At 58.6% G+C, this 56,255-nt stretch carries 50 protein-coding genes and 4 pseudogenes (2 of these 54 cut by a window edge); 20 read left to right on the top strand and 34 right to left on the bottom strand.

Features of this window, described 5'->3' with window-relative positions; translation table 11 throughout:
* The 3 genes and pseudogenes from tnpC to tnpA form a co-directional block, all read right to left on the bottom strand.
* Window positions 1-349 (bottom strand): annotated as a pseudogene (tnpC, locus tag ACYZT7_RS08715) (IS66 family transposase); its annotated part reaches 818 nt to the left of the window's first position; the annotation flags it as partial.
* Window positions 350-366: 17 nt separating this feature from the next.
* The gene (gene tnpB / locus ACYZT7_RS08710) at window positions 367-726 is read right to left on the bottom strand and encodes an IS66 family insertion sequence element accessory protein TnpB (RefSeq protein ID WP_462040713.1); all 360 of its coding nucleotides are present in this window, start codon (window positions 724-726) and stop codon (window positions 367-369) included.
* Window positions 727-769: 43 nt separating this feature from the next.
* Window positions 770-1,084, bottom strand: coding sequence for an IS66-like element accessory protein TnpA (tnpA, locus tag ACYZT7_RS08705; protein ID WP_462040712.1), 315 nt, complete (start codon window positions 1,082-1,084; stop codon window positions 770-772).
* A 283-nt stretch (window positions 1,085-1,367) separates the two neighbouring features.
* On the opposite strand from tnpA, the gene ACYZT7_RS08700 reads away from it, so the two are divergent.
* Window positions 1,368-1,931, top strand: coding sequence for an RNA 2'-phosphotransferase (locus ACYZT7_RS08700; RefSeq protein ID WP_462040711.1), 564 nt, complete (start codon window positions 1,368-1,370; stop codon window positions 1,929-1,931).
* Between the two features lie 203 nt (window positions 1,932-2,134).
* On the opposite strand, the gene ACYZT7_RS08695 is transcribed toward ACYZT7_RS08700, so the two are convergent.
* The 3 genes and pseudogenes from ACYZT7_RS08695 to ACYZT7_RS08685 form a co-directional block, all read right to left on the bottom strand.
* Window positions 2,135-2,584, bottom strand: a complete 450-nt coding sequence (locus tag ACYZT7_RS08695; RefSeq protein ID WP_462040710.1) for a hypothetical protein — start codon at window positions 2,582-2,584, stop codon at window positions 2,135-2,137.
* An 845-nt stretch (window positions 2,585-3,429) separates the two neighbouring features.
* Window positions 3,430-7,434: pseudogene (locus ACYZT7_RS08690) on the bottom strand (DUF637 domain-containing protein); the annotation flags it as partial.
* A pseudogene (locus ACYZT7_RS08685) lies at window positions 7,434-8,813 on the bottom strand (ShlB/FhaC/HecB family hemolysin secretion/activation protein); the annotation flags it as partial. The pseudogenes ACYZT7_RS08690 and ACYZT7_RS08685, both read right to left, overlap by 1 nt.
* 291 nt (window positions 8,814-9,104) lie before the next feature.
* Between ACYZT7_RS08685 and ACYZT7_RS08680 the strand changes: the two are divergent.
* A complete protein-coding gene (locus tag ACYZT7_RS08680) occupies window positions 9,105-9,380 on the top strand; it encodes a hypothetical protein (RefSeq protein ID WP_462040709.1) in 276 nt (91 codons plus the stop codon).
* A 72-nt stretch (window positions 9,381-9,452) separates the two neighbouring features.
* On the opposite strand, the gene ACYZT7_RS08675 is transcribed toward ACYZT7_RS08680, so the two are convergent.
* Window positions 9,453-10,799 (bottom strand): DEAD/DEAH box helicase, encoded by a 1,347-nt coding sequence (locus ACYZT7_RS08675; RefSeq protein ID WP_064679181.1) that lies wholly within the window; start codon window positions 10,797-10,799, stop codon window positions 9,453-9,455.
* A 193-nt stretch (window positions 10,800-10,992) separates the two neighbouring features.
* On the opposite strand from ACYZT7_RS08675, the gene ACYZT7_RS08670 reads away from it, so the two are divergent.
* A complete protein-coding gene (locus ACYZT7_RS08670) occupies window positions 10,993-12,291 on the top strand; it encodes a mechanosensitive ion channel family protein (protein ID WP_462040708.1) in 1,299 nt (432 codons plus the stop codon).
* Window positions 12,292-12,397: 106 nt separating this feature from the next.
* Here ACYZT7_RS08670 and ACYZT7_RS08665 read toward each other — a convergent pair whose 3' ends face one another.
* From ACYZT7_RS08665 to ACYZT7_RS08655, 3 genes are all read right to left on the bottom strand, one after another.
* Window positions 12,398-13,264 carry a carboxylate/amino acid/amine transporter gene (locus tag ACYZT7_RS08665; RefSeq protein ID WP_462040707.1) on the bottom strand — a complete coding sequence of 289 codons (867 nt, stop codon included), beginning with the start codon at window positions 13,262-13,264 and terminating at the stop codon, window positions 12,398-12,400.
* 361 nt (window positions 13,265-13,625) lie between these two features.
* Entirely contained in the window at window positions 13,626-14,225 is a 600-nt protein-coding gene (locus ACYZT7_RS08660) for an FMN-dependent NADH-azoreductase (protein ID WP_462040706.1), read from the bottom strand.
* A 150-nt stretch (window positions 14,226-14,375) separates the two neighbouring features.
* Entirely contained in the window at window positions 14,376-14,705 is a 330-nt protein-coding gene (locus ACYZT7_RS08655; protein WP_282377086.1) for a 3-phosphoglycerate kinase, read from the bottom strand.
* Window positions 14,706-14,753: 48 nt separating this feature from the next.
* On the opposite strand from ACYZT7_RS08655, the gene ACYZT7_RS08650 reads away from it, so the two are divergent.
* From ACYZT7_RS08650 to ACYZT7_RS08635, 4 genes are all read left to right on the top strand, one after another.
* Window positions 14,754-15,677 (top strand): LysR family transcriptional regulator, encoded by a 924-nt coding sequence (locus tag ACYZT7_RS08650; protein ID WP_033056127.1) that lies wholly within the window; start codon window positions 14,754-14,756, stop codon window positions 15,675-15,677.
* A 14-nt stretch (window positions 15,678-15,691) separates the two neighbouring features.
* The gene (locus ACYZT7_RS08645; protein WP_461965369.1) at window positions 15,692-16,507 is read left to right on the top strand and encodes an alpha/beta fold hydrolase; all 816 of its coding nucleotides are present in this window, start codon (window positions 15,692-15,694) and stop codon (window positions 16,505-16,507) included.
* Window positions 16,501-17,058, top strand: a complete 558-nt coding sequence (locus ACYZT7_RS08640) for a peptidylprolyl isomerase (protein ID WP_046048081.1) — start codon at window positions 16,501-16,503, stop codon at window positions 17,056-17,058. Before ACYZT7_RS08645 ends, ACYZT7_RS08640 begins: the two co-directional genes overlap by 7 nt.
* Before the next feature lie 82 nt (window positions 17,059-17,140).
* Window positions 17,141-18,973, top strand: coding sequence for an ABC transporter ATP-binding protein (locus ACYZT7_RS08635; RefSeq protein ID WP_462040705.1), 1,833 nt, complete (start codon window positions 17,141-17,143; stop codon window positions 18,971-18,973).
* 23 nt (window positions 18,974-18,996) lie between these two features.
* Here ACYZT7_RS08635 and ACYZT7_RS08630 read toward each other — a convergent pair whose 3' ends face one another.
* Complete coding sequence (locus ACYZT7_RS08630; protein WP_462040704.1) at window positions 18,997-20,121, bottom strand: GNAT family N-acetyltransferase; 1,125 nt, start codon at window positions 20,119-20,121, stop codon at window positions 18,997-18,999.
* Between the two features lie 283 nt (window positions 20,122-20,404).
* Between ACYZT7_RS08630 and ACYZT7_RS08625 the strand changes: the two genes are divergently transcribed.
* Window positions 20,405-21,721, top strand: coding sequence for a putative porin (locus ACYZT7_RS08625; RefSeq protein WP_462040703.1), 1,317 nt, complete (start codon window positions 20,405-20,407; stop codon window positions 21,719-21,721).
* Window positions 21,722-21,949: 228 nt separating this feature from the next.
* On the opposite strand, the gene ACYZT7_RS08620 is transcribed toward ACYZT7_RS08625, so the two are convergent.
* The 3 genes from ACYZT7_RS08620 to aceK form a co-directional block, all read right to left on the bottom strand.
* Window positions 21,950-23,071 carry a beta-ketoacyl-ACP synthase III gene (locus ACYZT7_RS08620; protein ID WP_462040702.1) on the bottom strand — a complete coding sequence of 374 codons (1,122 nt, stop codon included), beginning with the start codon at window positions 23,069-23,071 and terminating at the stop codon, window positions 21,950-21,952.
* Window positions 23,072-23,413: 342 nt separating this feature from the next.
* Window positions 23,414-27,325 carry an ATP-dependent RNA helicase HrpA gene (hrpA, locus tag ACYZT7_RS08615; protein WP_462040701.1) on the bottom strand — a complete coding sequence of 1,304 codons (3,912 nt, stop codon included), beginning with the start codon at window positions 27,323-27,325 and terminating at the stop codon, window positions 23,414-23,416.
* A gap of 259 nt (window positions 27,326-27,584) precedes the next feature.
* Window positions 27,585-29,303 (bottom strand): bifunctional isocitrate dehydrogenase kinase/phosphatase, encoded by a 1,719-nt coding sequence (aceK, locus tag ACYZT7_RS08610; protein WP_462040700.1) that lies wholly within the window; start codon window positions 29,301-29,303, stop codon window positions 27,585-27,587.
* A gap of 130 nt (window positions 29,304-29,433) precedes the next feature.
* Here aceK and ACYZT7_RS08605 point away from each other — a divergent pair, with 130 nt between their 5' ends.
* On the top strand, window positions 29,434-30,342 hold the full coding sequence (locus tag ACYZT7_RS08605) for a DMT family transporter (RefSeq protein WP_462040699.1): 909 nt from the start codon (window positions 29,434-29,436) through the stop codon (window positions 30,340-30,342).
* A 101-nt stretch (window positions 30,343-30,443) separates the two neighbouring features.
* Here ACYZT7_RS08605 and ACYZT7_RS08600 read toward each other — a convergent pair whose 3' ends face one another.
* From ACYZT7_RS08600 to cysK, 3 genes are all read right to left on the bottom strand, one after another.
* The gene (locus ACYZT7_RS08600) at window positions 30,444-31,307 is read right to left on the bottom strand and encodes a DMT family transporter (RefSeq protein ID WP_462040698.1); all 864 of its coding nucleotides are present in this window, start codon (window positions 31,305-31,307) and stop codon (window positions 30,444-30,446) included.
* A 469-nt stretch (window positions 31,308-31,776) separates the two neighbouring features.
* A complete protein-coding gene (locus tag ACYZT7_RS08595) occupies window positions 31,777-32,715 on the bottom strand; it encodes an aspartyl/asparaginyl beta-hydroxylase domain-containing protein (protein ID WP_462040697.1) in 939 nt (312 codons plus the stop codon).
* A 219-nt stretch (window positions 32,716-32,934) separates the two neighbouring features.
* A complete protein-coding gene (cysK, locus tag ACYZT7_RS08590; RefSeq protein ID WP_462040696.1) occupies window positions 32,935-33,909 on the bottom strand; it encodes a cysteine synthase A in 975 nt (324 codons plus the stop codon).
* A 126-nt stretch (window positions 33,910-34,035) separates the two neighbouring features.
* On the opposite strand from cysK, the gene ACYZT7_RS08585 reads away from it, so the two are divergent.
* Window positions 34,036-35,112, top strand: a complete 1,077-nt coding sequence (locus ACYZT7_RS08585; RefSeq protein WP_462040695.1) for a DUF748 domain-containing protein — start codon at window positions 34,036-34,038, stop codon at window positions 35,110-35,112.
* Here the strand turns inward: ACYZT7_RS08585 and ACYZT7_RS08580 are convergent.
* Window positions 35,109-35,612, bottom strand: a complete 504-nt coding sequence (locus tag ACYZT7_RS08580) for a DUF2442 domain-containing protein (RefSeq protein ID WP_462040694.1) — start codon at window positions 35,610-35,612, stop codon at window positions 35,109-35,111. The genes ACYZT7_RS08585 and ACYZT7_RS08580 overlap by 4 nt on opposite strands.
* Window positions 35,600-35,830 (bottom strand): DUF4160 domain-containing protein, encoded by a 231-nt coding sequence (locus ACYZT7_RS08575; protein ID WP_033047627.1) that lies wholly within the window; start codon window positions 35,828-35,830, stop codon window positions 35,600-35,602. Before ACYZT7_RS08575 ends, ACYZT7_RS08580 begins: the two co-directional genes overlap by 13 nt.
* A 202-nt stretch (window positions 35,831-36,032) precedes the next feature.
* Here ACYZT7_RS08575 and ACYZT7_RS08570 point away from each other — a divergent pair, with 202 nt between their 5' ends.
* Window positions 36,033-36,878: an AAA family ATPase gene (locus ACYZT7_RS08570; protein ID WP_010462104.1), complete on the top strand. Its 846-nt coding sequence runs from the start codon at window positions 36,033-36,035 to the stop codon at window positions 36,876-36,878.
* 33 nt (window positions 36,879-36,911) lie between these two features.
* Entirely contained in the window at window positions 36,912-38,090 is a 1,179-nt protein-coding gene (locus tag ACYZT7_RS08565; protein WP_462040693.1) for a vWA domain-containing protein, read from the top strand.
* A gap of 120 nt (window positions 38,091-38,210) precedes the next feature.
* Here the strand turns inward: ACYZT7_RS08565 and ACYZT7_RS08560 are convergent, their stop codons facing one another.
* From ACYZT7_RS08560 to ACYZT7_RS08545, 4 genes are all read right to left on the bottom strand, one after another.
* A complete protein-coding gene (locus tag ACYZT7_RS08560; protein ID WP_462040692.1) occupies window positions 38,211-39,137 on the bottom strand; it encodes a 5-oxoprolinase subunit C family protein in 927 nt (308 codons plus the stop codon).
* Window positions 39,134-39,838, bottom strand: coding sequence for a 5-oxoprolinase subunit B family protein (locus ACYZT7_RS08555; RefSeq protein WP_462040691.1), 705 nt, complete (start codon window positions 39,836-39,838; stop codon window positions 39,134-39,136). Before ACYZT7_RS08555 ends, ACYZT7_RS08560 begins: the two co-directional genes overlap by 4 nt.
* Window positions 39,835-40,587, bottom strand: coding sequence for a 5-oxoprolinase subunit PxpA (locus ACYZT7_RS08550; protein ID WP_462040690.1), 753 nt, complete (start codon window positions 40,585-40,587; stop codon window positions 39,835-39,837). The genes ACYZT7_RS08555 and ACYZT7_RS08550 overlap by 4 nt, the downstream gene beginning before the upstream one ends.
* A gap of 61 nt (window positions 40,588-40,648) precedes the next feature.
* A complete protein-coding gene (locus tag ACYZT7_RS08545) occupies window positions 40,649-41,935 on the bottom strand; it encodes an MFS transporter (protein WP_462040689.1) in 1,287 nt (428 codons plus the stop codon).
* A 148-nt stretch (window positions 41,936-42,083) separates the two neighbouring features.
* Between ACYZT7_RS08545 and ACYZT7_RS08540 the strand changes: the two genes are divergently transcribed.
* A complete protein-coding gene (locus ACYZT7_RS08540; protein ID WP_462040688.1) occupies window positions 42,084-42,998 on the top strand; it encodes a LysR family transcriptional regulator in 915 nt (304 codons plus the stop codon).
* 163 nt (window positions 42,999-43,161) lie between these two features.
* On the opposite strand, the gene ACYZT7_RS08535 is transcribed toward ACYZT7_RS08540, so the two are convergent.
* From ACYZT7_RS08535 to ACYZT7_RS08525, 3 genes are read right to left on the bottom strand one after another with little or no spacing between them, the layout of a single operon-like run.
* The gene (locus ACYZT7_RS08535) at window positions 43,162-43,704 is read right to left on the bottom strand and encodes a DUF2937 family protein (RefSeq protein WP_462040687.1); all 543 of its coding nucleotides are present in this window, start codon (window positions 43,702-43,704) and stop codon (window positions 43,162-43,164) included.
* A 12-nt stretch (window positions 43,705-43,716) separates the two neighbouring features.
* The gene (locus ACYZT7_RS08530) at window positions 43,717-44,493 is read right to left on the bottom strand and encodes a class II glutamine amidotransferase (RefSeq protein WP_347802963.1); all 777 of its coding nucleotides are present in this window, start codon (window positions 44,491-44,493) and stop codon (window positions 43,717-43,719) included.
* 32 nt (window positions 44,494-44,525) lie between these two features.
* Complete coding sequence (locus ACYZT7_RS08525; protein WP_462040686.1) at window positions 44,526-45,023, bottom strand: MFS transporter; 498 nt, start codon at window positions 45,021-45,023, stop codon at window positions 44,526-44,528.
* 101 nt (window positions 45,024-45,124) lie between these two features.
* Between ACYZT7_RS08525 and ACYZT7_RS08520 the strand changes: the two genes are divergently transcribed.
* A complete protein-coding gene (locus ACYZT7_RS08520; protein WP_462040685.1) occupies window positions 45,125-47,179 on the top strand; it encodes a S9 family peptidase in 2,055 nt (684 codons plus the stop codon).
* A 94-nt stretch (window positions 47,180-47,273) separates the two neighbouring features.
* Complete coding sequence (locus ACYZT7_RS08515; protein WP_462030750.1) at window positions 47,274-47,747, top strand: cyclic nucleotide-binding domain-containing protein; 474 nt, start codon at window positions 47,274-47,276, stop codon at window positions 47,745-47,747.
* Here the strand turns inward: ACYZT7_RS08515 and ACYZT7_RS08510 are convergent.
* On the bottom strand, window positions 47,744-48,034 hold the full coding sequence (locus ACYZT7_RS08510; protein WP_462040684.1) for a hypothetical protein: 291 nt from the start codon (window positions 48,032-48,034) through the stop codon (window positions 47,744-47,746). The two genes, ACYZT7_RS08515 and ACYZT7_RS08510, sit on opposite strands and share 4 nt — an antisense overlap.
* 98 nt (window positions 48,035-48,132) lie before the next feature.
* Between ACYZT7_RS08510 and ACYZT7_RS08505 the strand changes: the two genes are divergently transcribed.
* The 4 genes from ACYZT7_RS08505 to ACYZT7_RS08490 all read left to right on the top strand — a co-directional run bounded on the left by ACYZT7_RS08505 (window position 48,133) and on the right by ACYZT7_RS08490 (window position 50,389).
* A complete protein-coding gene (locus tag ACYZT7_RS08505; RefSeq protein WP_076030084.1) occupies window positions 48,133-48,819 on the top strand; it encodes a spermidine synthase in 687 nt (228 codons plus the stop codon).
* A 48-nt stretch (window positions 48,820-48,867) separates the two neighbouring features.
* Entirely contained in the window at window positions 48,868-49,242 is a 375-nt protein-coding gene (locus tag ACYZT7_RS08500; protein ID WP_285436637.1) for a YajD family HNH nuclease, read from the top strand.
* A 206-nt stretch (window positions 49,243-49,448) separates the two neighbouring features.
* Window positions 49,449-49,919, top strand: coding sequence for an RNA methyltransferase (locus tag ACYZT7_RS08495; protein ID WP_129441984.1), 471 nt, complete (start codon window positions 49,449-49,451; stop codon window positions 49,917-49,919).
* A 92-nt stretch (window positions 49,920-50,011) separates the two neighbouring features.
* Window positions 50,012-50,389: a YgaP family membrane protein gene (locus ACYZT7_RS08490; protein ID WP_462040683.1), complete on the top strand. Its 378-nt coding sequence runs from the start codon at window positions 50,012-50,014 to the stop codon at window positions 50,387-50,389.
* Window positions 50,390-50,425: 36 nt separating this feature from the next.
* Here ACYZT7_RS08490 and ACYZT7_RS08485 read toward each other — a convergent pair whose 3' ends face one another.
* Window positions 50,426-51,655, bottom strand: a complete 1,230-nt coding sequence (locus ACYZT7_RS08485; RefSeq protein WP_462040682.1) for a hypothetical protein — start codon at window positions 51,653-51,655, stop codon at window positions 50,426-50,428.
* Between the two features lie 28 nt (window positions 51,656-51,683).
* Window positions 51,684-52,133: a YcgN family cysteine cluster protein gene (locus ACYZT7_RS08480; protein WP_449642509.1), complete on the bottom strand. Its 450-nt coding sequence runs from the start codon at window positions 52,131-52,133 to the stop codon at window positions 51,684-51,686.
* A gap of 166 nt (window positions 52,134-52,299) precedes the next feature.
* Between ACYZT7_RS08480 and ACYZT7_RS08475 the strand changes: the two genes are divergently transcribed.
* Window positions 52,300-52,893 carry a nitroreductase family protein gene (locus tag ACYZT7_RS08475; RefSeq protein WP_462040681.1) on the top strand — a complete coding sequence of 198 codons (594 nt, stop codon included), beginning with the start codon at window positions 52,300-52,302 and terminating at the stop codon, window positions 52,891-52,893.
* A 139-nt stretch (window positions 52,894-53,032) separates the two neighbouring features.
* Here the strand turns inward: ACYZT7_RS08475 and ACYZT7_RS08470 are convergent, their stop codons facing one another.
* From ACYZT7_RS08470 to ACYZT7_RS08450, 5 genes and pseudogenes are all read right to left on the bottom strand, one after another.
* Window positions 53,033-53,965 (bottom strand): D-2-hydroxyacid dehydrogenase, encoded by a 933-nt coding sequence (locus ACYZT7_RS08470; RefSeq protein WP_462040680.1) that lies wholly within the window; start codon window positions 53,963-53,965, stop codon window positions 53,033-53,035.
* Between the two features lie 120 nt (window positions 53,966-54,085).
* Entirely contained in the window at window positions 54,086-54,379 is a 294-nt protein-coding gene (locus tag ACYZT7_RS08465; RefSeq protein WP_007898694.1) for a YcgL domain-containing protein, read from the bottom strand.
* Complete coding sequence (gene rnd, locus ACYZT7_RS08460; RefSeq protein WP_462040679.1) at window positions 54,376-55,509, bottom strand: ribonuclease D; 1,134 nt, start codon at window positions 55,507-55,509, stop codon at window positions 54,376-54,378. Before rnd ends, ACYZT7_RS08465 begins: the two co-directional genes overlap by 4 nt.
* Before the next feature lie 123 nt (window positions 55,510-55,632).
* Window positions 55,633-55,710: pseudogene (locus ACYZT7_RS08455) on the bottom strand (class I SAM-dependent methyltransferase); the annotation flags it as partial.
* Between the two features lie 14 nt (window positions 55,711-55,724).
* Window positions 55,725-56,255 carry the end of a phosphoethanolamine transferase gene (locus tag ACYZT7_RS08450; protein WP_462040678.1) on the bottom strand. The gene runs 1,119 nt beyond the window's last position, so only the last 531 of its 1,650 coding nucleotides appear in the window; the start codon falls outside the window, past its right edge; its stop codon occupies window positions 55,725-55,727.

Raw genomic sequence — 56,255 nt, 5'->3', positions numbered from 1 at the left:
GCTCGGGCAGTTCGTGGGTCACTTCGAAGCGTGGCAGATCAGCCGACAGTGGCTTGCGTTTGCCGCGACGTGGCGTCGAAGCAACAACTTCTTCGTCAGCGTCGCCGACTGGAAGCATCGGCTCGCTTTCGGGCTCATTGAACAACGCCAGTTGCGGCGTGTTGGGCTCGATGGTCTGCTCGGATTTTCGACCGAACAAACGGTCGCGCAGCAGCTTGATCTGTTCTTTCAAATCGACGATATGAGTCTGGTATGCCTCAGCCGTTACTTGCTGACGACTGAGTGCCTCAAGCAACATTTGCTTGAGCAAAACAGGATCATCGGGAAGGTCTTCGGGTATCAAATTCATGCCGGGGATTATACCCGTCAGGCGACGAATCTTGGCGTTAAAACCTTATGAGGACGATTGCGCCAGAGATCAAAGCCATCCAGTAACCAGTTCAATTCCTGGACAGTCAGCACGATCGCCTCGTCGACCTCATCAGGGGAAAGTTTGAAACGTTCAGACTCCAGGTGCTTGAGCCAAAGGCAGAAGCCGTTGCGCTCCCAGTACAACACTTTGACGCGGTTGCGGTGGCGATTTAGAAAGACGAAAAGCACGGGGTCGAACACCGCAACTTTGATGTCCAGTTCGACCAATGCAGCCAGGCCGTCGATGGACTTTCGAAAATCTACAGGCTTCGGGTAGAGGTACACTTTTTCAACGTTGGCATTGGGACGCATCATGGTGATGGGCTCCTGATGGAAATCGGGAGCACAGCATCAGCCGTCAGCTATCCGCTTGGAATGTGGAGTTCATGGAGCGGATACACTCGAATTGAGGCCGGGCGGGTTGCGAGACATCCGGCGACGCCTCGATCACCTGGACAGGCAAAAATGTTGCACTCTGGTTAACCGGGCCGAAGGCTCCTTCCTGATACTGGTGCCGCCAGCGAAACACCAGGTTGGCATTGACGTCATGCTCACGAGCGATCAACGACACGGAGGCGCCAGGCTGAAACGTGGCCTCAACGACCTGGCGTTTGAAGTCCAACGGGAAGTTGGGGCGGCGGCCGGTTCGACGAGCGGGGGCAACTGTATCCAAGATAGTGTCCACTAAAAAATGGTGTCCACTATCTTGGCCAATTTGGAGGGCTGTCAGGAGAGGGTGCTGGCCGGACGGTTACAAATCGGCTGCGACACGGTGTGTGCTTTCGGACTTTTCCAAACTGCTGGCCATACCGTTGCGCGATGGTTGTGATTTGATGGATGTGATTGGTAGACGGCTACGGGCACAGGTTGCGGAGTGAATGAAAATGGGCGACCTTTGGGTTGCCCACTTTATATAATGATAAAAATAATCTGCCACCCTTTTCACTGGGAATAACATGAAAACAAAACAGAACACTGAAATCAGTAAGTTTCTTAGTTATATCCTCAGGCATGAACCACAAACAATAGGCTTACCATTAGATAGCGAAGGCTGGGGCAATATTGACTTGTTGATCGAAGGTGCCGCCAAAGAAGGGCTAATTTTAGATATGACACTTATTCAAGCGGTTGTTAGCAGCAATGATAAAAGACGCTTCAGTATCTCCGACGATGGATTGCGTATTCGTGCAGTACAGGGGCACTCAACGCCCACCGTTAGCCTTCAGCACATTGAGAAAGCCCCCCCAGACTTTCTCTACCACGGCACTGCAACACGCTTCCTGGAGTCAATTCACCAACAAGGGCTGATTGCCGGCTCACGCCACTATGTGCATCTGTCGCGTGACATAGCAACCGCGATCGCTGTCGGACAACGCTATGGAACTCCTGTGGTGCTGAAAATTGACGCCCTTCGAATGCACCAACAAGGCTTCAAATTCTTTCAAGCTGAAAATGGTGTTTGGTTGACAGAGCATGTCCCTTTGATTTTTGCGAACGAAAATCAACCTTACTCGACTTGACAGCTCTGCAAGTCATAAAAAAGCAGTGATACATTTCTTCAGCAATATAGAATCGCTACAGCCACAGCCACAGCCACAGCCACAGCCACAGCCAAATCTCATGCTAAATCTATAAGAAAATCCCGAAGACATACCTTTAAGATTTACCACCTTAAAAACATCAACACTCCAACTAGCACTTCGCCACAATCATTCTTAAACAACTATACAATCGACAACTCACCTGATAAAAAAACCTCTTCAGCCAACACATGAAAAGCCATATTTTCCGCTAAAAACTGAATACTAAAATGCCTCAGCCTTGGCGGTTCCAGACTTGTTAACAAACGCCAAGAGTCCAGACTTTTACGTACAAATTCAGACTCTCTAAATTCAGTCAACTCCCCCAACCCAAATTCACTAGAATCACCCAAAAATTTGAAAATAACGTCCCCCGGAAATGGAAATTTAATAAAAGAGTGAACACATTTAAAAACTATCTCTCTCCTAACAATTGACACCCCTTCATTGCCATCAGCATCAAAAGTATCATTCTCATACTCGACATCAAGTACGAGATCCACTCCAACAGAGCGGAAGGAGACTTTTGACTCGCCAAATCCTGGCAACCATTCATAAGGATTGAGCACCAGCTTTGGTTGACTTATTTTCATGGACGCACCGATTTCAGTTGATCTGCCCCAGTGGACGGCAGACCGTTATTTTTTAGTTGATCTTTTGCAAGATCATTAAATGTCTTGCCAGGATAGACTTCAATATTAGTCTGATTTCGTCCAAACCACTGGCTTCTAGGAATTCCTGCTTGCTCAAGTGCTGTTGAGGTTCTCGTATTCAAGATAAGCCGAGCTCCATTCATGTCCACATAGTCAAGAGGGAGTTGATTTGGAGTAATGGCTCCAGCTTTCAACGCCCCGGCCAAATCTTCAACTGTCTTTATAGGTTTACCTGCCAAAGTCGAGTAAAGCTTTTCTCCATCAGGGCTAAAGGATCGGTCAGATCTGATTTTATTCTGAGCAAAATTTGCCTCAGATAACACTCCTCTTTCTGCATTGGCAACAGCGCCAGTTCCGCCGAGCCCCCTAAACGCTCCAGCCCCGCCTGCTGCCGAGAGCATCAGGCCGATGGCCATTTCCCCCCAATATTCAGGCTCGCTCAACATCATACCGTAGCTTTCTAGAGCCTTGGCACCTTGCCCCTTGTTTGCGTAAAGCAATGTTGAGGACAGATCAAGCTGCCACTGAGTCGAGTATTTGAAAGCATCTTGCATCTCTGTAGGAAGCGTCACCCAGGCGTTGTACTCCGTGGGTTCCATGATCATCCATGGTTTACTCGACTCATCCAGCAACGTGTAGCTAACCGCATTTGAATCAGCATCGGTATCAAGAACAACGTTGCCGAGATTCTGAGACCGCTCCCCCACCATCTTTAATATCGTTGAACATCCAGTTCCGCTCGAATCCTTTGAGCAAGCGTCGTACTTCTCCTGAAACTCATCATAATGGCCCTGAAAGTTGTACAGCGTCGCATTGTTGGCAACCCACGCTCCAGTTTGCAAAGTGTCCGCATCAACATCCCCTTGCGTCGACGCCGCTAGCACCCCCACGATCTGGGACGCCATGGATAGGAGGTCAGGGTTGCCACCGACCAGTTTATTCAGGTCTACGATGAGTGCTTCATTCGCACCAGCCGCCAACGCGCCGGTTGCAAAATCACCGCCTGTTATCTCTGAGAGCAGCCCACCCACCATTGCGTGTATAGCAATCTTTTGCACAGAGCCGTCGTCAAAGACTCCTTTCGTGTAGTCACCTATCGCATTGAAGCTAGCTGCCGCCAAGGTGTTGAATAAAGCTGTTTTCAGCGCGTCACTTGCACTCCCCCCTTGCCCAAGAGCCTTGCTCAGCAGTGTAGAGGTGCCCCCTTGCAAAATCTGATTTCCGGCAAATCGACCGACCCCTTCCAGGCTGCTCAGGTCAACGGTGACTTTCCCTGTAAGCGGATTGGTCGTTGTTTTCACAATGCCATCAAACACCCCAGCCGTTAAACCAGCCGTCACCCCTGAAATGACATAGCCTTTAAGCGCATCCGAAGACGTCACGTCCTTGAATACCGCCCCAAGATTTCCTCCATTGTTGATAAAACTGGTCGTCGCATTCGTCGCAGCACCAGTAGCCACCGCCGCAAGGCCTGCGGCTCCGACAGTCCCCATACTGGCAGTCATAGCACCCAGTGCCGCGGGGCCGACAATGGCCGCCATGACAATCGCGATGATGAGCTGCGAAGCCGGGCCGAGCCCCGAGTTCTGGTACTTGAACGACTCGTGGATTTCCTTGACTAGCTGCCAGTCCACATCCCCGCGTGCTTCAGCTTGTTTGAGCCAGGCTAGTTGCGGATCGGCCTTGACCATCGCATCAATGGTTTGACCGATGGTTTGCTGATCCACCTGCTTGAGATCGATTTGCAGGCCTTCGACGGCTTTGATCGTGATGTTGCCTTTGGCAATCATCTGGGTCTGGCGCAGTGTCTCGTCGGTATTGCCCTTGCCTTTCGATGAGGTCCAGAAAGCATCGCCATCACTCTTGGTATGGCTCTCGTCATGCAGGTCTTTCACCCCTTCAAAAACAATCGCCCCACCACTGTCCAGTGTGATGTCCTTGCCACTCTCCAGCTTTGCCACTTGATACCGCTGATCGCCTTCACTGATCAGCGTCAGGTTGCCGCCGGTCTTGATCTCGCTGCCCACGTGGGTGATCTGCGTGACTTCATCGCGCTGGGTTTTCTCGGCGCCCCAACCGCCCTTCTCCTTCATGTCATACAGCGTGTAATCCTTGTTCTGCGCCGCCAGCAGGTTCAGGTCATTACCCGCGTACACATACGCCTCATTCCCCGCGCTGATCTTGCTCGCGATCAGCGTCGTGTCCCTACCGGAGCTGGTTTTGACATTGCCGCCAGCACTGAACTCAGCCGCTTTCTGAACGGTGTGGTTGTCCTCTTCGTGGATGCGTTTTTTGCCGTCCTTGCTGCGGGTTTCGACGTTGTGTTCGTCGCCGGCCGAGGCCAGGGTGAGGTCGCGCCCGGCGTCGGCGGTGAGGTTGCCTTCGGCCTTGGCCGTGCTGGCGATGACGTTGATGTCGCGGCCGGCGTTAAGGGTCAGGTTGCCGCCGGCGGTGACGCTGGAGGCCAGGTTTTCCACGGTGGTGGTGATGGTGGAGCGATGGCCGCCATCTGCCAGTTCGTGGATTTCGCTTTCGTTGCGCGTGGCCAGCAGGTTGAGGTCGCGGGTGGCGCTCAGGTTGGCGTCGCCGCCGCTGCGGATGGCCGATGAGTTGGTCAGGTCGCGGGCGGATTTGATCGTCAGCGTGTCGCGGGCGCTGATGCTGCCCCCGTCGTCAACCAGGGTGCGCATGCCGGAGCCTTCGCCCACGGCGATGGCGGTGCGGTCGTTGACGATGTCGCCCCTGAGGGTGGCGAGGCTGACCTGATTGCCGCGAATGTCGCCGGCCAGGGCGTTGCGGATGCTGTCCGTGGCCATGAGGCTCAGGCGTTCGTTGGCTTCGACCAGACCGCCCTGATAGAGGCTGCCTTTGACGTTGGCGGACAGGTCGTTGGTGCCACGCAGGGTGCCGACGTTGACCAGGTCGTTGCCGGCGATCAGGGTCAGGTCGCGGCCCTGGATCAGGCTGCCGCCGCGCACGTTGCGCGATTCGGCCTGCGCCAGATACAGCACCGGCACCAGCACTTTTTGGCCGTCGACGATGCGCTCTTCCATCCACACGATGTCGTGGGTCAGGGCCGCGACCTGCTCGGAGGTCAGCCTTACGCCCATGGACAGGTTCAACGCGGTTTTGCTGGTCAGGGCGTTGTCCATCAGATAACGAAATTGCTCGTTATCGTCGTTCAGCCCGTTGGCGAGAAAGCGTTGGCCGGTCTGGGCCAGCACGGCGTCGCTGATCAAACGGGATTCATAACGGCCGTCGCCGAGGCGGCGCGCGGCTTCATCGGCGCTGAAGTTGAGCTTGCCCAGCAGGTAATCGGAACTCATGAACGGCGCCGACTGGGTCAGCTCCGGATTGGTTTCGATCAGGTAACGGCTTTGTGGATTGCGACTCTGCACGAACATCCCGTACGTCCCTTGGGGCAGTCGGAAGGTCGAAGACGCCGTCGGGTCCACGGCGGCAAACGGCACACCCCGGAAGTCGACCGGGACGAAGCTGACTTGCTTCACGCCTTCGGCGTCCACGCGTTCGATGCGCGTGATGTCCTTGGGCACCTGGGCGCTGGCGTCGGTACTGCGTTTGCCCAGGTTGATGTTGATACCGCCGACCGAGGCCGTCTGCTCGCTGCTCAGCGAACCGGTCAGTTGGCCGTAGGTGTTGTCGTAAAGCGTGCCGTTCTGGATGTTGTTGGTGACGTTCAGGCTGACGTTGCCACCGGCTTGCAATACGGCGGCGTAAACGTTGTTGCCGTTTTCATTCCAGGTGGTGACGTCGCTCTGCACGGCGAATCGATCGTCACTCGAACGGTCGCTGAGTTCCTTGAAACGCACTTCATCGAAATTGCCTGCCGCGGTCGCCGCGTTGAACGCCGGAACATCGATGTACTCCATCTTGTCCCAGAGGCTGTTGTCGATACGACCGGGAGTACCGATGGTCACGACGCGGCGGCCCGAACGTGACGCGGCACCCTGGTTGAGCAGGCTGTCGGCGGTCAGGTCGAGGTTGCCGTTGGCCGCCATCAGGCTGTAACGGTTTTCGACCTGATTGGCGTGGACGGTGAGGTTTTTTCCAGCCACCAATCGCGAAGCGCGAGAGTCCTTGAGTACGGTGTCGTTGAACTCAGTGATGAGGGTGATCTTGCCGCGTTTCCAGCCGTCGCCACCACCGCAGTGCTGGCCGCATTGCCAATCGAGGCTGCCGGAAGATTGCCCGGACGTCAGTTCGAATTCGGATTTGGCGTTCACCAGCGACGCGACGTTGATGTCGATGTCGCCTTCGCTTTCGACAGTGGCCGACAGGTTGCTGAACGAGGCCGCTCGGCCCCCATTCAGGGCACTGAAGGTCAGGTTGCCGCGGCTGTAGATGTCGCCGTAATAGTTGCTCAGGCTGTTGCCGTGCAACTCCATCGCACCGCCGCTGAACAACAGGGTATCGGCGCCGTTACTGATGCCATTGGCCGCGTTGAAAGTGACCTTGCCTTGGGCACCAAGGGTGCCTTTGTTATCGATCCGGGCCGCCGTCACCGTCAGGTTCTGATTGGCGATCAGGCGGCCAAGGTTGTCGAGGGTGCCGCGCAGGGTCAGTTCGGTGTCGCCGCCACTGACCAGACGCCCGTCGCGCTGGATCAGATCGTTGGCGCTGATGGTCAGTTTTTGCTTGGCCGAGATTCGGCCACTGTTGAGCAGATTGCCGCCCAGGGTCAGCGACAGGTTGCCGTCACTAAGCAGCTCGCCGGCGTTGGTAAGGTTGGCGACATTCAGGCTCAGCGCCGAAGCGCTGGCGATACGGTCGACGATTGCCCGCCGAGGCTGGTGCGCTGCGGGCTGAACAGCACGTCTTCGCTGCGCTGGCCGGTCATCAGGCTGGTGAAACTGAAGGACTCGCCCCACACCTTGAACGGCTGCAGGTAACTCGCGGTGGCGGTGTATTTGCGGTAGCGCGCGTCCGGTTCGCCGGGACCAGGATGGCCATTGCTCTGGGCGTCGAACGCGCCGATGCCTTGCTGCATACCGAGGTCGAGGTTGACGAACGCACTGCCGACTCGTCGACCGTGGTTGATGCCGAACTGTGCTTCGCTGAGGCGGTTGCTGCTCAGCTTGAGCTTGCTGTCTTCGATGAAATTGTTGGTGCGCAGGTACGAGAGCCCGGTGCTGAGGGAGGTCTTGCTCACCGCGTCGCGATGGATCACCCGCTCGGCGCGCAACTGATGGTTCTGGCTGTCGCCGGTCTGCTTGAAGTTGTAACCGTTGGCGGCGATCTGCGAGCGGTACTCGCTCTGGCTGTAGGTGTAACTGAAATTCCACCAGCCCCACGGCAGGTTGTAATAGAGCATCGCGTTGTTGGACGTGTGCTGGTGATCGGTCATCGCATCGTGGCCACCACGCAGCATCAACTGATCGGCCAAGCCCAACGGACTGTCCCAATCAAACGTCGTGCCCCACTGCTGCTCGCCGGTGCTGCGCTGGCCATCGTTGCTACGGGACAACCCGGCACGCCAGGGCTTTTGCGCGGTGTTCTTGACCAACACTTCGCTACCACCGACGTTCTTGCCCGGCGTCAACTCCATCTGCGCCTGATTCGACGGCAAGCGGTTCAGTTGATCGACCAGTTGCTCGATCTCACGCAGGTTGACCAGGTCACCGGTCTTGCCGGGAAAAGCCATGGCCAGTTCACGGTCCGACAGCTTGCTGTCCTCTGCACCCTTCAACCCTTCAAGCCGTCCCTCGACCACCAGCACCTTCAAATGCCCGCCGGACAAATCCTGCTGCGGCAAGTAGGCACGGCTGGTGACCAAGCCTTTTTCGATGTAGTGGTCGGTGATGACTTTCAACAGTTCATTGAGCTGGGTAACGCCCAGGCACTGGCCGATGTAAGGCTTGAGCAGACGATTTTTCTCGCTCTCCGAGAGACTGTCGGCGCCTTTGAGCTCGATGTCCTTGATGGGGAAACAACGGGCGTCGGCCGGAGCCGTCGGTTGCGTGGGCTTGGTTGCCTTGCCGGGCAATTCCTTGAGCTCTTCGAGACGCCGACGCTGCTCTTCGAGCAGGCGATCCTGACGTTCGCGGATGAGGTCGGTTTCACCGGGGGTGGGAGCGGCGTGAGCAAGATTTAGCGGAGAAAGGCACAGCAAAGCCAGGCACAACCTCGCCACGAGGGCGGGTGGGTACATGTTCGATCCCTAGAAATGGAAAGTGATAGCAAAATAGTGGCACAATGTTAGATGGTCACTATTCTGGCGTCAATTAATTATTGGATCCAGAAAGCGTAATCGACGAGCGAAAACACCTAAATCGGACGGTTCCGGCACAACGGCGGGAAAAGTCTTGAAGTGGTGTCGAAAGCGCCAGGAAGAGGTAGGACGTTTCCGAGGACCGTTCTACGGGGGCTAATCACGAGTGAACTTTCACAACCACGCGGCCTCAACCAATTAACCGCCCGACACGGAACCGAGGCCTGACCGATGAAAACCCTGCTGAAACTCACCCTCGCTGCCACCCTCGCCTGCGCCCTCCCCGCTTGGGCCTGCACCCCCGAAGAAGCGACCATTAAACGCGAACAACTGGCCAAGGAAGTGACCAAGCTCACCGAGCAAAACCCAGCCAAGGCCAAGGAGATCAACGCCGAGTTGCAGAAGATGGATCTGGGTACGGCGAGCAAGGATTTGCCCGACAAGTGCCAGCTGATCGATCAGCGACTCAAAGAGTTGGAATCGGCGGAGAAAAAAACTGAGGGTTGATCCCACCCAGGAATCCCAGGCATAAAAAAACCGGACGTTTGTCCGGTTTTTTTATGGGATCGCGACGCTGCTTTATTCAGCAGCCGGTGCTTCCGGCTTGCGGCGCTTCAACGGGGCCATGCCGTCCTTGCTGACCAGCGACAGGGCGTCGGTCTTCGGGCGGTTGGCGATCTTGCGTTTGGTCGGGGCCTTGGCGCCGGTTTTCTTCTTGTCGCCTTTGGCGTCGACTTTTTTCTTCTTCACGCCAACGGCTTTGCCCGAGGCCTTGACCTTTTTCGGTCCGCCGTAGGTGCCTTTGACTTCCTTGATGGTGCGGCGCTCGAAGCTCTGCTTGAGGTAGCGCTCGACGCTCGACATCAGGTTCCAGTCGCCGTGGCAGATCAGCGAGATGGCCAGGCCATCGTTGCCGGCGCGGCCGGTACGACCGATGCGGTGAACATACTCGTCGCCGCTGCGCGGCATGTCGAAGTTGATCACCAGGTCCAGGCCATCCACATCGAGGCCGCGAGCGGCGACGTCGGTGGCAACCAGGATTTTCACGCCGCCCTGCTTCAGGCGGTCGATAGCCAGCTTGCGATCCTTCTGGTCTTTGTCACCGTGCAGCACGAAGGCTTTGTATTCCTGCGCCACCAGACGGCCGTAGATACGGTCAGCCATGGCCCGGGTGTTGGTGAACACGATGGCCTTCTGATAGGTCTCGTTGGCCAGGAGCCAGTTCACGATCTGTTCTTTGTGCTGGTTGTGGTCAGCGGTGATGATCTGCTGACGGGTGGTGGCGTTCAGATCGCTGACGTTGTTCAGCTGCAGGTGCTCAGGGTTGTTCAACACCTTGGCGACCATCTCGCGCAGGCCCGAACCACCGGTGGTGGCGGAGAACAGCATGGTCTGCTGACGGTTGGTGCACTCTTGCACCAGACGCTGGACGTCTTCGGCAAAGCCCATGTCGAGCATGCGGTCGGCTTCGTCGAGGACCAGTACTTCGACTTCTTTCAAGTCGAGGTTGCCGGCGTTCAGTTGCTCGATCATCCGACCCGGCGTACCGATCAGGATGTCCGGCACCTTGCGCAACATGGCAGCCTGGACCTTGAAGTCTTCACCGCCGGTGATCAGGCCGGACTTGATGAACGTGAACTGCGCAAAGCGCTCGACTTCCTTGATGGTCTGCTGAGCCAGTTCGCGGGTCGGCAGCAGGATCAGGGTCTTGATGCTGACGCGGACTTTAGCCGGGCCGATCAGACGGTTGAGGATCGGCAAAACGAATGCAGCGGTTTTACCGCTGCCGGTTTGCGCTGTCACCCGCAGGTCACGCCCTTGGAGCGCCAGCGGAATAGCCGCTGCTTGCACAGGCGTTGGCTCGACAAATTTAAGCTCGGCCACGGCTTTGAGCAGGCGTTCGTGCAGGGCGAATTGGGAAAACACGGGTGCTACCTCGAAGAAATACAAAAAAACAGCTGCATAGGGTAACGGTTTCGAGCGCTAAGGCCGAGTTTCTTTATACAAACGGCGCTAAACAGTGGTTTTTTTGTTGTGTCTTTTGTCCCCAAACGTCATCCAATGCGTCTTAAATGCTCTAATCGCCCCGTCGCGTCCAACAGAAGAACCGTTTTCGCCCATGGATATCAAACAGCTCTGGCTCAACGTCCAAGACCTTTGGGGTGCGCTCGACCAGCACCCGCTCCTGCATTCCAGCCTGGCGCTGATGGTGTTGCTGGTGATTGCGCTGGTCCTCGGACGAGTGGCGCGCTACCTCATTCTTCATGCGACCAAAATGCTCGGCCGCCAGCCCGCGTTGCACTGGATCAACGACTTGCGGCACAACAAGGTGTTTCATCGCCTGGCGCAAATGACGCCGTCGCTGGTGATCCAGTTCGGCCTGCACCTGGTGCCGGAGCTGGGCAAGACCAGCCTGATCTTCCTTGGCAATGTTGCGCTGGCGTTCACCATTCTATTTCTGGTGCTGGCCATCAGCGCCGTGCTCAACGCCCTGCTGGACATCTATGCGCGCACTGAGCATGCCCGCACCCGCTCGATCAAAGGCTACGTGCAACTGGCGAAAATGGTCTTGTACGTGTTTGGCGCGATCATCATTGTCGCCACGTTGATCGACCGTTCGCCGCTGTTGCTGCTGTCGGGTCTGGGCGCCATGTCGGCGGTGATCCTGTTGGTTTACAAGGACACCCTGCTGTCGTTCGTTGCCAGTGTGCAGCTGACCAGCAATGACATGCTGCGAGTCGGCGACTGGATCGAGATGCCGCAAGTCGGTGCCGACGGTGACGTGGTCGACATCACGCTGCACACGGTCAAGGTGCAGAATTTCGACAAGACCATCGTTTCGATTCCGACCTGGCGCCTGATGTCCGAGTCGTTCAAGAACTGGCGCGGCATGCAACAGTCCGGTGGACGACGGATCAAGCGCAGCCTGTTCATCGACGCCAGCGGCGTGCGGTTCATCCGCGATGACGAAGAGCAGAAACTGTCCCAGGTGCATCTGCTGACTGACTACATCAGCCGCAAGCAGGCTGAACTCAAGGCCTGGAACGAAGCCCAGGGCAATGTGGCCGCAATGTCGGCTAACCGTCGACGCATGACCAATATCGGGACTTTCCGCGCCTATGCGCTGGCGTATCTGAAAAGCCACCCGGAGGTCCAGCCAAACATGACCTGCATGGTTCGGCAGATGCAGACCACCGCCCAGGGTATTCCGCTGGAAATTTACTGCTTTACTCGCACCACCGCGTGGGCCGATTACGAGCGGATTCAGGGGGATATTTTTGATTACTTGCTGGCGGTGTTGCCGGAGTTTGGCTTGAGCCTGTATCAGCAGCCCAGTGGCGGTGATTTAAGGGCCGGGTTGCTCCCGGCAGTGCTCGGCGCGAGCCACATCCCTGAACCCGAAAAACACATCATGTAGCACCACAATATCCTGTGGGAGCGAGCTTGCTCGCGATAGCGGTGGGTCAGGAACATTGATGTCGTCTGACACTCAGCCATCGCGAGCAAGCTCGCTCCCACAGGGTTCAGTGTGCGACTGCCGATTGACGTACACCCAACCGACTGATCCACACCGCCATCAAAATCACCGAGCCACCCAGGAACAACCGCCCCAGCGCTTCTTGCTGATTCCAGATCAGCAGATTGATCAGCAATCCCACCGGCACATGCAGGTTGTTCATCACCGCGAGCGTCCCGCCATTCACCAGGCACGCGCCCTTGTTCCACCAGTACAACCCGAGCGCAGTCGAGACCAGGCCGAGGAACACCAGCACGCCCCATTGCAGCGGTGCTTCGGGCAGGAAATTCTGTTTGCCGAACAGCAGAAACGCTGGCAACGCCACCGCCAATGCGCCGAGATAGAAGTAACCGAAGCGCCGATAATGCGGTAGATCGCTCGGATGACGGGCGACCAGATGCTTGTAGAGCACCTGCCCGGCGGCGTAGGTGAAGTTGGCCAGTTGCAACAGCAGGAACCCCATGAAGAAATCCGGGTTGATCCGGTCGTAGCGAATCACCGCCGCGCCCATCACCGCCACCAATGCTGCGATCAATGCCCATGGATTGAAGCGCCGGTTCAGCGCGTCTTCAATCAGGGTTACGTGCAACGGCGTGAGGATGGTGAACAGCAACACCTCCGGCACTGTCAGCACCTGAAAGCTCAGGTACAGGCAGACGTAGGTCACGCCGAATTGCAACGCGCCGATCAGCAGCATGCCGCGCATGAACGCCGGTTCAACCGAACGCCAGCGCGTCAACGGAATGAACACCAGCCCCGCCAGCACCACTCGCACCAGCACCGCAAAGTAACTGTCGACATGACCGGCCAGGTATTCGCCGATCAGACTGAAGGAAAACGCCTGAATCAGCGTGACAAAAAGTAGATAGCCCATGCTCGCCTCATTTCGAATGGCGGCGACGATAGCGGTTTTTGCCGGCCATCGCGAACAGTCAGCCAACACAAAACCCTGTGGGAGCGAGCTTGCTCGCGATGGCTGAGTGTCAGTCGACAACAATGTCACCTGATCCACCGCTATCGCGAGCAAGCTCGCTCCCACAAGGTCTGTGTCAAATTCAGGATAAGTTTTACATCCATCAAATCGCAGGCAAAAAAAGCCCGATCTCGCTAAAGCGTTCAATCGGGCTACAGCACTCAGGAGCAACAAGTGCAAAGGGAGGTTCGATGCGCGTCGAGCCTTGAAGGGGGTGCGCCAGGTCACTTGAACATCAAGGGATTATCTGGCGATTAAAGCCTCAGGCGACCTGGGCCAGCTTGGCGTTGGCCTGGTTCAGTCCCTTCTCATGGAAGTCACCGCCCAGGTTCATGCCTTCGGCGTGAATAAAGGTCACGTCGTGGATCCCGATGAAGCCCATGACCTGACGCAGGTACGGTTCCTGGTGGTCCGCGGTGCTGCCGGCGTAGATCCCGCCGCGAGCAGTCAACACATAGGCACGCTTGCCGCTGAGCAGACCTTGTGGGCCGGTGTCGGTGTACTTGAAGGTCACGCCGGCACGCAGCACGTGATCGAGCCAGGCTTTCAACGTGCTTGGGATCGCGAAGTTGTACATCGGCGCAGCCATGACCAGCACGTCGGCGGCCAGCAGTTCGTCGGTCAGCTGGTTGGAGCGTTCCAGGGAGACTTGTTCGATGTCGCTGCGCTGTTCGGCGGGCTTCATCCACCCGCCCAGCAGGTTGATGTCCAGGTGTGGCACCGGGTTGACGGCCAGGTCACGCACCGTGATCTGGTCGGCCGGGTGAGTCGCTTGCCACTGGCTGATGAAGGTCTGGGTCAGTTGACGGGAAACCGAGTCTTGCTGACGGGCGCTGCTTTCGATGATCAGAACACGTGACATGGGATGTAGGCTCCATCTGAGAATGCTGTAAGGCGATGGAGTGAAGGTTAAACAGAACCATATCGATGAAAAAGCGCAAATAACTGCTATAACCCATCAATAAATTCGTTTATAAGCGGAGCGTACCCGGCGAGTGTGCTCCGTGTTGTGTCATTTTGGGGTGCAGGTCAGTTTGATACGCATCTTGATGATGGTCCGGGTGAACTTGGCGGTGGCATTTTTGTGTTTGCCTGCGGCCACTTCAATCTTGCGGGTGCGCGGTGCTTCCGGGCCGTTGTTGAAAACCACCGTACAAGACGCATCGGTGGTGCCGTAGTTGTTCACCTGAATGGAGGCAATGTCGCTATCTGTGTCATACGCGTTGTAGTCGATGCTCAAGCCATTCAGCTGTTTTTGAACATCGATTGGATAGGCAAATGCCGTCAGCGGCAACATCACCAGCAGCACACAACCCGATACCACACAACAAAGCTTTTTCATTCAGCAGTCTCCAATAAGGACTGCCAGCTTAGACAAGAGGAGCTATTCATGAAAGCGCCCCGCGTGACCCTTGATCAATGGCGAACGTTGCAGGCCGTGGTCGACCACGGTGGTTTCGCCCAGGCCGCCGAAGCGCTGCACCGCTCGCAATCGTCGGTCAGCTACACCGTGGCGCGCATGCAGGATCAGCTTGGCGTGCCGCTGTTGCGTATCGACGGCCGCAAAGCCGTGCTGACCGAAGCCGGCGGCGTGCTGCTGCGCCGTTCCCGGCAACTGGTGAAACAGGCCAGTCAGCTGGAAGACCTGGCCCATCACATGGAACAAGGCTGGGAGGCGGAAGTGCGGCTCGTGGTCGACGCCGCCTACCCGAGCGCCCGCCTCGTCCGCGCCTTGACCGCGTTCATGCCACAAAGCCGTGGCTGCCGGGTGCGTCTGCGCGAAGAAGTGTTGTCGGGCGTGGAAGAAGTCCTGCTTGAAGGCGTGGCCGACCTGGCCATCAGTGGTTTCAGCATCCCGGGTTACCTGGGCGCGGAATTGAGCGACGTCGAGTTCGTCGCGGTCGCCCATCCCGAACATCCGTTGCATCGCCTCAATCGCGAACTGAATTTCCAGGACCTGGAAAGCCAGCTGCAAGTGGTCATCCGCGACTCCGGCCGCCAGCAGCCACGGGACGTCGGCTGGCTCGGCGCGGAACAGCGCTGGACCGTCGGCAGCCTGGCCACCGCGGCGACTTTTGTCAGCAGCGGTCTGGGTTTCGCCTGGTTGCCTCGGCACATGATCGAACGGGAACTCAAGGAAGGTCTGCTCAAGCTGCTACCGTTGGACCAGGGTGGCAGCCGCAACCCGAGCTTCTACCTGTACTCGAACAAGGACAAACCCTTGGGTCCGGCCACGCAGATTCTCATCGAACTGCTGCGCACCTTCGACACCGCGCCGCTGGATGCCCCTTTCGCCGCCCCTGAACAAGCCTGACACGGAGTGTAAACATGGCCTATTTCGAACACGAAGGTTGCAACCTGCACTATGAGGAATATGGTCACGGTGCGCCGTTGCTGCTGGTTCACGGGCTGGGTTCCAGCACCCTGGACTGGGAAGAGCAGATCCCGGCGCTGTCGGCCCGCTACCGGGTGATCGTCCCGGATGTACGCGGCCACGGTCGCTCCGACAAGCCCCGCGAGCGTTACAGCATCGCCGGGTTCAGCGCCGACCTGATTGCCCTGATCGAACACCTGAACCTGGGCCCCACTCATTACGTGGGCTTGTCCATGGGTGGCATGATCGGCTTTCAACTGGCCGTGGATCAGCCGCAATTGCTCAAAAGCCTGTGCATCGTCAACAGCGCGCCCGAGGTCAAACTGCGCAGCCGCGACGACTATTGGCAGTGGTTCAAGCGCTGGAGCCTGATGCGCGTCCTCAGCCTGGGCGCTATCGGCAAGGCTCTGGGCGCCAAGCTGTTCCCTAAACCGGAACAGGCTGATTTGCGACAAAAGATGGCCGAGCGCTGGGCAAAAAACGACAAACATGCTTATCTCGCCAGCTTCGATGCGATCGTTGGCTGGGGGGTTCAGGAACGACTTTCGAAGGTCTCCTGTCCAACCCTTATCGTCAGCGCCGACCGTGACTACACACCGGTCTCGCTGAAAGAGACCTATATAAAACTGCTGCCCGATGCGCGGCTGGTAGTGATCGCCGATTCGCGCCACGCCACCCCGCTGGATCAACCCGATCACTTCAACCAAACCCTGCTCGAGTTTCTCACCGCAGTCGACACCACCTCACTCAGGATTACTGACCCATGCTGAAAAAAATCGCCCTCGTCGCTGGCTCCGTTCTGTTTGCCGCCAACCTGATGGCCGCAACGCCCGCCAAGGCGCCGCACGTGCTGCTGGAGACCACTAATGGCCAGATCGAAATCGAACTGGACCCGGTCAAGGCCCCGATCAGTACCAAGAACTTCCTTGATTACGTCAACAGCGGCTTCTACAACAACACGATTTTCCACCGTGTGATTCCTGGCTTCATGGTCCAGGGCGGCGGTTTCACTCAACAAATGCAGCAGAAAGAAACCAAGGCGCCGATCAAGAACGAGTCCAAAAACGGTCTGCATAACGTCCGTGGCACGCTGTCCATGGCCCGCACCTCTAATCCTGATTCGGCCACCAGCCAGTTCTTCGTGAACGTCAAAGACAACGACTTCCTCGACAGCGGTGACGGCTATGCGGTCTTCGGCAAAGTCGTGAAAGGCATGGACGTGGTGGACGTCATCGTCAACTCACAAACCACCACCCGTGGCGGCATGAAAGATGTGCCAGCCGACCCTGTGTTCATCAAGTCGGCCAAAGTCATCGACTAAGCTACACAGGAAGTCTTGAGCGGCTGCCGGAGTGCGCCGCTCACACTGTTCAAAGGAGAGCCCGTGCGCGGGCGGAGAACTGATGCTTTATCGCCGTTTCGAGAAACTGATCGACATATTCCGCGACGCCCCGACGGCGGCTCCGCCGGATCGGGTTCTGCCTTTTTATACCTATTACTTGAAGCAGGTCTGGCCGAGTTTCGCCGTCCTGCTGCTCGTCGGTCTGATCGGTGCGCTGATCGAAGTGGCGCTGTTCAGTTACCTGAGTCGCATCATCGACCTGACCCAAGGCACGCCTAACGTCGATTTCTTCAAGGAACACGGCATCGAGCTGGCCTGGATGGCCGTGGTAGCCCTGGTTTTTCGGCCGATCTTTGTTGGCCTGCATGACCTGCTGGTGCACCAGACCCTGAGCCCCAGCATGACCAGCCTGATCCGCTGGCAGAATCACAGTTATGTGCTCAAACAGAGCCTGAATTTTTTCCAGAACGACTTCGCCGGGCGCATCGCCCAACGCATCATGCAAACCGGCAACTCGCTGCGCGATTCCGCCGTGCAAGCGGTGGACGCGCTGTGGCATGTGCTGATCTACGCGATCAGTTCTCTGGTGCTGTTCGCCGAAGCCGACTGGCGCCTGATGATCCCGCTGCTGACCTGGATCGTCGCCTTCATCAGTGCCCTTTACTACTTCGTGCCACGGGTCAAGGAACGCTCGGTCGTGTCCTCCGATGCGCGCTCAAAACTCATGGGGCGGATTGTCGATGGCTATACCAACATCACCACGCTGAAGCTGTTCGCCCACACCAACTTCGAGCAGCAATACGCTCGCGAAGCGATCAAGGAACAAACCGAAAAAGCCCAACTGGCCGGCCGGGTGGTCACTAGCATGGACGTGGTCATCACCAGCATGAACGGCTTGCTGATCGTCGGCACCACCGGCCTGGCCCTGTGGCTGTGGACGCAGTCGATGATCACCGTAGGCGCGATTGCCCTGGCCACCGGCCTGGTGATCCGCATCGTCAACATGTCCGGCTGGATCATGTGGGTGGTCACCGGGATTTTCGAAAACATCGGCATGGTCCAGGACGGTTTGCAGACCATTTCTCAACCAGTCAGCGTCACCGATCGCGAACAGGCCAAACCGCTGGCGGTCACCCGTGGCGAAGTGCGTTTCGAGCACGTGGATTTCCACTACGGCAAGAAGAGCGGGATCATCGGCGACCTCAATCTGACCATCAAGCCTGGCGAGAAAATCGGCCTGATCGGTCCGTCCGGTGCCGGCAAGTCGACCTTGGTCAACCTGCTGCTGCGCCTCTATGACGTTGAGGGCGGAGGCATCCTCATCGACGGGCAGAACATTGCTGAAGTCGGCCAGGAAAGCCTGCGCGAGCGCATCGGCATGATCACCCAGGACACGTCCCTGCTGCATCGCTCGATCCGCGACAATTTGCTTTACGGCAAACCCGACGCCACCGACGCCGAACTCTGGGAAGCGGCACACAAGGCCCGAGCCGACGCGTTCATCCCGTTGCTGTCGGACGCCGAAGGCCGCACCGGTTTCGATGCCCATGTCGGTGAACGCGGCGTGAAACTCTCCGGCGGCCAGCGCCAGCGGATTGCGATTGCTCGCGTGCTGCTCAAGGACGCGCCGATCCTGATCATGGACGAGGCGACCTCGGCGCTGGACTCGGAGGTCGAAGCGGCGATTCAGGAAAGCCTCGAAACCCTGATGCAGGGCAAAACCGTGATCGCCATCGCCCACCGGCTCTCGACCATCGCCCGGATGGACCGACTGGTAGTGCTGGAAAACGGCAAGATCGCTGAAACCGGCAGCCACGCCGAACTGCTGGCCCATGGCGGGTTGTATGCGCGGTTGTGGCAGCATCAAACCGGTGGTTTTGTCGGGATCGATTGAATCTACCTGCCTGAGCGTTCCCATCAGTCTTGCCGATAAGGCAACGCCGTCCTCGCTTCCTCGGCATACGCCAACACGCCAACGCGTTCCTGCTGCAGGAAGTCTTTGACGGCGGCTTGCAGACCAGGATGACGCAAGTAGTGCCATGAATGAGTGATCACGGGTTCAAACCCGCGAATCAACTTGTGCTCGCCTTGGGCGCCGGCATCGAATCGCTGGAAACCATTGGCAATCGCGTAGTCCATGCCTTGATAGAAACAAGTCTCAAAGTGCAGACGGTCGAACTCTGCCAGACACCCCCAGTAACGCCCGTAAAAACTGTCTCCGCCCACCAGACTGAAAGCCATCGCGACTGGGCGTGAACCTTGTTTTGCCAACACCACACGAATCGACTCCGGCATGCGCTCGGCCAACAGGCTGAAAAACTCCCGCGTCAGATAAGGCCTTTGCCGACGCACTGCGTAGGTGTTGGCGTAGCAGGCATACACAAAATCCCACTGCGCTTGATCGAGTTGCCTACCTTCGAGCCATTCGAAATCAATGCCCTGCCCCGCCACTTGCTCACGCTCCTTGCGCATCTGCTTGCGTTTGCGTGAACTGAGGACGTCGAGGAAGTCTTGAAAATCCCGATACCCGCGATTCTGCCAGTGGTACTGACAGCCGATTCGCTGCAACCAGCCCGGCTGCTCGGCCAATGCTGCGTCGGTGAAAGGATCGGTGAAGTTGATGTGGGCACTGGAAAGTTGTTCGATCTCAAGGTAACCGGGCAGGCTTTTCAACAGTTCGAATCCGTCCTCGAGAGTAGCTGCCAGCAAACGCGGGCCACTGACCGGACTGAACGGTACGGCAGTCAACAGTTTGGGGTAGTAATCGATACCGGCACGCTCACACGCGTCAGCCCAAGAATGATCGAACACGTACTCGCCGTAAGAATGCCATTTGCGGTAACTGGGCAGCGCGGCGATCAGACGATCGCCTTCGATGTGCAGCAAATGCTCGGGCTGCCATCCGGAATGGGGGCTAATGCTGGCGCTGTCTTCCAGCGCGCTCAGAAAAGCGTGACGCAAAAATGGCTGAGTATCGGGGACCAACGCATCCCACGTGTGCGGGGCGATTTCCGACAGGCTTTGCAGATGTTGCAACGGCATCACCATCCTCACTCTTCAATGGCGTGAAAGCACCGCGAGTATCGCTTATCGCTTTGCATTGCACACGAGCAATTCGACGACAGCGCTCTAGCTCGATAGTTCGAGACGACTTTATATCGTCATCGAGATGCCATCACATTGCCACCGCTCTGTCATAAACCATCGCGATACTGGCGCCTGTTTTTAGAGCGTCGGGTTCTAGCCCGGCCACTGTTTTCCGCCCGTCAACGGTCGGTTGTGTCCTGGATGGCTCAGTCATCCTCTCTCATCTTCGGAGATTGATATGCGTCTTGCTTCCACGAAAACTGCGGCAGCCCTGTGTGGCGGGCTGTTGCTGGCCATGAGCGTTCCGGCCAGCGCCGCAGTCGACGCCAAACTGCTCGACATGCTCAAGGCAAACGGCTCGATTTCGCCTGCGCAGCACACCGAACTGCAAGCCGAGCTGGCCAGGGATCAGAAAGACCAGCAAATCGCCCGTCAGGCTCAGCAAGAGACCAACGAGCAGATCGCGGCGACCGCGAAGAAAACCAATGAACTGAGCACCTTCGACCAGAAACTGGCGTGGGCTGCCAAGACCCAGTTCAAGGGCGATGTTCGTTTCCGTCAGGAAACAGTCAAGAACGATGGTGTTTCCAACACTGGCGACCAGGACCGTCAACGCATTCGTGTGCGCCTGGGTGCCTACACCGAAATCAACCCGCAAGTGGACACCGGTATTCGTATCGCCACTGGTAGCGACAACGATTCTCGCTCGACCAACCAGAGTCTGGACAACAACTTCACCAAGAAGGATATCTGGCTTGACCAGGGCTACGTCGACTACCACCCGACTGCCATCAAGAATTTGCACTTGATCGGCGGCAAGATGCCGCAACCATGGGTGAGCATGGGCGACATCATCTGGGATAGCGACATCAGCCCGGAAGGTCTGGCACTGACTTACAAATACCCGCTGGGCGGCAGCACCGAGCTGTTCGGTAGTGCCGGCCACTTCACCCTCAAGGACAACGTCGACGGTGAAGGCAAGCAGTTCCGTCACGACCTGCGCCTGTACTCAGGCCAGCTGGGCGCGCGCTTCGCGATCACCGACAACTTGAAAATGACGCTGGGCGGCAGTCTCTACGCTTACGACAACGACAACGACATCAACAATACGTGTGCTACGAACACCTGCCGACTGGCCATTAACGGCAACACTGCGAACGAACAATTCAAACTGTACGAAGGCTTTGGTCAGATCGACATCGGCGGCCTGCCAATGCCGCTGTCGTTGTACGGTCAAGTGGTCAACAACGACGATGCCAGCAACGATCAGGACATGGGCTGGTTGGCCGGTGTCAAGACCAAGGTCTTCGGCTTCGGCGTGGACTACAACTATCGCGACGTACAGCGTAACGCGGTGGTCGGCGCCTTCACCGACTCCGACTTCGCCAACGGTTTCACCGGTTCGCGCGGCAGCAAGCTGAAAGTGAGCTACGAGATCGACAAGAACTTCGCCCTCGGCGCGACGTACTTCCTGGCTGATTCCGACTACACCAACGCCAACTTGCGGGATTCGAAGATCAACACCCTGCAACTGGATGCTGAAGCCAAGTTCTGATCCACGCTACACGGCTCGGGCAAGGAAGCCCGAGCCGCTTTTACAGACTCGCGCTGGTGTATCGGTCCCCATCATCCGTCCGATACGCCAGCGCGAGTCTTTTTGTTTGTGCAAAAAAAAATCGCAGCCTTCGGCAGCTCCTACACCGACCGTATTCCAACCGCGATATCGCGTTGAAATCCAATCCCGTGTAGGAGCTGCCGCAGGCTGCGATCTTTTAAGGCGAACTCAACGCTTGCGCAGAATCACGCTACCAATCGAGTAACCGGCGCCGAACGAGCTGAGCACGGCCAGCGATCCGGCGGCCAGATCGTCCTGATATTTGTGAAACGCAATCACGGAACCGGCGGAGCTGGTGTTGGCGTAGGTGTCGAGAATCACCGGAGCTTCTTCTTCAGTGGCTTCACGGCCCAGCAGTTTCTTGACGATCAGGTGGTTCATGCTGAGGTTGGCCTGATGCAGCCAGAAGCGTTTCACGTCGCTGATGTTGAGCGCGTTCTCTTCCAGGTGCGTTGCGATCAGCTCGGCGACCATCGGGCAGACATCGCGGAACACCTTGCGGCCTTCCTGCACGAACAGTTTGTCCTTGTTCCCGATGCCCTCTTCCGCCGCGCGGTTGAGGAAGCCGAAGTTGTTGCGGATGTTATTGGAGAACTTGGTCAGCAGCTTGGTGCTGACGATATCAAACTGGTACTTGGACGTTGCCAGGTCAGCACGCTCGATGATCACCGCAGTCGCGGCGTCGCCGAAGATGAAGTGGCTGTCACGGTCGCGGAAGTTCAGGTGACCGGTGCAGACTTCCGGGTTGACCATCAAAATCGCCCGGGCCTGGCCCAATTGCACGCTGTTGGTCGCAGCCTGAATGCCGAAGGTCGCCGAGGAGCAGGCGACGTTCATGTCGTAACCGAAACCCCGGATGCCCAGGGCTTCCTGGACTTCGATGGCGATGGCCGGGTAGGCACGTTGCAGGTTGGAGCAGGCGACGATCACGCCGTCGATGTCCGCGGCGGTCTTGCCGGCACGCTGCAAGGCTTGCTCGGCGGCGCCGATGGCCATTTGGCAAAGCACCGACCACTCGTCATTCGAGCGTTCCGGCAGGCGTGGCGCCATGCGTTGCGGGTCGAGGATGCCGTCCTTGTCCATGACAAAACGGCTTTTGATGCCAGACGCCTTTTCGATAAACGCCGCGCTGGACTCGGTCAACGCTTCGATTTCGCCGCGCGCGATGGCGTCGGCATTGTCGGCGTTGAATTGCGCGACGTAAGCGTTGAAAGACTGCACCAGCTCTTCGTTGGAGATGCTGTTGGCCGGGGTGTACAGGCCGGTGCCGCTGATGACGACGTTATGCATGGTCGTTTCTCTAATCTGTTCAGGCAGAAAGTGTTGGCACCGACGTACCAACACACAAAGAGTCTATTCCCGTCAGGGGGAGCAAACCTGGCATCGCTTTATTCCGATCCGCCCAGACCTGTGAAGGCTCAAAACCGCGGGGCCGGTGTTTATAGGCGCGAAGTTTGCCATAAACATTGGGTTTTGGCCCTATTTGCTGGATGACTCTCCCCTACAGGCAATACAAAAACCTGTGGGAGCGAGCTTGCTCGCGATGGGGCCATCACATTCAACGTCTATGTTGCATGTCAGGCCGCCATCGCGAGCAAGCTCGCTCCCACAGGTATTGCACAAGCCTCGGGATTACGGTTCGACCTGGGTCCATTGCTTGTTCAGGCGCTTGTCGGAGATCGGCACCTTGGTCCCCAATTGTTGGGCGAACAGGGAAACCCGGTATTCCTCAAGCCACCAGCGATAGAGTTCCAACTGCGGATCGCGTTTGCCTTCCTGGGCGTGTTTGTTGGCGCGGGTCTGGTATTGCGTCCACAGACCAGACAATTCGCCGCTCCAGACCCGATCCCTCTGAACCTGAGCGCCGATTTTCTCGAAGCGCTGCTCGACCGCTTTCAGATAGCGCGGCAGTTCCTTGAGCCACTGCATCGGGGTTTCCCGTACAAAGCCCGGATACACCAGATGACTGAGCTGCTGCTTGATATCGTTCAGGGCCACGGCTTGCGCCAGGTCGATCTTGCCCTTGAAGCGTTTTTGCAGGCCATGCCAGAGCTTGAGAATCTCCAGCGTCAGCTTCGCCAGCCGTTCGGCGTGCTCGGTCCAGCCGCCGCGCTTGCGTTCGGCCAGTGACGCCAACCCGGCGCCATCACGCGGCAGCGGGTCTTCACCGTCGAGAATGCAGCTGTCGAGACTCGCCAGCAGAATGTCTTCCACCAAGGCATCGATACGCCCCAATTCGCGGTACATCAAACCCAGTTCGGTCAGCCCCGGCAACTTGCCGCGCAGGAACTTCGCCGGCTCGGCCAGTTGCTGCATCAGCAAGCGCTGCAACGCGCGGCGATGCTGGAACTCGGCCTCGGCCGGGGTCGAGAATCGCCCTTCCTTGACTGTGCCGCTCTCTTCCACCAGCGCCGGATAGACCGTCATCGACAGCCCGGCGATCTTTTGCTGGGTTTTCTCGGCGACGGCGGCGAAGACTTTCGGCTCGACCGGTTGCTGGTTTTTCGCGGTTTGTGGCACGGCCAACGCGGCCTGACTGGCCTCGGCAAAACGTGCGGTCAGTTCCGCCAGATCACGCCCCTCACCGAGAAACTTGCCCTGGCCGTCGACGATTTCCAGGTTCATCCGCAAATGACTGTCGACCTGCTGCGCCGCTTCGGCCCAGGCTTCATCGCTGACCCGCGCACCGGTCATGCGCAACAGTTCACGGCCTAACGCCTGCGGCAACGAGCCCTCGGCGAAGGTCATGCGCTGCAACGCGGCTTTGACGAAGTCCGGCACCGGCACGAAGTTCTTGCGCAGGGCTTTGGGCAGGTTGCGCACCAGCGCGATGCACTTGGCCTCAATGACGCCCGGCACCAGCCATTCCAGGCGTTCCGGTGGCAGCATCGGCAACAGCGGTGCCGGCACGCGCAGGGTCACGCCGTCACGCGGGTGGTTCGGTTCGAAGTGGTAACTGAGCGCCAATTCCAGATCGCCGATGTGCAAGGTGTCCGGGTAATGCAGCGCGGTGACTTCACTGGCCTCGCGAGCCAGCACGTCTTCTTCGCGCATGATCAGCAGCTGCGGGTCTTTCTGGCTGTTGACCCGATACCAGCTGTCGAATGTGGCGGTCTGGTGGATCTCCGCCGGCAATCGCGCATCGTAGAAAGCAAACAGGGTTTCTTCGTCCGCCAGAATGTCGCGACGACGGGCTTTTGCCTCCAGTTCGTCGAGCTGCTCCAGCAGCTGCGCATTGGCCGTCAGGCACTTGGCCTTGGACTGAATCTCTCCGCGCACCAGGCCTTCGCGAATGAAAAACTCACGAGACACTACAGGGTCGATCGGCCCGTAATGCACCGGCCGGCGACCGACTACGATCAGCCCGAACAGGGTAATTTGCTCGAAGGCCACAACCTGACCGCGCTTCTTCTCCCAATGGGGTTCGAAGTGGTTTTTCTTGATCAGGTGCCCGGCCAAGGGCTCAATCCAGTCGGCGTCGATCTTGGCGACCATGCGCGCGTAGAGCTTGGTGGTTTCCACCAGTTCGGCGGCCATCAGCCATTGCGGACGCTTCTTGCCGAGGCCCGATGACGGGTGAATCCAGAAGCGCCGCTGACGGGCGCCGAGGTAGTCGCCGTCTTCGGTTTTCTGACCGATCTGGCTGAGCAGCCCCGAGAGCACGGCTTTGTGCAGTTTCGGGTAATCCGCCGGCTCTTTATTGAGGCTCAACTGCATGTCGCGGCAGATCAGGCTCAACTGGCGGTGAGAGTCGCGCCATTCGCGCAGACGCAGGTAATTCAGGAAGTTCTTGCGGCACCAATTGCGCAGCGGGCTGGCGGTCAAAGCCTGGCGCTGTTCTTCGAAACCACGCCACAAATTGACCAGGCCGGCGAAGTCCGAGTCCACGTCTTTCCACTGAGCGTGCGCCTGATCGGCCGCTTGCTGACGCTCCGGCGGACGTTCGCGCGGGTCTTGAATCGACATGGCGCTGGCGACGATCAGCACTTCCTGCAAGCTGCCGAGTTTCGCCGCTTCCAGCAGCATGCGGCCCATCCGCGGGTCCACCGGCAAGCGCGCCAACTGGCGACCGAGTGGCGTCAGCTGGCTGTTGCGGTCGACCGCCGAGAGTTCTTGCAGCAGGTTGAAACCGTCGCTGATGGCCTTGCCATCCGGCGGCTCAATAAACGGGAAATCGGTGATCTCGCCGAGGCGCAGATGCAGCATCTGCAAAATCACTGCTGCGAGGTTGGTCCGCAGAATTTCCGGGTCGGTAAACTCCGGGCGACCGATGAAATCTTCCTCGCCATAGAGGCGGATGCAAATGCCCGGTTCGACCCGCCCGCAGCGACCTTTACGCTGGTTGGCGCTGGCCTGGGAAATCGCTTCGATGGGCAGACGCTGAACCTTGGCGCGGTAGCTGTAGCGGCTGATGCGCGCGGTGCCGCTGTCGATCACGTAACGAATGCCCGGCACCGTCAGCGAGGTTTCCGCGACGTTGGTCGCCAGGACCACGCGACGGCCTGGGTGCGACTGGAAAATCCGCTGCTGTTCGGCCGGCGACAATCGTGCGTACAACGGCAGAATCTCAGTGTGCTTGAGTTGGGCCTTGCGCAACATGTCCGCAGCGTCGCGAATTTCGCGCTCGCCGGGCAGGAACACCAGCACATCGCCGGGGCTCTTGCGCTCGCTGCGCTCGAACGCGGCGATTTCGTCGAGGGTGGCGAGAATGGCCTGATCCACCGTCAAGTCATCCTCGACGCGGTTACCCTCTTCGTCCTGCTCCAGGGTCAGCGGGCGATACCAGGTATCCACCGGGAAGGTGCGGCCGGAGACTTCGACAATCGGCGCATCGTCGAAGTGCTTGGAGAAGCGCTCCAGGTCGATGGTCGCCGAGGTGATGATGACTTTCAGGTCCGGACGACGCGGCAGCAGGGTTTTCAGGTAACCCAGCAGAAAGTCGATGTTGAGGCTGCGCTCGTGGGCTTCGTCGACGATGATCGTATCGTAGCGTTCGAGGTAGCGGTCGTTCTGGGTTTCCGCCAGCAGGATGCCGTCGGTCATCAGTTTGATCAGGGTGTTGGAGTCGCTCTGATCTTCGAACCGCACCTGATAACCAACCAACGCACCCAACGGCGTCGCCAGTTCTTCGGCGACCCGGCTCGCCACGCTGCGGGCGGCGATTCGACGCGGCTGGGTGTGGCCGATCAGGCCATGCTGACCGCGACCGATTTCCAGGCAGATCTTCGGCAACTGGGTGGTTTTACCCGAACCGGTTTCACCGGCAATGATCAGCACCTGATGCTTGAGCAGCGCTGCTTTGATCTCGTCGCGCTTGGCAGCGATCGGCAAACTGTCGTCGTAACGAATCACCGGCAGGCTGGCCCGCCGCGCCAACACCTGATCACAGGACGCCTGCGTGCGCGTCACCCACTGGGCCAGCTTGGCTTCGTCAGGTTTTTTGCGCAGCTCAAGCAACTGCCGCCGCAGCCGGTGGCGGTCGGCGAGCATGGCGTGATCGAGGTTTTTCAGCAGTTTGTCGATGGAGGGCGATTCGTCAGTCATCAGGTACGCAATAAGTCGTCTAGTGGCGCAGGGGGCGGATTGTCGCAGATTTGCGGGGTGTTTGGCGTGTCAGTTGGGGCCCCAATCCCCTCACCCTAGCCCTCTCCCGGAGGGCGAGGGGACTGACCGAGGTGTTTTATCGAGGTACATCGACCTGAAATATCGAGTCGAACTCAGAATCTGAAAAGCACGATTATCTGCTCCCTTTCCCCCTCTCCCCTCTGGGGAGAGGGCTGGGGTGAGGGGTGGTTTTCAGCCGTTACTCGTTATCCAGGCCTTTGCGCCGATACGGAAACACATCAATCACCTTCCCGGCCCGAATCGCCTCTTGCAGGCTTTTCCAGTAATCAGCGTTGTACAACTCACCATGCAACTGATCAAACAACTTGCGCTGCCCGGAATCGGCAAACAAAAACGGCGGAAACTCTTCAGGAAACACATCCAGCGGTCCAATCGAATACCAAGGCTCCGACGCCATCTCATCTTCCGGCGTACGCGGTAGCGGGATGTGACGGAAGTTGGCTTCAGTCAGGAAGCAGATCTCGTCATAGTCATAAAACACCACCCGCCCATGACGAGTGACGCCAAAGTTCTTCAGCAGCATGTCGCCCGGAAAGATGTTCGCCGCCGCCAGTTGCTTGATCGCCAGACCGTAATCTTCCAGCGCCTCGCGGACCTGAGCGTCGTTGGCGTTCTCCAGATACAGGTTCAACGGCGTCATCCGCCGTTCGGTCCAGCAGTGGCGGATCAGCACGGTGTCGTCCTCTACCGACACGGTGGTCGCTGCCACTTCGAGCAATTCCTCCAGACAGGCCGGGTCGAACTTGCTCAACGGGAAGCGGAAGTCGGCGAATTCCTGGGTGTCGGCCAGGCGCCCGACCCGGTCGACGCTCTTCACCAGACGGTACTTCTCGATCACCGTGGCGCGGTCGACGTTCTTCGACGGCGAGAAGCGATCCTTGATGATTTTGAATACGGTGTTGAAGCCCGGCAGCGTAAACACGCTCATCACCATGCCACGCACGCCCGGGGCCATGATGAACTGGTCGTCGGTGTTGGCCAGGTGATTGATCAGCGCCCGGTAGAACTCGGACTTGCCGTGCTTGTAGAAACCGATCGAGGTGTACAACTCGGCAATGTGCTTGCCCGGCAGAATGCGTTTGAGGAAACCGATGAACTCCGCCGGTACCGGCACGTCGACCATGAAATACGAACGGGTGAACGAGAAGATGATCGACACGTCCGCTTCATCGGTGATCAGCGCATCGATCTGAATCCCGCGGCCTTCGCGGTGCAGCAGCGGAATTACCAGCGGCCATTGTTCGTCCTGGGTGTAGATGCGCCCCACCAGGTACGCACCCTTGTTGCGGTAAAGCACCGAGGAAAAAAGTTCGACGCTCAACTCCGGGTCCTTGCACACCCAGTCCGGCAGGTTCTCGCGCAATTGCCCTTCAAGACGACTCAGGTCGCCCGCCAGGTTGGCGTAATCTTCGCTGAAGCGGTAATCGGCAAAAATGCTCGCCAACATGCCGGACAACTGGCCCTGAGGCTTGTACGTGCGGGTTTGTGCGGCGCGGGCCCGGCGCAGGCTCGGCCGGGTGGTGTGAATGAACATGCAGCCGTCGCTGATCAGGTCGTGGCTGAACAGCCCGCAGAAGATCGAGTTGTACCAGGTCTCCGAAAGTTCATCGTCGAAGCGCAGGTCGATCAAGGTGATGTAAGCGCTTTTGACCAGCGGCCAGCAACTGACATCCAGTGTGTCGGCATCGAAAGCGATGCGCAGCCGTTCCACTGTTTCGCCGACTTTTTCTTCGTACAGATTGATCCGCGCCGCCGACGCCGATTGCGTCTCCTGCCACTTGGCCTGCTCGAAGCGGGCTCGGGCGCCGTCGGTGATCTGGCGGAAATGCTCGCGATAATTATCAAAGCCTTCGAGGATCATTCGGGCGATGTCGGCGGCGGGCCATTGCTGCGGCATAGGTAAAACCTCGGCGGCTGAATCTTATCGTTGGGGCCTGAGCTTAGTGGCCCTTTGTTACGCAACGCAACCATTGCCTTGCGTCCTGACTGGCGCGACACTTACGCGCCAATCAAGGAAGGAACGTGCTGTGAACCCCGTCGATACTCTGCGTTTGCTGTCGCTTGCCGCCATTTGGGGCGCGAGTTTTCTGTTCATGCGCATCATCGCCCCGGTGATTGGCACAATCCCCACTGCCTTTTTCCGCGTGTCGATCGCCGCGGTCGGCCTGTTGGTGATTCTCGGGCTGATGCGCATCAGCTGGGATTTCAAAGGAAAACTCAAAACCGTGATGCTGCTCGGAGTGATCAACTCCGGGATTCCGGCGACCCTGTATTCGGTCGCCGCGCAAGTGCTGCCGGCCGGTTACTCGGCCATCTTCAACGCCACCACGCCACTGATGGGCGTGCTGATCGGTGGTCTGTTCTTCCATGAAAGGCTCACCGCCGCCAAGCTTGGCGGGGTGTTTCTCGGGCTGTTGGGCGTTGGAGTCCTGACGCGTGCGGGTCCGGTGGCGTTCGACATGGAACTGTTGATGGGCGCCCTTGCCTGCCTGCTCGCCACGACCTGCTACGGTTTCGCCGGGTTCCTCGCGCGCCGCTGGCTTGATCAGGCTGGTGGTCTCGACAGCCGACTGTCGGCGTTGGGCAGCATGCTGGGCGCGACGTTGTTTCTGTTGCCACTGTTTGGTTACAGCGTGATCAGCCAGCCACCAGCGAGCTGGGGCGGCTGGAGTGTCTGGTTGTCATTGCTCGGATTGGGGCTGGTGTGCACCGCGTTTGCCTACATTATTTACTTCCGTTTGCTCAGCTCGGTTGGCCCGGTGAAGTCGATGACCGTGACCTTCATGATCCCGCCGTTCGGAGTGTTGTGGGGGGCGTTGTTGCTGGATGAGCCGCTGTCGATGGCGCACATTTATGGCGGGGTGCTGATTGCGGCGGCGTTGTGGTTGGTGTTGAAGTCGGCGGTGGTGAAGAAGGGTGAAGTGGTTGCCCGTTAATTTGTGCCGTTATTGAAATTGCCATCGCGAGCAGGCTCGCTCCCACAGGGATCGCATATAACCTGTGGGAGCGAGCCTGCTCGCGATGGCGTCGGCTCAGTTCAGGCTGATTGACGGAAAACGAACACCAGACCGACGATGATCAGCAGCATGCCGAGCATGCTCAATGCCGCCAGCCGGTTGCCGAAAATCAGGTAGTCCATGACCGCCGTCACCGCTGGCACCAGGTAAAACAGGCTGGTGACATTGACCAGGTTGCCCCGGGCGATCAAGCGATACAGCAGCAAGGTCGCCAGCACCGACACGACCAATCCCATCCACAACACCGGCACGATGAAACCGGTGCCGTGTTCGAACTGAAAGGGTTGGAATGGCACAAAGATCCCGCAGAGCAACAGTCCCGCCAGGTATTGCACTGGCAGTGTGCCGAGGGGATTGTCCGTGATGCGCTTCTGCATGATCGAACCGAACGTCATGCTCGCCAGCGCCAGCAATCCGAAGAGCATGCCGGTCAACGACATGCCGGCCAGACCGATGCCCTGATAGACCACCATGATCAACCCCGCCAGCCCCAGTGCCAGGCCGAACATCCGGCTCCAGGAACGCTGCCGCTCCATCAACACCACAGTGAGAATCGGCTGCACGCCCATGATCGTCGCCATGACCCCCGGCGTGACTTTCAGGTCCAGGGCCAGCAGATAGAAAATCTGATAAGCCCCCAGCAACACCACGCCCGTGGCCATCGCATACACCATCGGCTTGCCGCCCTTGGGCAGTTTGAGCTTGAGCAACGGCACCAGTAGCACCAGACCGCACAGCGCGATGGCGAAACGGAACATCAAAAAGGCGAAAGGTGACGCGTGGGCCAGGCCCCATTTGGAGAAGATCGCCCCACTGCTCCACAGCAGTACGAACAGGCTCGTGGACGCCGCCGCGAGCGCGGATTGTTTCGAAAGGACAAACATGAATACCACCTGTAGTCAGGCAAAAAGCCAACTCAGCCGAAGCTGAAATTCAGTAGTTTTTTCAAGCGGGCGCTTTTTCAGACGGGCGTGGGAACAGCAGAAAAAAGCTGATCAGCCCGAAAAGCCAACGCTTGGCGGTGATACGACTGCGCACACCGGCGAGCTACTGACAGGTGGGGGGTAATGACTGATCTGCGCAGGCTGCTGATTCCCGCACGGCACGACGCCAGCGTGGACCGCTGAATCGACTACCGCGTTGATGAGGGAAGCTGGCATGGGCTGATCTTTTTTGAAGGGTAGAAAGGTGGGTTGGAAAACATCGAGCGCCGACTATAACCAGCGTGTGAGATGGATTGCAATGACTAAGCTGGAAGAACCAATAAGCAAGAGTCTTACACCAATCCCAGTGGCGAACCGGTGCATAAAAAAAACGCTCCCAAGGAGCGTTTTTTTCATTCAGGAATCGGTATCAACCAAACAACCAATACCCCAACAACGTCAATACCACCACCGCCAACACCGGCCGCAGCACCCGGTAGGCCTTGGGATTACGACGTTTCCACTGTTTGATCACACCGCTGAACTTGTCGCTGGAGTTCTTGCTCCAGGCGTAAAACTGGTTAACTCCGCCAACACGTTCATCATCAAGATTCTGCGGCGCAGTGGCGCGCCCCAAAAAGCCACTGATCCAGCGATTGATGCGGGTCATGAGGCGATTGCTCAGCGGTCGTTCAATGTCGCAGAACAGGATGACCCGAGTCTTGTCGGTTTCGTTCTTGACCCAATGCACGTAGGTTTCGTCGAACATCACGTCATCGCCATCACGCCAGGCGTAGACCTGACCGTCGACGAAGATCCGGCAATCGTCGGAATTCGGTGTCGACAACCCCAGGTGATAACGCAGGGAACCGGCAAACGGATCACGGTGCGGGTTGAGGTGACTGCCACCGGGCAATAACGCGAACATGGCACCTTTGACGTTGGGAATGCTGCTGACCAGTGCCACGGTTTTCGGGCACAGGGCTTCGGCCGATGGCAGTGGTTTCTCGTACCACTTGAGGTAGAAGCGCTTCCAGCCTTTTTTGAAAAACGAGCCAAATCCGGCGTCGTTGTTCCTTTCGGCGGCGCGGATGTAACCCTCGTCGATCAGGTGCATCGCTTCGTCGCGGATGACTTCCCAGTTGTCCTTGAGAACGTCCAGCTCCGGGAACTTGCTGCGGTCCAGATAGGGTTTGGATGGCACGCTGGAGAACAGGTACATCAAGGCGTTATAGGGCGCGAACAAAGCCGAATGGTTGACGAACTGACGCAGGACCGGCAAACGCGCCTTGCCGCGTAAATGCACATAGAGAGTGCTGCCGAGGAACAGCAGCAACAGCGACGCCTTCGCGGCAAGGGAAAAGGTCATCAACAACTCCTTGATAGTAGACAACTCTGCTCAACGCCATTTACCCGACGTGGCAGCCGGCCATAATCAACATTACCGGCCTCGGGAACAACCCGACTCTCTCAACATTCAGTATTAAGGATCGCGCAATAAAGCACTTCTTGACATAAGGTGCCTGAACAGGGGCTGACCTGAATCAACCCTCGCCATTCGCTCAAACAATCCAAGCCTTTTGCAGTGTTATTGCTGATTCTCCTGTTCGGTAAACAGATCACTGAACAGCATGCTCGACAGGTATCGCTCGCCGGAGTCCGGCAAGATCACCACGATGGTCTTGCCCTGCATTTCCGGGGTTTCCGCCAGACGAACGGCCACAGCCATGGCGGCGCCGCAGGAAATGCCGCTCAAAATCCCTTCTTCCTGCATCAGGCGCAGGGCCATGGCCTTGGATTCTTCATCGCTGACCAACTCAACCCGATCGACCATCGACAGATCAAGATTCTTCGGCACAAAACCGGCACCAATACCCTGGATCTTGTGAGGGCTCGGCTTGATTTCTTCACCGGCCATTGCCTGGGTGATGACTGGCGACACCGCTGGCTCCACCGCCACCGAAATAATCGGTTTGCCCTGGGTATTCTTGATATAACGCGAAACCCCGGTAATGGTTCCACCCGTTCCGACGCCTGCCACCAGTACGTCGACTGCACCGTCGGTGTCGTTCCAGATTTCCGGACCGGTCGTTTTTTCGTGAATGGCCGGGTTGGCCGGGTTTTCAAACTGCGACGGCATGAAGTAGGCAGTGGGGTCGCTGGCGACAATTTCAGCAGCCTTCTCGATTGCTCCTTTCATGCCCTTGGCCGGTTCGGTCAGTACCAGTTCGGCCCCCAGTGCCTTGAGCACTTTTCGTCGCTCGATACTCATGGACGCCGGCATGGTCAGCATCAGCTTGTAACCGCGAGCAGCAGCGACGAACGCCAGGCCGATACCGGTATTGCCTGAGGTCGGTTCGACGATGGTCATGCCAGACTTGAGTTTGCCGGTGCTTTCGGCGTCCCAGATCATGCTTGCACCGATCCGGCATTTGACCGAGTAACCGGGGTTACGCCCTTCGATCTTCGCCAGGATGGTCACGCCGCGCGGGGCGATACGGTTGATCTGCACCAGCGGTGTATTACCGATGGAATGGGCGTTGTCAGCGTAGATACGGCTCATGGCTGGGTCCTTGTACAGCGTTGAATAAGCTCTCCAAGGTATGCCTGTTGCCCGTGGTCGTCCAGTCAGTCGAACGTCCTGTAACCGCCGCAGTCAATGGTTTTACATCGCCAGAGATTTGCCATCATGAAACGGAGATACAGTTGGCCGCTGTGGACCCTCGCCGGCCTTGTTGTGCTGCTGATTGCCCTGCATATCGCCCTGCCCTATATGGTGCGTGACTACCTGAACGACAAGCTGGCGGACATGGGCGATTACCGGGGCCAGATCACCGATGTGGACCTGGCCCTGTGGCGCGGCGCCTACAAAATCAACGGGCTGAAAATCGTCAAGGTCGACGGCAAGGTCCCGGTGCCTTTCGTCAACGCGCCGCTGATCGACCTTTCCGTCAGTTGGCACTCGCTCTGGTCCGACCACGCCGTCGTGGCCGAGGTGCAGTTCTTCAACCCCGAGGTAAACTTCGTCGACGGCGGCGCCAACAAGAAAAACTCTCAAACCGGTCAGGGCACCGACTGGCGTGCGCAGTTGAGTAAACTGGCGCCGATCACCTTGAACGAAGTGCGGATCAACGATGGCAAAATCACTTTCCGCAATTTCAATTCCAAGCCCCCCGTGAACATGAACGCCACTCAGGTCAACGCCAGCTTTTACAACCTGACCAACGTGGTCGACACCAAAGGCAAACGTGACGCTCGCTTCGAAGGCAAGGCGCTGCTGCTCGGGCACGCGCCACTGGAAACCACCGCCACCTTCGACCCTTTAAGCAACTTTGAAGATTTCGAGTTCCGCCTGCGGGTCAAAGACATCGAGCTCAAACGCATGAACGACTTCGCCTCCGCCTATGGCAAGTTCGACTTTAATGCAGGTCACGGTGATGTGGTCATTGAAGCGCAGGCTAAAAAAGCTCGATTAACGGGTTACATCAAACCGCTGCTAAAGGACGTCGACGTGTTCAATTGGCAGCAGGACGTCGAGAACAAGGACAAAGGGATTTTCCGCTCCATTTGGGAGGCCATCGTCGGCGGCTCCGAAACGGTGCTGAAAAACCAGGGCAAGAACCAGTTTGCGACTCGCGTGGAACTGAGCGGCAATGTGCATCGCCGAGATATCAGCGCATTCGAGGCTTTTTTGCAGATTTTACGCAACGGCTTCATCCAGGCCTTCAATGCCCAATACGAACGGCCCAAGCCGGACGCCGGTTAAGACTTACGCATGACGGTGTAACGACCGGTTTCTTCCGCCGCCCGTGCCGGGTTCGATTGCAGCTGCAAGAAGTCCCAGCCCAGGCAGGCCAGTGCCAGCGATCGCGGTACGGCTTCACGACCACTGCTGTAACGCGTGATGCTGCGGGCACTAACCCCCAACGCTTTGGCCGCCTGATTGAGCGGCAACCCGGTGCGAGCGCGCCAGTCGATGAAGATCCGGGTGTTTTCGTCCAACGCATTTTGTGCGAGAGCATCCAGATAAAGGGTGTCTGCGCCGATCTGGATGTCCAGTTCAGGCCATTCAACGCTCCAGCCATCATCGCCCAGGGTTGCACCGTCGAAAGCGCCAGCCTCCAGCAATGGTTGCAACCCTGGATAGCCGCGCAGGTCTCGACTCAAATCGAGGTTCAGTTGCTGACCGTCGATAAAGGTCAGCGCCAGTTGGTGATCCGGCAACGCCTGCACGGCCGACAGCCGTGGTCGTTTCATGGGTAACATCGTTTCCAATCCTCCAGCAATTGCACCTGATGGGCCCTGACCCACTCCAGCGCTTCCTTGATAATCAGCGGCGGCGCCTTGCCCACCATCACTTCGACGGTTTCCAGGCTGAGCATGACGTCCAGCCCGCCACCAGTCAGGTGGACATGGGGCGGCGGATGATCCTTCTCGCGCAACTGAATGCGGTACGTATCGCGAAATCGGTATTTAGTAGACATGCCTCGCAAGCTATCGCCAAAATGGCGATAGCTCAATACTGGCTAGCGGCCGAGCCTGAGTCAAGATGTGACGCCCCATTCAGAGACTGAATAAGCCGTCTGCGTTCACAGTCGACCGGGCACCGCGTTATAGTCGGGTACTACAATTATTGCGCCCCGCCCTGCCTCGTTCAGGTCGGCGTTACCGTTCGAGGATTAGCAGATGAAGTTCGAAGGCACCCAGGCCTACGTCGCCACCGATGACCTGAAGCTGGCGGTCAACGCCGCCATCACCCTGGAGCGTCCGCTGCTGGTCAAGGGCGAACCGGGCACCGGCAAGACCATGCTCGCCGAGCAACTGGCCGAGTCCTTCGGCGCCAAACTGATCACTTGGCACATCAAATCCACCACCAAGGCGCATCAAGGCCTTTACGAGTACGACGCGGTCAGCCGTCTGCGCGACTCGCAGTTGGGCACCGAAAAGGTCCACGACGTTCGCAACTACCTGAAAAAGGGCAAGCTGTGGGAAGCCTTCGAGTCCGAAGAGCGGGTGATTCTGCTGATCGACGAAATTGACAAGGCCGACATCGAGTTCCCGAACGACTTGCTGCAAGAACTCGACAAGATGGAGTTCTACGTTTACGAGATCGACGAGACCATCAAGGCCAAGAAGCGTCCGATCATCATCATTACCTCCAACAACGAGAAAGAGCTGCCGGACGCCTTCCTGCGCCGCTGCTTTTTCCACTACATCGCTTTCCCCGATCGCGTCACCCTGCAGAAGATCGTCGATGTGCATTACCCAAACATCAAGAAGGACCTGGTCAGCGAAGCGCTGGACGTGTTCTTCGACGTTCGCAAGGTGCCGGGTTTGAAAAAGAAACCGTCGACTTCCGAACTGGTGGACTGGCTGAAGCTGCTGATGGCCGACAACATCGGCGAAGCGGTACTGCGCGAACGCGATCCGACCAAGGCCATTCCGCCGCTGGCAGGCGCCCTGGTAAAGAACGAACAGGACGTGCAGTTACTTGAGCGTCTGGCGTTCATGAGCCGTCGCGGCACTCGCTGATCTCTCTGTTTAACAAGATAGAGGGCGATAGCCATGCTGCTTAACCTGTTCAATGAAATGCGCGCAGCCAAAGTGCCGGTCTCGGTACGGGAGCTGCTGGACCTGATCAACGCGCTGAAACAGCGCGTGACCTTCGCCGACATGGACGAGTTTTATTATTTGTCCCGGGCGATTCTGGTGAAGGACGAAAAGCATTTCGACAAGTTCGACCGGGCGTTCGGTGCTTACTTCAATGGCTTGGAAAAACTCGACGATCACCTTCAGGCATTGATCCCGGAAGACTGGCTGCGCAAGGAGTTCGAGCGATCCCTGACCGAGGAAGAGCGCGCAGCAATCCAGTCCCTTGGAGGCCTGGACAAGCTGATCGAAGAGTTCAAGAAGCGCCTCGAAGAACAGAAAGAACGCCATGCCGGCGGTAACAAGTGGATCGGCACGGGCGGCACCAGCCCGTTTGGCTCCGGTGGTTTCAACCCGGAAGGTATTCGGGTCGGCGATGCAGGCAAGCGCCAGGGCAAAGCGGTCAAGGTCTGGGATCAGCGCGAGTACAAGAACCTCGACGATTCGGTGGAGTTGGGCACGCGCAACATCAAGGTCGCCTTGCGCCGGTTGCGCAAATTTGCGCGTCAGGGCGCGGCGGAAGAACTGGACATCGATGGCACCATCGACCACACCGCGCGTGATGCCGGTCTGCTGAACATCCAGATGCGTCCGGAGCGGCGCAACACCGTCAAGCTGTTGCTGCTGTTCGACATCGGCGGCTCGATGGACGCCCACGTAAAGATCTGCGAGGAGCTGTTTTCAGCCTGCAAGACCGAGTTCAAGCACCTGGAGTACTTCTACTTCCACAACTTCGTTTATGAATCGGTGTGGAAGAACAATATGCGCCGTACCTCCGAGCGCACCTCGACCCAGGACCTGCTGCACAAGTATGGCGCGGACTACAAAGTGATCTTCATCGGCGACGCCGCCATGGCGCCGTATGAAATCACCCAGGCGGGCGGCAGCGTCGAGCACTGGAATGAAGAAGCGGGTTATGTGTGGATGCAGCGGTTCATGGAGAAGTACAAGAAGGTCATCTGGATCAATCCATATCCGAAAGATACGTGGAGCTATACGTCTTCGACCAATATCGTGCGGGACTTGATTAACGACCAGATGTACCCGCTGACGTTGCGGGGGCTTGAAGAAGGGATGCGGTTTCTTTCCAAATAATCTTCGGTTTCCGGTCTGACGCTATCGCGAGCAAGCTCGCTCCCACAATGGATTTGGTCGTACACAAGGAATGTGTTCGCCAGAGATCAAACTGTGGGAGCGAGCTTGCTCGCGATGCTTTTAGCGGCTGACGAATCGCTGAAGATATTCGACCTGCTCCCGATGCGCGACATCCTGCACCACCGGTTTCAATCGTACCTGCGTCCCCGGCAGACACTGCGCCAGCCGTGCCAATGCCAACGGCGTCAACGCCCCCAATCGCGGATAACCACCAATGGTCTGCCGATCATTGAGCAATACAATCGGCTGCCCGTCCGGCGGCACCTGAACCGCACCCAGCGGGATGCCTTCGGAAATCATCGGCTTACCCTGATACTGCAACGCCGTTCCCAGCAAGCGGATGCCCATCCGGTCGGCACGGCTGTCGAGGGTCCAGACGCTGTTGAACGCATCAAACAAACTCTGCCCACTGAACTCGCCAATCTGTGCACCGAGCACCAGGTCCAGCGGCGCGTTGAGTCTGAAATCCGGCACCTGTTCGCGCGCCAACTCCCGCAGCAGGAGCAGTGAGCACCCCGAGTAACTCAACTGCGCATCTTTGGCCAACGCCCGGCCCATGCCATCCAGCCCGCCGAGTTCCTCACGGACCACCGTTGCGCTGCTGCCCAACACCTTTGGCGCATCAAATCCGCCCGGCGCCGCCAAATAAGCCCGAGCGCCAAGCAGCGGCTGTGTGAATTGCAATTGCTGACCTTTGTTCAGCCTGAAACTGCGCCACGGTGCCAACGCCTCGCCATCCACCTGCGCCCCCAGATCCGCCCCGGCCAAGGCCAGCACGCAATCCTCTTCGGCAACGACAGTGAACCCGCCGAGGGTGATTTCAATCACCGGTGCATCCAGCTCATTACCCAGCAGCCAATTCGCCCAGGACATCGATCGCCAATCCGCCGCACCGCCCTGGGTCACGCCCAGATGCCGCACGCCGAATCGTCCGGCGTCCTGTAACAGGCATAGCGGCGTACTCGCTTCTATTAATAAACGACTCATGCCTGCGCCTCCAACGGCGTGTCGTCACCGCCCAGATTGATGAATTCGGCATGACTGACGGCTTCGAAGCGCACCGTGTCGCCGGGTTGCATCAGGCTGTAGCCGTCGCGTTCGCGGTCGAACAATTTGGCCGGGGTGCGACCGATCAGATTCCAGCCACCGGGGGACACCACCGGGTAAGCGGCCGTTTGGCGTTCGGCGATGCCGACACTGCCCGCGGCTACCTTTTTACGTGGAGTGTTCAGACGCGGCGCCGCCAGCGCTTCTTCCACCAACCCCATGAAGGCGAAACCCGGCGCAAACCCCAAGGCGAACACCTGATATTCGCGCTCGCTGTGGCGGCGGATCACTTCCTCCACTGCCAATCCGCTGCGCTGGGACAGCAGGCTCAACTCCGGGCCAACGCTCACGTCATACCAGACCGGCAACACATGACATTTGCCGCGGGTGCAGGCGTTGGGCGACAGATCGATCAAGGCCACAGCGATCAGTTCCCGAGCCTGGGCCGGACTCAACGCGGTCAGATCGTAATGCACCATCAACGTCGTATAGGACGGCACCAGATCGATCAGATGCCCGGCGAACGCAGCACGCAATCCTTCGCTGGCAGCGAGCATCCACGGCATGTTGGCCTCGCAGATCTCATCAAACAGACGGACCATCAAGCAATCCAGCGCCACCACTTCCACCCGAAGTTTCATGGCGCACTCTGCTCAACAAGTGCTTCGCGAATGCGTCGCACGGCGGCCACTGAACTGGCGTTGTCGCCGTGTACGCAGAGGGTGTTTGCCTGCAAGTGCAAGGCACTGCCATCGCTGGCCGTGAGGTTGCCGCCACGGGCAATGATCAGCGCCTGTTCGATGATTGTCTCGGGATCGTGATGCACCGCGCCCGGCAATTGCCGCGAAACCAGCATTCCCGCGCTGTCGTAAGCGCGATCGGCAAAGGCTTCGAACCACAGGGTTACGCCGTATTCATCGCCCAATTGCTGTGCGGCGCGGTTGTCGCGAGTGGCCATCAACATCAGCGGCAACTGGCGGTCATAGGACGCCACAGCCTGAAGCACGGCGCGCAATTGCGCCGGGTTGGCCATCATGTCGTTGTACATCGCACCGTGGGGTTTGACGTAACTCACCCGCCCGCCCTGAGCCCGGCAGATGCCGTCGAGGGCGCCGATCTGGTAGTGCAAAATGTCCTGAAGTTCCTGCGCGGTGTAGGCCATGGAGCGGCGGCCGAAGCCGACCAGATCCTGATACGCCGGATGCGCGCCAATCTGTACGCCGTTGCTCAGGGCGAGGCTGACGGTCTTGCGCATGATGCTCGGGTCGCCGGCATGGAAGCCGCAGGCGATGTTGGCGCAATCGATGAAGGGCATGACTTCGGCGTCCAGACCCATGGTCCAGTTGCCGAAACTCTCGCCGATGTCGCAGTTCAATAGCAGGCGGTTCACGGTGAACACTCCTGTAGGTTTGATTCTTTTTAGCTGTAGGCATTTGCCCGCAGATTATCAGCTACTCGGCTTCAAGTTGCTTGCCACGGGTTTCCGGCAGGCTCAGGGCCGCAAGGATCACCACCCCGTAGGACACCGCCGCAAAAGCACCGATGCCTACGCTCAATGGCACCGTCTGGCTCATCAAGCCAATCAACAGCGGGAACAACGCCGCCAGCGCCCGGCCAATGTTGTAGCAAAAGCCCTGACCCGAACCGCGAATCCGCGTTGGAAACAGCTCGGTCAAAAACGCGCCCATGCCGCTGAAAATCCCCGAGGCGAAGAAGCCCAAAGGAAAGCCCAGCCAGAGCATCACGCCATTGCTGACCGGCAATTGGGTGTAGAGCAGAACAATGGTGAACGAGCCCACCGCGAACAGAATGAAGTTCTTTTTACGCCCGAGGATGTCAGTCAAATACGCACTAATGACATAGCCGACGTAGGATCCGACGATCACCATCGCCAGATAGCCACCGGTGCCGAGTACGCTCAAACCGCGTTCGTTCTTCAGAAACGTCGGCAACCAGGAGGTGATCGCGTAGTAACCGCCCAGAGCACCTGTGGTCAGCACCGACGCGCGAATCGTGGTGAAAAGGATGCCGGGAGCGAATATCTCGTAGAATTTTGCCGGATTGCTGGGCTCTTGCTTAGCCTTGGCTTCGCGATAGATTTCCGGGTCCTTGACCAGTCGGCGGACGAAGATCACAAAAATCGCCGGCACGATGCCGAGGATGAACAGTGCGCGCCAGGCGTCTTCCGGTGGCAGCACCGAGAACAGCAGCGCATACAAGATCGCCGTCAGTCCCCAACCCAATGCCCAGCCGGATTGCACCATGCCAACAGCCTTGCCGCGGTCCTTGGCGCGAATCACTTCACCCATCAACACCGCACCAGCGGTCCATTCGCCGCCGAAACCGAAGCCCATCAGCGTGCGGCTGATCAGCAGTTGTTCGTAGTTTTGGGCGAAGCCGCAAAGGAAGGTGAAAAAGGCGAACCACAGCACCGTCAGTTGCAAGGTGCGTACGCGACCGATGCGGTCGGAGAGAATCCCCGCCACCCAACCGCCGATGGCCGAGGCGATCAGGGTGCTGGTGTGAATCAGCCCTGCCTCGCCGGTGGTGATGCCCCACATCGCAATCAGGGTCGGCACCACGAAGCTGAGCATCTGGGTGTCCATGCCGTCGAGGCCATAGCCGATCTTGCAGCTCCAGAAGGTGCGGCGTTCCTGCTGATTGATGTTGCGGTACCAGTCGAAAGGTCCCGGGCGAACCGTGGCTTTGGGGATGTCGAGCGTGTCGGGCGCACTCATGGCAAATCTCCGCGCTAATTTTTATTGGTATTGTTCTGAGCCCCGACGACGCCTATCGTGGGAACCGGATGGCCTGATTTTTGGGCTGCCGGCCCTGCTGCGTCCAACTAATAAAAACCCGCTCTAGACATAAGAAAAACTTGTCCCTATGAACCTGAAGTTTCTCGAGACCTTTGTCTGGGTCGCCCGACTCAAGAGTTTTCGCCTGACGGCAGACAAACTTTTCACCACCCAGGCGTCAATATCCAGCCGCATTGCAGTGCTCGAAGGCGAGCTCGGGGTGAAGCTGTTCCTGCGCGACTCACGCGGCGTGAGCCTGACGCCCGAAGGCTTGAAAGTGCTCGAATACGCCGAGCAAATGATGGACACCATGCAGGCGCTCAAGCAGTCGATCGAGACCCGATCGAGCAAGGTCGGTCGGGTTCGCATCGGCGTGATGGACACGGTCATCCATACCTGGCTGAGCCCGTTGGTGGCGCAAATGATGGATCACTATCCGCTGGTAGAAATCGAGCTGGTGGCCGATACCGCGCTCAACCTCTGTGATCAACTGCAAAAAGGCTTTCTCGACCTGATCCTGCAAACCGACCTGTTGCGTCAGGAAAGCGTGCGCAGCCTTGAGCTGGCCAGTCACCCGATGGGCTGGATTGTTGCTACTAATTCGATCTACAACCGCGAGTATTCAGGGATTGCCGACCTGGCGCGGGAACGGATCATTACCTATTCGAAAAACTCTCACCCGCATCAGGAGATTCTCGCCCTGATGCAGGCCAACGGCATCATGACGCCACGGTTGAACTGCGTGAACTCGGTATCGGCGATCACCCGGTTGCTGCGGGACGGTTTCGGTATTGGCGCGCTGCCGCCGGTGCTGGTAGCCGAGGAACTGGCGCGGGGGGAATTGACCTTGCTGGCCATCGATCAAAGGCCACCGAATTTGCAGGTGGTGGTGTCGTGGCGGGTTGGCGTGGAGTGGGTCGAGGAGATTGTTGCGTTGTGTCAGCAGGTGCTGGACGGGTATGCGCGCAAGGTGGGTGAGGGTTATATCATCCTCGCTGACTGATCGCCCCCTGTGGCGAGGGGACTTGTCCCCGTTCGGCTGCGCAGCAGTCGTAAAGTCGGCGAACGCGATTTACCAGAATTCCCGGGGGTGGCTGGTTTGGGGCTGCTTCGCAACCCAACGGGGACAAGTCCCCTCGCCACAGGGAACGCGGTGGTCCCGAATATTAAAGCCCGCGCACATCCCGATCTTCGATCGGCCGGCTCTGGCGCAGGCGTTTGCCGCCCAGCACCACCCAGTCGATCAGACGGAACAGGCATTCAATGCCGAACGACAACAGCAACGCCCCGCTCATGCCCCAGATCATCGCTTCCGGCGTCAGCAGAATCTGGTAGCTGTAGCCGTTCCAGGTTTCCTTGCGAATATCCGGATCGGCGGCCAATGCCACTTGCAGGAAGCGGATGTACCACGGGCCCTGCATGGCCTGAAACTGTTTATCGAGGGCCAGTTGACGGGTAAGCAAGGTGCTCAGGCTGTCGGCATCGCTGCGAAAAATCGGATCTTCGCTGGCGCGGTAATGGGCCACCAACGCCTGCATGTCACCCTTGAAGAACTGATTCGCCGTGCCCTGAAAACCGTTCAGACTGGTCTGCGCCTCAATCAGATGCGCTTCGACCCGTTTGGCATAATCGCTGATGAACCCTGGCACCTGGACACCGATCAACAGGCCCGCCGCGAACAACACCAGCCGTAGATAACTGAGCAACATGAAGGGAAGTCCTTATTCGGTCTTGCCCTGGCTGACGCATTCACCGCGTCGCCAGAGGCTCCATTGGCCCGGTTCGTAGCGGGTCCAGGTTTCGTTTTCGGTCAAGGGTTCGGTGGCGATCACCGTGACCACGTCGTTGGGCGTGGTTTCGGCCTGGAAATCGACGATCACATCGACGTCCTTCAAACGCGCCGGACCGAATGGCGCGCGACGGGTGATTTGCGCCAGTTTGGTCGAGCAATAGCAGAACAACCAGTCGCCATCGCTGAGCAGGCAGTTGAACACGCCTTTGCTGCGGTACTCCGCGCAGGCGGCCACCAGGTCTGGCAGCAGTTCTTCGACCTCTACCGGTTCCGGGAACGCTGCGCGCACGCGGTTGAGCAAATCGCAGAACGCCGCTTCGCTGTCGGTATCGCCGACCGGGCGGTAAAAGCTCTTGATCGGTTGAAACTCCGCGAGCTGGCCGTTGTGGGCAAAACACCAGTTACGCCCCCACAGCTCGCGCACAAATGGATGGGTATTGGACAGGCAGACCTTGCCGACATTGGCCTGGCGGATGTGCCCGATCACCACTTCGCTCTTGATCGGATAGCGTTGCACCAGGTTCGCGACCTCGGACTCACTGCTCGCCGCCGGGTCCTGAAACAGGCGCAGGCCACGGCCCTCGTAAAAGGCGATGCCCCAGCCGTCACGGTGCGGACCCGTGCGGCCGCCGCGCTGCATCAGCCCGGTGAAGCTGAACACGATATCGGTCGGCACATTGGCGCTCATGCCCAATAACTCACACATGCTCGGATTCTCGCTGAAAGGCAGGGGCAAGGTTACAGACGCGGTTCGACCCGCAATCGCTGAGGGTTGCTCGGCACCGGTGGGCGACCGTAACGATCATCGCCCGCACCGCCGAAAGGATGATCTTCTTCCGGTTCGTCGGCCCGCGCCGCAGCCTTGGCAGCGGCAGCCTGTTCCTTGCGAGCGTTGGACGCACGTTCGATAGTGAACCGGATCGCCACGAACACCAGGTAAATGCCGAAGACGATCATGCCGTACATGAACAGGTCGGACACCGCCCGCCAGGCGTTGTTGCCAACCTTGAACATTAGATCAAGTGCAGTAATGGCGATGGCCGGGGCAACCTTTTCCTTCACCGGGTCGATGATGGTGGGGCTGAACAGCAACACGGCAACCAGCACCCGCAGCGGCTCACGCAGCCATCGCCACATCCAGCGGGTGATACGCATCCACACCAACAGGCAGCCCAAAGCGGCAAAGGCGTAGAGGCCCCAAGCGATCAGATAGTCGTTCTCGGTCATGGTGTCCATGGCAAGGCAGGCAAAGAGGCGCTTATAGTAACGACTTTTCGCACGTCAGGCTTGCCCGCCGTCTGCGAGACCCCTTTTCGTAAACCGCTCGAGAGCCCTTCATGCCCTTATCCGTCAACGTTTGCGACGCTCCCATTGCCCACAAGGCCGAAGGCGACGACCCGTATGCCTGGCTGCAGGAACGCGACACCGACGCTGTGCTCGACTACCTGAAAGCGGAAAACAGCTATCAAGAGGCGCAAACCGCCGATCAGGCCGCGCTGCGTGAAACCCTGTTCGAAGAGATCAAGGGACGGATTCTCGAAACCGACCTGTCCTTGCCCTCCCCTTGGGGTCCGTACCTGTATTACACGCGCACCACGGCCGGTGACGAATACGCCCGTCACTACCGCTGCCCGCGCCCGGCCGAGGACAGCCTGCAGCTCGACGAAAGCCAGGAACAGCTGCTGTTGGACCCGAATGCGTTGGCCAAAGGCGGCTTCTTTTCCCTGGGCGCGTTCAGTATCAGCCCGGACCACCAGCGTCTGGCCTACAGCATCGACGCCACGGGCGATGAGATTTACACGCTGTTCGTGAAGGAATTGTCCAACGGCCGTGTCAGCGAACTGGAATTCCAGGACTGCGACGGCAGCATGACCTGGGCCAACGACAGCCTGACGCTGTTCTTCGGCGAGCTGGACGACACCCATCGCCCGCACAAACTGTTCCGCTATCGGCTGGACGGTACGGCAGCCGAAGAAGTGTTCCATGAGCAGGACGGTCGATTCTTCATGCATTGCTACCGCTCAAGCTCCGAGCAGCAATTGCTGCTGTCCCTGGGCAGCAAGACCACCAGCGAAGTCTGGGTGCTCGACGCGTTCCAGCCGCAGCAGGCTTTTACTTGCGTGGCGCCACGGGTTGAAGACCATGAATACGACGTCGACCACGGCGCACTCGATGGCGAGTGGGCCTGGTTCATTCGCACCAACCGCGACGGCATCAACTTTGCTCTGTACCACGCCGTAGACACCGGCGTGGCACCGACCGAGGCCGACTGGCAAAACCTGATCCCGCACAGCGACACGGTGATGATCGACGGCATGAGCCTCAACGCCGGGGCCATGACCCTGAGCCTGCGGGTCGGCGGCTTACCGATCATCGAAGTTCATCCGCAAGACCTGCCCAGCTACCGTGTGCAACTACCGGATGCGGCCTACAGCCTTCACGTGCAAAACAGTCTGGAATTCGTCAGCGACAGGATCCGTCTGCGCTACGAAGCGTTGAACCGTCCGGCGCAAATCCGCCAGCTTGAGCTGGGCAGCGGCGAGCAGAAAGTCCTCAAGGAAACCCCGGTGCTCGGGCCGTTCGACGCCGATGCCTACGTCAGTCAGCGTCTGTGGGCGACGGCACCGGACGGTACGAAAGTGCCGATCAGCTTCGTCGTCAAACGCGAAGCACTTGGCAAGCCGACGCCGCTTTATCTGTACGGCTATGGCGCCTACGGTGAAAGCCTCGACCCGTGGTTCTCCCACGCGCGTTTGAGTCTGCTGGATCGTGGCGTGGCATTCGCAATTGCTCACGTACGGGGCGGCGGTGAACTGGGCGAAGCCTGGTATCGCGCTGGCAAGCAGGAGCACAAGCACAACACCTTCAGCGATTTCATCGCCTGCGCCGAACACCTGATCGCCAATAATTTCACCACACCTCAGCAATTGGCGATCAGCGGCGGCAGCGCCGGTGGTTTGCTGATCGGCGCGGTGCTCAATCAGCGGCCGGAGCTGTTCGGCGCAGCGATTGCCGAAGTACCGTTCGTCGACGTGCTGAACACCATGCTCGACCCGGATCTGCCGTTGACCGTCACCGAATACGACGAGTGGGGCAATCCTGAAGAACCGGACGTCTATGAGCGGATCAAGGCCTACGCCCCGTACGAAAACGTCACCGCGCAAGCCTATCCGGCGACCCTGGTGATCGCCGGCTACAACGACAGCCGCGTGCAGTACTGGGAAGCAGCCAAGTGGGTGGCAAAATTACGCGCGACCAAAACCGACACCCATCCCCTGCTGCTCAGGACCGAATTGGGTGCCGGGCATGGCGGGATGAGCGGTCGTTATCAGGGATTGCGTGACGTAGCACTCGAATACGCATTTGTTTTCAAGGTTTTGGGCATCGCCTGAGGAACTCCGTTCGGCGTGCCGGTCTTAACACCAGTACGCCGGTCCCGCAGCCATAGGTCCGGAACAACAGACACACGAAAAAGACCGTGACGACATGTCAGAACCGACCTTACTGAACAACGAAATTCGCGACTGGCTGATGGACTGTGGCCTGTTCGATCAACTGCTGCCGGCGGACTTTGCCGCTGCCTCGGGTTACTTCAGCATCAGCACCATTGCTCAAGGCGAAGAGATTTTCCATGAGGGCGATGCCGGCAGCTTCATGTGCATCATCCACACCGGCCAGGTGGCAGTGCAGAAAACCAACAGCGACGGGCAACGGGTGACCATGGCAACGTTGCGCAGCGGTCGGGCGTTCGGCGAAATGGCCGTGCTTGACGGTGAACGACGTTCAGCCAGTTGCGTGGCCGCGAGCAATTGCCAGTTGCTCAATCTGGGCAAGGACTCGCTGGAAAAGATGCTCAACGATGCACCGAAAATCGCCGCCAAAGTCATCCGCGCCCTTGCCGTTTCCCTCTCGAAACGCCTGCGCATGGCCGACGGGCAACTGCTCTCGCAGCAGGTTTAACCGCCGGGTGATTTGGCTTTCGACGGGTTTTGCTCCATCCCCGGCAGTGGCTGGTCCTTGGTGGGCGGGCTAGGCATTTCCATGGGTACCAACGGCGGACCGCCACTGCCAGGGCCAACCTTGGGCACGCTGGTCGGAGTGATTTGCGGGTACGGTGTCGGGGTCGCAGTGCCGGGCGAACCGGGCAGCGGCGCGGGGCTGGTGGGGATGGTTTGCAGCACCTGGGCCTGCACTGCAGTTATCGAGAGCGCGGCCAAGGCAATGACCGTTAGAATGGTGCGCTTCATCAATGGCTCCGTTGGCCTTGTTGTCTTTTTGCAGGCTACTCCCAACGGCGCGTGTTTGCCTTCCTCCCTTTATGCCAATTTCTCCTCAAGTGAGTCCCATGAAACGTTTCGTTCTGCTCGACACCACTCCAATTCCTGAAAATGGCGGTGCCTTGTGCCTGTTCGAATACGGCGAGGATTTTGTCATCAAGATCCAGGGCGGCGACGGCGGGCAACTGATGAACACCCGCATGCACGGCTCCGAAGATGCGCTGGCCGAGATCCCGTGCCGTAAAGTGGCCGGCCGGCCGAATTCGCGCGTGCTGATCGGCGGCCTGGGCATGGGTTTCACCCTCGCCTCGGCCCTCAAGCACCTGGGCAAGACTGCTGAAGTGGTCGTTGCCGAACTGGTGCCGGGGGTGGTGGAGTGGAACCGTGGACCGCTGGGCGAGAAAGCCGGGAACCCGCTGCTCGACCCGCGTACGGTCATTCGCATGGAAGACGTGGCCAACGTGCTGCAAGCCGAGCCACAAGGTTTCGACGCGATCATGCTCGACGTCGACAACGGCCCCGAAGGCCTGACCCAGAAGGCCAACAGCTGGCTCTACTCCGCTGGCGGCCTGAGCGCCTGCGCCAAAGCGCTACGGCCCAAAGGTGTGCTGGCCGTATGGTCCGCGAGCGCTGACCGACAGTTTTCCGACAAACTGAAGAAGGCCGGTTTCAAGGCCGAGGAAGTCCAGGTCTTCGCTCACGGCAACAAAGGCACCCGTCACACCATCTGGATTGCCGAGAAGCTCAAGGGCTGAGCTAAACTGCGTTTATTACCGTCATTAGTCTTTTACAAAGGTGAACCCATGAGTTCGTCAACGCCTCCGTCCAACACGTCGAAGCTGGACCGCATCCTTGCTGACAACCAGCGCGACAAGGAAATGGGTTACCGCGACAAGGCCCTGAAAATGTACCCGCACGTGTGCGGTCGTTGCGCCCGTGAGTTTTCCGGCAAACGCCTGAGCGAACTGACCGTGCACCACCGCGACCACAACCACGACAACAACCCTCAGGACGGCTCGAACTGGGAGCTGTTGTGCCTGTATTGCCACGACAACGAACACTCGCGGTACACCGACCAACAGTATTTTGACGAGGGTTCGCTCAGCAGTCCGAAAATTGCCAAGGCTACGCATAACCCGTTTGCAGCGTTGGCGGGGTTGATGAAGAAGGAAGACTGAAGATTTTATTTGCCTGACCTGGCCTCATCGCGAGCAAGCTCGCTCCCACAGTGATTGGCGGTGAGCACAAATGCTGTGTACGCCGAAGAACCTGTGGGAGCGAGCTTGCTCGCGAAGGCGGCCGACCAGACACCACCAATCTCAAACCGAACACCCCTCCCCCAATCCCCGTATAATCGCCGTTTTTTCCCCGAAGGCACCCGCTCGTGGCAGACAAACGGTACAGCTGCATTGGTTTGTATAACCCCAAATCACCGGAGAACGTCGGTTCGGTGATGCGCGCCGCTGGCTGCTATGGCGTGGCGTCCGTGTTCTACACCGGCAAGCGCTATGAACGCGCCGCCGACTTCGTCACCGACACCAAGCGAGTCCACTACGACATTCCGCTGATCGGCATCGACGACCTGAAAAAAATCCTGCCGCTGGGCTGCGTTCCGGTCGCGGTGGAACTGGTGGACGGCGCCCGCTCGCTGCCGGAATACACGCACCCGGACCGCGCGCTGTACATCTTCGGCCCGGAAGACGGCTCGCTGGATAAAGAGATTCGTGACTGGTGCGAAGACGTGGTCTACATCCCGACCACCGGCTGCATGAACCTCGCGGCCACCGTCAACGTCGTGCTCTATGACCGCCTGTCCAAGGGACTCAATACTCGTTCCGGGGCGAAATTTCGCTGATTCACCGCACATCCGATGGAACAAGCGGCCCGCCTCGGCAGTCAGCTTAATTATCTATTGTTGAAGCAGCTATTCCCGCCAGGAGACAGATCATGAGCGAGCTCAAACGCGTAGAACGCATCGAATCCACCCCGTTCCAGACTCACACTGACCAGAACGTTGAGGGTTGGGAACGCGTTGCTTCCCTGGCCGGTGGTGTGGTGATGGTCGGCAAGGGCCTGCGTCGCGGTGGCGTGTTCGGGTTGATTCAAGTGGCGATCGGCGGTGCGGCCCTGGCGCGTGGGATTACCGGGCACAGTTCGGTGAAAAGCCTGCTGGAGAAAAGCCGTCAGGACATGAACAACGTGCGGGTGAAGATTCAGCGGGCGGGTGAAGAGCTGAACCGGTTGAAGGCAAATGCTGAAGCGGCGACCAATACCGCTACCGTGACGGGCAATGATTCTTTGACGTCGCCAAAAACCGGGGTTTGATCCAGACGACGATCGTTCCCACGCTCGTGGGAACGATCACTGCAGCAACTCGGTATCGAGGACTTTGGAGGACTCGCCAATAACGCTCTCACTGAGCTGAACAAATTCCTTGGTATCCACGCTCTCCAGATGCATCGCCCCTTGCAATACATCATCCAGCGAACGCTTGTTGCGGGTCTTCAAGCGAATCTCGCGATCCAGTTCCTGCAATAACACAACGGCTTTCGAGACCTGCGCCGGACTGGCCTGCTCACCACGCAATGTGCTGACCTTCTGGCTGTCCTTGGCCAACTTTTTCTGCAAACTCTCATACCGCTCATCACTCATGCCGCCGGCGCGGCGCACCAGTTCGATGGCGTAATACTCGGCAAATCCTTCGCTGATCCAGTCACTGCGCTGCTTGGCGTTGATCCGCCCGAACACCTGAGCCAATTCCCGCACCAGCGCACTGGTGCCGCTTTCGCTAACCAGCGGCAGACGCGTGTTCAGATAGATCGATTCGCGCGCGCCCAGACTGCCACGCCACATCGGGTCGTTGGCGCCGACAATCAGCAGTTTGACGGGATGACGGGGATACACCGCCTGCACTTGCGGCCAGACAAAGGTCAGCAATGTCAGCACATCCATGCGGCGCATGCCCTGGCCCTGAGGTGAGGCGACGGTGACCTCGGTTTCCCCAAGCCGCGTGCGACGGCTGCCGAGGTGACCGGCGAGCATCCAGCCCGTGGGCCGGTCGAACAAGCGAGAAACGTTATCGACCCGGAATTTGTTCTTGCCGATTCGCGGCCAGGCGGTTTCAACGCTTTTCCAGCCCGTGGGCAATTCGAATTCAAGGCGTGAAACCAGCTCGATGCCGTCCTGCTGATCGAGTTTGGCCGCTGGTACCAGATCGTCACCGCGCATCAGTGCCCAAGTTGGCGTCATGCGCGTATCGAAGCTGCCGCTCTTGCGCCCGTGGCTGATGCGTACGCGGTAGGTCAGGCTGGACTTGTCGGCGGCCGGACGCCAGACACCACGGGCCTGTTTGCCCGGCGTGAGCTGCCATTGGCCATCGGCCTTGAAGTCGCTGTAGTGGCTGCCGTCACCCAGGTCGAAATCCAGACTGCGCACCGCCGAACCCTGGGCCAGGGTCAGACGCACTTCAGCCTGATCACTTTGCGGCAATAGGCGAACGTGGTAATCCAGATCGACCTTCTTCGCCGCCCACACGGGCGAACTCAGGGCAAAAAGCCCAAAGGCCAACGCCAGCCGCAATCCCACAGCCATACACACTCCTTCGTGAAACGTTAGGCGTTCAACCCGCCCTGAATATCAGATGGTCTTCCCAATCCTCTTCAGCCACGCTGCCTTCAGCGAGCATGCGCCCGGACTGGGAAATACGTTCGTGGTGCACCGCATCGCGATCACCGCACACCAGATGATGCCAGAGCGGCAAGTCCTTGCCTTCGCTGACCAGTCGATAGCCACAGGTCGGTGGCAACCATTTGAACTCATCGGCCTTGCCCGGTGTGAGCTGGATGCAGTCCGGGACGAAATCGCGGCGGTTGGGATAATCGGTGCACTGACAGGTTTTCAGGTCCAGCAGTTTGCAGGCGATGCGCGTGTAGTAAACGCTGTTGTCGTCTTCATCTTCGAGCTTTTGCAGGCAGCACAGGCCACAGCCATCGCACAGCGATTCCCATTCCTCTTGATCAAGTTGATCGAGGGTTTTGCGTATCCAGAACGGTTCGACTTTGGCGGCCATGGCTCAAGCATCAACATCAGGTGGTGAAAAGGCCGCCAGTCTAGTGCCAAGGCCGTTGTCGGCCAAGCATTGGCGACTGCCGGTAGAACGGGACTTGTCAGTTAATGCGCCGCCCAGTAGGGTTTTGCGTCGCCCCTCACTTTCAAACGTAGCAAGGAATCTCTTGATGAGTGCTAATCCACGCGTTGCCGATTATGCCATCCACCCTCAGTTCACCGATCGCTGGTCACCCCGCGCCTTCACCGGCGAAACCATTCCCATCGAGACCCTGCTGAGCTTCTTTGAAGCCGCACGCTGGGCGCCATCGGCTTACAACTCGCAGCCTTGGCGGTTTCTGTACGCGCGTCGCGACACGCCAAACTGGGAGCGCTATCTGGGGCTACTGAACGAATTCAACCGCAGCTGGGCGCAACACGCCTCGGCGCTGGTGATCGTGATCTCGAAAACCACCTTTGCAGTGCCTGGCGCCACCGAAGAAACCCCGGCGCTGTGGCACACCTTCGACACCGGTTCGGCCTGGGGCCATCTGGCGCTGCAAGCGAGCATCAGCGGCTGGCACACCCACGGCATGGCCGGTTTCGACCAGGAACTGACCCGCAAAGAGCTGAACATTCCTGAGGGTTATGCGCTGCACGCTGCGGTGGCTGTGGGCAAACTGGGCGATAAGGCGACGCTGGCGGACTACCTGCAAGCGCGTGAAGAGCCAAGCCCACGTCGTCCGTTGAGCGAGCTGACCGCCGAAGGCGACTTCACCCTCTAAGCCACACCGAAAACCAATGTGGGAGCGAGCTTGCTCGCGATGAGGCCGTCACATTCAACATCAAGGTTGACTGTCACACTGCCATCGCGAGCAAGCTCGCTCCCACAGGTTTTGCACAATATTCAATCAAACGGCGGATTCAATACCCGCGATTGAAATCCACTTCCCCGCGCAACGCCTCATCCGCCTGATACGCCCGCAGGTTTTCGACAAACAGATTCACCATCATCGATGGCGAAGTCGGCGCCGAGCTGTGGCCGGTCAGCAGCAAGCCCCACGCCGTCCAGAACGGGTGACGCTGCGGCAACGGTTCCTGACGGCAGACGTCGATCACGGCACCGGCCAGATGCCCTTCTTTCAAGGCTTCCACCAGGTCCGCATCGACCACTGCCACGCCGCGTCCGACGTTGATGAACAAACCGGTCGGCTTGAATTGCTTGAACAGCGCCGCGTCGTACAAGTCGTGGGTGTTCGGCGTATTCGGCAGCAGATTGATCACGTAATCCACTTCACCCACCAGACGCGGCAAATCAGCCAGCGCCCCCACTTCGACAAACGGGGTCTGCTCACGGGCTTCGCTGGCGATGCCGTACAACTCGACGCCAAATGGCACGAGGAACTGCGCCACGGTCTGCCCGATGTCACCGGTGCCGACGATCAACACTTTGCGGCCGGCCAGGCTTTGGCCCTGGCGACTGTCCCACTTGCGCTCGACCTGGCTGACCAGCCGCGGCAGCACTTCGCGCTCGTGGCCAAGCATGTAGGTCAGCACGTATTCGGCCATGACCTGACCGAAAATCCCCACCGCCCGGGTCAGGCGATAGTGCCGAGGCAAGCCGTCGGCCAGCAGCGGCGTGATACCCGCCCAGGTCGATTGCAGCCATTGTGGCTCGTGGCCCTGACGCAGCAGGGTCGCCAGCAGGTCCGGCTGACCGAGCCAGATCGGACAATCGGCGGCCTGGCTGGCCAGTTCGGCGGAGTCACCGCTGGTCAGCACTTCCAGGTCAGGCGCTGCTTGACGCAACAGCTGGGCGTACACCGGGTGGTCGTGTTCAGCTATCAGAACGCGCATGTTTCAAACCTTTCGAAAACAGTGCAGACGGCCACCGACGGAGTATCGCTCCATCGCCCTGGCCATCGCCAAAATCATTCCAGTGTTTCATAAAGGCTCTGAACAGAGCCTGTCTGCCGATCACATCGGGTCGTTACGTCGCAGCAATTCTTCCGGCAAATGTTCGATGTACTCGTCTTCGGCCGGCGGCATTTGCAAGTGATAACCCTGCTTCTCAAGGTTTTCCAGCACCACGGTGATGTCCTCGCGCGACAGTTTGCGCTCGGGGGTCAGCACCAGGTCGAAGGCGTGATGCGGTTTTCCGAAGGCAGCCATCAGGCTTTCCGGGACGCGCTCCAGTGCATCGCTTTTGAGCACATAGAGGTACATCTCGTTTTTCTTCAGGCTTCGGTAGATGGAGCAAATACGTTTCAAGGCTGTTCTCCGGCGGTGGCCAGGCTGTCGAGCAGCGCCTGGCCCATCAATTCGCGGCGCCAGCCACGCAGCGAATCAGGCAATTGGTAAGGACCATTGGGGTAGCCGCTCTTGAGCAGCGCTTCCAGGGTTTTCTTGCGCAGCATCAGCTCCGGCGCGATGTTCAGGCGCTCGGCTTCGGCCTGGCCGATCGCTCGAAGCTGCTTGACCAGCGTAGCGGCGTCCACCGGTAATGGCTCCGGCACCGCTGGCGGCCATCGATCTGGCGACACACTGCCAGAGCGCTTGATCAGATCAAGCAGAAATTCACCGTCCTGACGCACGGTACGCGGGTGCATGTCTTCGATTTTCGCCAACGCGCCGAGGTTGTCCGGTTGCGTGCGCGCCAACGGCCACAGGGAATGCTCACGAACGATGCGGTTGCGCGGTAGATCACGGGCACGGGCTTCGCGCTCGCGCCAGGCGCACAGTTCACGCAACACCGCGAGTTGAGCGCGGGAGAGCTTCCAGGCCAGTTTGGCGTCGCGATAGACCTCGTACGGATCAACTTCGCGACGCAGGTTGGCCACCAGTTCGGCGCCGTCTTCCAGGACCCAGTCGTACTTGTCGTCAGACAGCTTCGGACGAAGCTGTACGAAAACTTCCGCCAGGTGCAAGGCATCTTCGGCGGCGTAGCTGATTTGGGTGTCCGAAAGTGGGCGTTGCAGCCAGTCGGAACGGGTCTCGCCCTTGGGCAGGTCGATGCCGAGCACTTCCTGCACCAGCCGCGAATAGCCCATGGAGAAACCCAGGTTCAGATAAGCGGCGGCCAGTTGGGTGTCGAACAGTGGCGCCGGCAGGCTGCCGGTCAGGCGCAGCAAGACTTCGAGGTCTTCGCTGCACGCGTGGACGACTTTGACCACGGCTGGGTTTTCCAGCAACGCGGCCAGGGGTTGCCAGTTGTCGATGGTCAGGGGGTCAATCAGGTAAGCGCGTACGCCATCGCCGATCTGCAGCAGGCCTGCGATCGGATAAAAGGTGTCGACCCGCATGAATTCGGTGTCGAGGGCAACGAATGGCAGCTGCTGCCACTCGGCGCAAAACTGACCGAGGCTATCGTTGTCGCGAATCCAGTGAATATCGATGGCCACACGGCTCTCCCTTGAAGAATGGCGCGCAGTATATATCGCCCCCGGCGATTTCCGCGCATCCACTGAACAAGAGCTTTAGCGAAAATGCCTGCCAGAGAGCAAGAAATGTCTGACAAGCGGAGCCTAGCTGGCCTTACGCAGTACGTAGACACGCATCCGCGCACAGCCCGGCAGGAAGTTCTGATGACTGAGCAAGAAAAAAAAGGTTGAAGCACTCACTCTTTGGCCAACACGCCGTCAATCACCGCACCGCGACATCCGGCAAACATATCCAGATCCTGGTTGTACACCTTGCTCTTGACCTCCAGCAAACCGAGCATCGAATGGAACAGGTTGTCCTGGCTCAAGGGCTTTTCACGACTCAGTTGCAGGCAATGGGTGTCCACGGAGAACGACTTTTGATAGCTGTCGGAGAACCAGGCCAGCATCGCGACATGCTTTTGTTGTTCCGGCGCCAGCATGTAAGGCGTGCCGTGGAGGAACAAGTTGTACTCGCCCAGTGATTCGCCGTGGTCCGACAAATAGAGCATCGCGGTATCGACTTTGTCCTGATTGTTACGCAACAGATCGATCAGGGTGGACAGCACGTGATCGGTATACACCAGGGTGTTGTCGTAACCATTGACGATACTTTCGCGACTGCAATTGTTCAGGGCGTTGCTTTCACAAACCGGGGTGAAGCGTTCGTATTCTTTCGGGTAGCGCTTGAAGTATTCCGGACCGTGACTGCCCATCTGGTGCAACAC

Source organism: Pseudomonas sp. RT4P38, from assembly GCF_054897765.1.
Note: the sequence above shows the minus strand (reverse complement) of the source record. Positions and strands in the feature narration are given on the sequence as shown.

What these genes read in the sequence shown, in the direction of transcription:
- tnpB (WP_462040713.1), bottom strand. Translation starts at nt 726, where the DNA reads ATGATGCGTCCCAATGCCAACGTTGAAAAAGTGTACCTCTACCCGAAG.
- ACYZT7_RS08700 (WP_462040711.1), top strand. Translation starts at nt 1,368, where the DNA reads ATGAAAACAAAACAGAACACTGAAATCAGTAAGTTTCTTAGTTATATC.
- ACYZT7_RS08695 (WP_462040710.1), bottom strand. Translation starts at nt 2,584, where the DNA reads ATGAAAATAAGTCAACCAAAGCTGGTGCTCAATCCTTATGAATGGTTG.
- ACYZT7_RS08680 (WP_462040709.1), top strand. Translation starts at nt 9,105, where the DNA reads ATGAAAACCCTGCTGAAACTCACCCTCGCTGCCACCCTCGCCTGCGCC.
- ACYZT7_RS08670 (WP_462040708.1), top strand. Translation starts at nt 10,993, where the DNA reads ATGGATATCAAACAGCTCTGGCTCAACGTCCAAGACCTTTGGGGTGCG.
- ACYZT7_RS08665 (WP_462040707.1), bottom strand. Translation starts at nt 13,264, where the DNA reads ATGGGCTATCTACTTTTTGTCACGCTGATTCAGGCGTTTTCCTTCAGT.
- ACYZT7_RS08660 (WP_462040706.1), bottom strand. Translation starts at nt 14,225, where the DNA reads ATGTCACGTGTTCTGATCATCGAAAGCAGCGCCCGTCAGCAAGACTCG.
- ACYZT7_RS08655 (WP_282377086.1), bottom strand. Translation starts at nt 14,705, where the DNA reads ATGAAAAAGCTTTGTTGTGTGGTATCGGGTTGTGTGCTGCTGGTGATG.
- ACYZT7_RS08650 (WP_033056127.1), top strand. Translation starts at nt 14,754, where the DNA reads ATGAAAGCGCCCCGCGTGACCCTTGATCAATGGCGAACGTTGCAGGCC.
- ACYZT7_RS08645 (WP_461965369.1), top strand. Translation starts at nt 15,692, where the DNA reads ATGGCCTATTTCGAACACGAAGGTTGCAACCTGCACTATGAGGAATAT.
- ACYZT7_RS08640 (WP_046048081.1), top strand. Translation starts at nt 16,501, where the DNA reads ATGCTGAAAAAAATCGCCCTCGTCGCTGGCTCCGTTCTGTTTGCCGCC.
- ACYZT7_RS08635 (WP_462040705.1), top strand. Translation starts at nt 17,141, where the DNA reads ATGCTTTATCGCCGTTTCGAGAAACTGATCGACATATTCCGCGACGCC.
- ACYZT7_RS08630 (WP_462040704.1), bottom strand. Translation starts at nt 20,121, where the DNA reads ATGCCGTTGCAACATCTGCAAAGCCTGTCGGAAATCGCCCCGCACACG.
- ACYZT7_RS08625 (WP_462040703.1), top strand. Translation starts at nt 20,405, where the DNA reads ATGCGTCTTGCTTCCACGAAAACTGCGGCAGCCCTGTGTGGCGGGCTG.
- ACYZT7_RS08620 (WP_462040702.1), bottom strand. Translation starts at nt 23,071, where the DNA reads ATGCATAACGTCGTCATCAGCGGCACCGGCCTGTACACCCCGGCCAAC.
- hrpA (WP_462040701.1), bottom strand. Translation starts at nt 27,325, where the DNA reads ATGACTGACGAATCGCCCTCCATCGACAAACTGCTGAAAAACCTCGAT.
- aceK (WP_462040700.1), bottom strand. Translation starts at nt 29,303, where the DNA reads ATGCCGCAGCAATGGCCCGCCGCCGACATCGCCCGAATGATCCTCGAA.
- ACYZT7_RS08600 (WP_462040698.1), bottom strand. Translation starts at nt 31,307, where the DNA reads ATGTTTGTCCTTTCGAAACAATCCGCGCTCGCGGCGGCGTCCACGAGC.
- ACYZT7_RS08595 (WP_462040697.1), bottom strand. Translation starts at nt 32,715, where the DNA reads ATGACCTTTTCCCTTGCCGCGAAGGCGTCGCTGTTGCTGCTGTTCCTC.
- cysK (WP_462040696.1), bottom strand. Translation starts at nt 33,909, where the DNA reads ATGAGCCGTATCTACGCTGACAACGCCCATTCCATCGGTAATACACCG.
- ACYZT7_RS08585 (WP_462040695.1), top strand. Translation starts at nt 34,036, where the DNA reads ATGAAACGGAGATACAGTTGGCCGCTGTGGACCCTCGCCGGCCTTGTT.
- ACYZT7_RS08580 (WP_462040694.1), bottom strand. Translation starts at nt 35,612, where the DNA reads ATGTTACCCATGAAACGACCACGGCTGTCGGCCGTGCAGGCGTTGCCG.
- ACYZT7_RS08575 (WP_033047627.1), bottom strand. Translation starts at nt 35,830, where the DNA reads ATGTCTACTAAATACCGATTTCGCGATACGTACCGCATTCAGTTGCGC.
- ACYZT7_RS08570 (WP_010462104.1), top strand. Translation starts at nt 36,033, where the DNA reads ATGAAGTTCGAAGGCACCCAGGCCTACGTCGCCACCGATGACCTGAAG.
- ACYZT7_RS08565 (WP_462040693.1), top strand. Translation starts at nt 36,912, where the DNA reads ATGCTGCTTAACCTGTTCAATGAAATGCGCGCAGCCAAAGTGCCGGTC.
- ACYZT7_RS08560 (WP_462040692.1), bottom strand. Translation starts at nt 39,137, where the DNA reads ATGAGTCGTTTATTAATAGAAGCGAGTACGCCGCTATGCCTGTTACAG.
- ACYZT7_RS08555 (WP_462040691.1), bottom strand. Translation starts at nt 39,838, where the DNA reads ATGAAACTTCGGGTGGAAGTGGTGGCGCTGGATTGCTTGATGGTCCGT.
- ACYZT7_RS08545 (WP_462040689.1), bottom strand. Translation starts at nt 41,935, where the DNA reads ATGAGTGCGCCCGACACGCTCGACATCCCCAAAGCCACGGTTCGCCCG.
- ACYZT7_RS08540 (WP_462040688.1), top strand. Translation starts at nt 42,084, where the DNA reads ATGAACCTGAAGTTTCTCGAGACCTTTGTCTGGGTCGCCCGACTCAAG.
- ACYZT7_RS08535 (WP_462040687.1), bottom strand. Translation starts at nt 43,704, where the DNA reads ATGTTGCTCAGTTATCTACGGCTGGTGTTGTTCGCGGCGGGCCTGTTG.
- ACYZT7_RS08530 (WP_347802963.1), bottom strand. Translation starts at nt 44,493, where the DNA reads ATGTGTGAGTTATTGGGCATGAGCGCCAATGTGCCGACCGATATCGTG.
- ACYZT7_RS08525 (WP_462040686.1), bottom strand. Translation starts at nt 45,023, where the DNA reads ATGGACACCATGACCGAGAACGACTATCTGATCGCTTGGGGCCTCTAC.
- ACYZT7_RS08520 (WP_462040685.1), top strand. Translation starts at nt 45,125, where the DNA reads ATGCCCTTATCCGTCAACGTTTGCGACGCTCCCATTGCCCACAAGGCC.
- ACYZT7_RS08515 (WP_462030750.1), top strand. Translation starts at nt 47,274, where the DNA reads ATGTCAGAACCGACCTTACTGAACAACGAAATTCGCGACTGGCTGATG.
- ACYZT7_RS08510 (WP_462040684.1), bottom strand. Translation starts at nt 48,034, where the DNA reads ATGAAGCGCACCATTCTAACGGTCATTGCCTTGGCCGCGCTCTCGATA.
- ACYZT7_RS08505 (WP_076030084.1), top strand. Translation starts at nt 48,133, where the DNA reads ATGAAACGTTTCGTTCTGCTCGACACCACTCCAATTCCTGAAAATGGC.
- ACYZT7_RS08500 (WP_285436637.1), top strand. Translation starts at nt 48,868, where the DNA reads ATGAGTTCGTCAACGCCTCCGTCCAACACGTCGAAGCTGGACCGCATC.
- ACYZT7_RS08490 (WP_462040683.1), top strand. Translation starts at nt 50,012, where the DNA reads ATGAGCGAGCTCAAACGCGTAGAACGCATCGAATCCACCCCGTTCCAG.
- ACYZT7_RS08485 (WP_462040682.1), bottom strand. Translation starts at nt 51,655, where the DNA reads ATGGCTGTGGGATTGCGGCTGGCGTTGGCCTTTGGGCTTTTTGCCCTG.
- ACYZT7_RS08480 (WP_449642509.1), bottom strand. Translation starts at nt 52,133, where the DNA reads ATGGCCGCCAAAGTCGAACCGTTCTGGATACGCAAAACCCTCGATCAA.
- ACYZT7_RS08475 (WP_462040681.1), top strand. Translation starts at nt 52,300, where the DNA reads ATGAGTGCTAATCCACGCGTTGCCGATTATGCCATCCACCCTCAGTTC.
- ACYZT7_RS08470 (WP_462040680.1), bottom strand. Translation starts at nt 53,965, where the DNA reads ATGCGCGTTCTGATAGCTGAACACGACCACCCGGTGTACGCCCAGCTG.